Source organism: Streptosporangium sp. NPDC020145 (assembly GCF_040631275.1).
Taxonomy (GTDB): Bacteria; Actinomycetota; Actinomycetes; order Streptosporangiales; family Streptosporangiaceae; genus Streptosporangium.
The window spans coordinates 1-54,472 of the sequence record NZ_JBEXZT010000013.1; the positions used below are offsets into that span (position 1 = coordinate 1).

Sequence of the window (54,472 nt, forward strand, 5' to 3'; positions counted from 1 at the left end):
TACGGGGCCTCCCCCCGGGGGGGCCCGGTATCTTTCGACCCCAAAAACCCCAACCCTGATCCCGGGCCGCCCCCCCCCCCCGGGGGGGGGGGGGGGGCCCCCGCGGCCCCCCCCCCGCCCCGATGTCATCGGAACTTCATCTGAAGCGGCGGAGCCGGAGGCTGTTGCTCACCACGAACACCGAGGAGAACGCCATCGCGGCTCCGGCGATCATCGGGTTGAGCAGTCCGAGCGCGGCCAGTGGCAGCGCGGCCACGTTGTAGGCGAACGCCCAGAACAGGTTCCCCTTGATCGTCGCCAGTGTACGGCGCGACAGCCGGATCGCCTCGGCCGCGGCCCGGAGATCCCCCCTGACCAGGGTCAGGTCGGCGGCCTCGATCGCCGCGTCGGTCCCGGTGCCCATCGCCAGGCCCAGGTCGGCCTGGGCGAGCGCGGCGGCGTCGTTGACCCCGTCGCCGACCATGGCCACCGAGCGGCCCTCGGCCTGCAGCCGCCTGACCACCTCGACCTTGCCCTCGGGCAGCACCTCGGCGATCACCTCGTCGATGCCGACCTCGGCGGCGACCGCGCGGGCCGCGGCCTCGTTGTCTCCGGTCAGCAGCACCGGGGTCAGGCCGAGGCCGCGCAGCCGCTCGATCGCCTCGGCGCTGGTCGGCTTGACGGTGTCGGCCACGACGAGGACCGCGCGGGCCCTGCCGTCCCAGCCGACCGCGACGGCCGTACGGCCCGCGGCGTGCGCCGCCTCCACCGCCCGCTCCAGCTCGGCGGGCAGGTGCTGAGCCCAGTCGGCCAGCAGCCTGGGCCTGCCGACGACCACGGCGTGGCCGTCCACGACGCCCTGGACACCGAGTCCCTCGACGTTGGCGAAGTCCTCGGGCGTGGGCAGCTCGCCCACCCGTTCGGCGGCGGCGCGGGCGACGGCCCTGGCGATGGGGTGCTCGGAGGCGTGTTCGAGGGCTCCGGCCAGGCGCAGCACCTCGTCACGGTCCTCGCCCTCGGCCGGGTGCACGTCGGTGAGGGTCATCCGGCCCTCGGTGACGGTGCCGGTCTTGTCGAGCACCACGGTGTCGACCGTACGGGTCGACTCCAGGACCTCGGGGCCCCTGATCAGGATGCCGAGCTGGGCGCCGCGTCCCGTGCCGACCAGCAGGGCGGTCGGGGTCGCCAGGCCGAGCGCGCAGGGGCAGGCGATGATCAGCACCGCGACCGCCGCGGTGAAGGCGGCCGAGGCGCCGCCCCCGGTGCCGAGCCAGAAGCCGAGCGTGGCCACGGCCAGCGCGATCACGATCGGCACGAAGATCCCGGAGACGCGGTCGGCCAGGCGCTGCACCTGCGCCTTGCCGGTCTGGGCCTCCTCGACGAGCTTGGCCATCCGGGCCAGCTGGGTGTCGGCGCCGACACGGGTGGCGCGGACCAGCAGCCGGCCGCCCGCGTTGACGGTCGCGCCGGTCACCGCGTCGCCGGGCCGCACCTCGACCGGGACGGACTCGCCGGTCAGCATCGAGGCGTCGACCGCGGAGGAGCCGTCCTCGACCACGCCGTCGGTGGCGATCTTCTCGCCGGGCCGTACGACGAACAGGTCGCCGACGGCGAGCTGGTCGGCGGGAACACGGACCTCGCGTCCCTCACGCAGCACGGCCACGTCCTTGGCGCCGAGTTCGAGCAGGGCCCGGAGCGCGGCGCCGGCGCGGCGCTTGGAACGGGCCTCGAAGTAGCGGCCCGCGAGGATGAACGCCGTCACCCCCGCCGCGGCCTCCAGGTAGATGTTGCCCGACCCGTCGGTGCGCTCGATGGTGAACGCGAACGGGTGGGTCATGCCGGTGGTGCCCGCGCTGCCGAAGAACAGCGCCCACAACGACCAGCCGAAGGCCGCCAGGGTGCCGATGGAGACCAGGGTGTCCATGGTCGCCGTGCCGTGGCGCAGGTTGGTCCAGGCGGCCCGGTGGAAGGGCCAGCCCGCGTAGACCACGACCGGCGCGGTCAGCGTGAGCGAGAGCCACTGCCAGTTCGGGAACTGCAGCGCGGGGACCATCGCCATCGCGATCACCGGTACGGCGAGCGCCACGGAGGTGATCAGGCGGTCACGCAGCGGCCGAAGCTCCTCGGCCGCCTCCGCCTCCTCGTCCCGGCTCTCGCCCGCCGACGGCGCGGCGGGCGGGTCGGGCAGCTTGGCGGTGTAGCCCGCCTTGGCCACTTCGGCGACCAGGTCCTCGGGACTGATGTCCCCGGAGTAGGTCACCTTGGCCTTCTCGGTCGCGTAGTTGACCGTCGCGGTCACGCCGTCGAGCTTGTTCAGCTTGCGTTCGATGCGGTTGGCGCAGGAAGCGCACGTCATGCCGCCGATCGAGAGTTCGACCGCGCCGCCGGAAGCCGGGGCCCTGTCATCGGTGAGGGGGGACATCGTCTCTCCTTTCTCGGTTCTCGGTTCGCGCCCTCGTCAGTGGGCGTGTCCTCCGTGGCCGCCGTGTCCGGCCTGCTCGCCGGTCCCCGAGGCCGGGGCGGCGGCCTGGCCGGTGCGCACGGTGAAGCTCGCGGTGCGCACGACCCCTCCGTGCTGGAAGTCTAGGAAGAGCCGGTAGGCGCCACGGCTGGGCACCTCGGTGTAGAAGGTGATCCCGGGGCCCGCGGCGGTCCTGCCGTCACCGGGCTCCCCATCGGGGTGAACGTGCAGGTAGGCCAGGTCCCCGTCGCGCAGCGCGACCAGGTGGCCGTAGGCGCCCAGGTAGGGCTGCAGGTCGGTGACGGGCCTGCCGTCCTTGGCGACGCTCAGGGTGAGCTTGCTCAACGCGCCGGGGGTCAGGTCGCCGTCGAGAGTGACGGTGTAGCCGTCCACGGTGGTCGTACGGCTCGCCGCGGGCAGCGCCGCAGGCCTGTAGTCACCGGGGGCCAGCAGGTCGACGCCCAGGGTCAGCGCGTCGCCGCCCTCGGGGGCGAAGTCGGCGAACGCCCGGTAGGCGCCCGCGGCGGGCAGCGTCAGCGGCACCGACCACTCGCCGCCCCCGGCCTCCCGGGGATGCAGGTGCCAGAAACCGCCGAGGTCGCGCGAGACGACGATGAAGTGCAGCTTCTTGTCGTGCTGGACCTGGTATCCGGTGACGGGCCTGCCGTCGGGGCCGGTGACGGTGAAACGGAAGTCCGTCTCCTGGCCGGGCTCGACGGTGGTGGTCCGCGGAGTCAGGGTGTAGCCGTTGTTCGACACTTGAAGTCCTTCCGGTACGGACGTCTCGCCGGGGGCGGGTGAGGCGGTCGTGTGGGGTGTGGCCTGGGGGGTGAGGCCGGCGGTGTCCGCCGCCCTGCCCGCGCCGAGGGCTCCGCCGAAGAGAACGGCGAGGCCGAGAAGGTAGGCCCCCAGCCTGGCTGGGGTGTTCATGCCGGATCGACCACTTCGTATCCGGCGGTCCGCACCGCGGCCCTGACCGCGTCGTCGCTGACCGGGCCCTGTCCGCTCACCGTCACCAGGCCGGTCGCCAGGTCCACCTCGACGCCGGTGACGCCGGGGACCTCGCCGACCTCCTCCTTGACGGAGCTGACGCAGTGGCCGCAGGTCATGCCCTTGACGGTGTATGTGGTGGTGCTCATCGTCTTCTCTTTCCGTTCTTCTCTCGTGTGCCCGGTCAGGACCTGACCAGGCGCGCGATGGCGTCGGTGGCTTCCTTGACCTTGCTGTCGGCCTCGGCCCCGCCCTTGGCGGCCGCGTCGGCCACGCAGTGGGCCATGTGCTCCTCCAACAGGGACAGGGCGAAGGATCTCAGCGCGTGGTCGGCCGCGGACACCTGGGTGAGGATGTCGATGCAGTACTTGTCCTCGTCGACCATCCGCTGCAGGCCGCGGACCTGGCCCTCGATCCTGCGCAGCCGCCGGAGGTGGTCCTCCCTGTTCGCGGTGTAGCCGCTCATCTCCCTCTCCTCTCCGGTGGTCGCTTCACCCTTCACAACACGGTACCCCCCTACCGTATTCCGGACTCTCGGGATTCCGGTTCCCGGTTGATACCCTGGGGGGGTACTGGAATGACCATAACATACCCCCACGGGGTTGCCTCCCTCAAGGTGTGCGCCCCTCGTCGTGTCGATCGCGGAGAGTGGCCGGTTCATTACTCATTGTTATTACATTGTTTGGAGTAATGGCACGGAATCGATGCCTTTGCCTCTCTGGGGTGACCCTTTCAAGGTCTTTCTCATTAGCGTGGTCTTTAAGTCCACGCCGTGTCGGCGTCTTTTTGAGATGCCTGAACGGTGTTCCCGGCGACCTGGGACCACCAGGGCGCATCCATCACGACATGGAGTGATCACTCATGGTCAAGCAGATTCTCGCGGCCGGTGCGATGGTGGCTTCCGCTCTCGCCGCCCCCGTGACGATGCCGGCTGAGATCGCCAACGCCTCGACGGCGCCTCAGGCCCTGTCGGCCGGTTCCGTGCACCTCACCCAGAGCAGCCTCGTCCTGCGGCCCTGCCGTCACGGCCGATGCCACCGCGGTGGCGGAGGCGGCGGCGGCGGAGGCGGCGGAGGCGGTGGCGGTGGCGGAGGTGGCGGCGGCGGTAACCACAGCGGCGGCGGAGGCGGCGGAGGCGGCGGAGGCGGCGGTGGCGGCGGCGGTGGTGGCGGCGGTGGAGGTGGAGGTGGCGGAGGTGGCGGCGGCTGATCCCGCCCGAACTCTCCGCACATCCCGGATGTCCCTCCGGCCGGTCGAGGCCACACGGCCGCCCGCCGGGCAGGGGGACGGCCTCCAGGCCGTACGCCATCCGTTCTCCGGGGGGCGTCTCCGGCGTCAAGGAGAATTCCCTCTTGGCGCCGGGGACGGTCTTCGCCGCCTTTCCGATGCTGTGAGAAACCGATGAGGTGAAAGGCCGATTCCAACCGAAACAATGGAATTCCGATGACCGGCCGCGGGTTTCCCGGCGGCCGGTTTCCGGGCCGGGAGGGAGGCGCCGAGGGGTTTTCGCCGGGCCGTACGGTGGGAGGCTCATCGGCGTGGACGACATATGGGATCTTGTGGTCGTCGGCGGTGGTCCCGCCGGATCCGCCGCCGCCCTGCGGGCCAGGCAACTCCGTCCTGACGCCCGGGTGCTGCTGCTCGACAAGGCCGACTTCCCCCGCGACAAGGCGTGCGGCGACGGCATCGCCGCCCACGGGCACGACGAACTCGCCCTGCTGGGCCTGCCGGACCTGATCGCCGACCATCGGCCGACGCGACGCCTGTCGATCGTCTCGCCCGGGGGAGCGCGGGTCGACGCCACGGTCGCCAGAGCGAACCACGTCGTCCCCCGCGCGGTCTTCGACGCCCGCCTGGTGGAGGCCGCCAGGGAACGGGGCGTGGAGGTCCGGCGCCACCGGGTCCGCGCCCTGGCCGTACGGCACGGGCACGTCGTCCTCGACGGCACCGTGACGGCCCGTGCCGTCGTCGGCGCCGACGGGGCCAACTCCGTCGTACGGCGCCTCATCGGCATGCCTGCCTCCCCGGGCAGGCACACCGCGATCGCCGTGCGCGGTTACGCGGACGTGCCCCTGGACGACGACGTCCAGCGCATCGTCATGCAGGGGGAGGGATGGCCCGCCTACGCCTGGTCGTTCCCCGTCGGGGACGGCAGCGCCAACGTCGGCTTCGGGATGCTGCTTCCCCGGCTGCGGGCGACCGGCCTGCCCGGACGCCGGGTCCTGCACGACAGGCTCGCCGAACTGCTGCCCCACCTGCCCGCCCGCGACCTGCGGGCCCACCACCTCCCCCTGTCCCCGGGCAGGCCGGGGGCCGGGGTGGGCAGGGTGATGCTCGCCGGCGACGCGGCCGGGCTGATCAACCCGCTGACCGGGGAGGGCATCTACTACGCCCTGCTGTCGGGCAGGCTCGCGGGCGAGGCCGCGACGCAGGCGCCGGACGACCCGCTGCCCCGGTACCGGGGAGAACTGGGCAGGGCGCTCGGGCGGCATCTGAGGACCACCGACGCGCTCGCCCTGGCCGCCCGTTCCCCCCGGTTCATCGACGCCGCGATCGGTGTCGCCGCCCGGCGGCGGGAGGTGTTCGACCTGCTGGTCGAGGTGGGGCTCGGGGCGGGGACCGTACCGCCCTCCCTGCTCTTCGCCGTGGCCTGCCGCTGGCTCGGCGAAGCCGTACGAGGAGCCTGAACTTCCGGGACTGTTGCCTTGATCACTCTTATGGTAAAGAAGGTTTCCAGTAAGGCGCCTCGACCTCCCCCCATCGAAAGGCCCCCTATGCGACTGCGTTCGCGTGTCCTGAGCATGATCGTGGCGTTAACGGCGGCGATGGCCACCGCCGCCCCCGCCCTGGCGGACGGGCCGACCGGCGACATCGTCTACGCCACCCGTAACGGCGGCAAGGTCGTCGCCCTCACCTTCGACGACGGCCCCTCTCCCGACTGGACCCCCAAGGTCCTCGACCTGCTGCGGAGCAGGCAGATCCGCGCCACCTTCTGCCTGCTCGGAAACCAGGTCAAGGCGCACCCCGAGCTGGTGCGCCGCATCGTCGCCGACGGCCACGCCGTCTGCAACCACACCGTCAACCACGACTCGCTCGCCGGCTGGACCCCCGAGGCGATCCGCGCCGACCTGACCGCGACCAACGACGCGATCCGCACGGCGGCGGGCGACCCCAACCTGCCCATCAGGTACTTCAGGGCCCCCTACGCCGCCTGGGGTGCCTCGCCGCAGGTCGCGGCCTCCCTCGGCATGTCGGCCCTGGCCTGGACGATGGACCCCTCCGACTGGGACGGTTCCCCGGCGGACGTGCTCGTCCAGCGGCTGAGCTCGCAGATCTACCCGACGGCCGTCTCGCTCTCCCACGACGGCGGCGGCGACCGCTCGGCGACCGTGGCCGCCTACGGGCAGCTGATCCCGCAGTGGCAGCAGGCCGGCTGGGGGTTCGAGCTGCCCGCGACCACCGGCGGGCCGTACCCGCCCGCGTGCACCTCGCCCGTCTGGCGTGGCCGTGACAGCTACAGCCAGGGCGACAGGGTCTCCCGCAAGGGGCACATCTACCAGGCCCGGTGGTGGACCCGGCTTGAGGACCCGGCCAACGCCTGGTGGGTGTGGGCCGACCTCGGCGCCTGCTGATCCCGGACGGCCCCCGAAGGCCGGGCGAACCGTGCGGCGTCGTGCTGGCAAGGTCCGTGGCGCCCGAGTCTGAAGGGGGCCGTTCTCCCGGTCCGGCCTGGACGGCGTGTCAGCAGGTGGCGGCGGCTCCGGCGCGCTCCTGGGCGAGGCTCTCCGCCGGCGACCGCCCCCTGGTACGGCCGAGCTCGGGCAGGAGGGACACCACCCCGAGCACGGCCAGCCCGGCGCCCAGCCAGAGGGGGGCGCGCAGCCCGAAGCCGTCGATGACCAGCCCACCGGCCGAGGAGCCGATGATCACCCCGAGGGTGATGAAGGAGGCGTGGACGGTGTTGACCAGCGGCCCAGGGTTGCCCACCCGCTGGACGCGTACGGCCATCGCCGGGTTCATGGTCACTCCGACCAGCCCGACGCCCAGCATGGCGATCACCGCGGGAACGCTGAGGTGGGCGAACGCCGCGAACCCGGCCAGGAAGACCGTGTTGAGAACCAGCCCGGACAGCAGGACGCCGACGGTGTGCCTGTCGGCCAGGCGCCCGACGACGTGATTGCCGGCCACGGTGGCCGCGCCGTACGCGACGAGCAGGAGGGGAACGGTCTCCGAGGCGAACCCGGTGACCTGGGTGAGGATCGGGCTGAGATAGCTGAAGGCGGCGAAGGTCGCGCCGATGATGAGGGTGCTGGTCGACAGCGCCAGCCACAGCCGGCCGTTCCTGAAGACCGCCATCTCCCGCCTGAGACCGCCACCGTCGGCACGCCCGAGCCGGGGGACGCCCGCCGTCGTGGCGAGCGCGGCGACGACGGTCAGGGCGCCGACGGCCCAGAAGGCGGCGCGCCAGCCGAGCCGCCCGCCGATCAGCGTGGACAGCGGCAGCCCGAGCAGGGTGCCGAGCATCAACCCGTTCAGGACGACGGCGAGGGCACGGCCGCGCACCTCCGGGCGGCTCAGCCGGACCGCGACCGAGATGGCGACCCCGAAGAAGGCCTGGGAGGCGACACCGGTGACGACACGCGCGACGATCATGATCGGGTAGGAGGGCGCGACGGCCGCGAGCACGTTGCCCGCCAGAAAGACGGCGAACAGCAGTATGAGCGCGGGTTTCGGGCGTATCCGTACCAGTGCGACGGTCATCAGCGGTCCGCCGACCGACATGGCCACCGCGAAGGCGGTGATCAGATAGCCGATCTGGGAGATGGTCACGCCGAGTCCGCCCGCCATCTCGGGCATCAGGCCTCCGACGGCGAACTCGCTGGTCACCATGGCGAAGATGCCGATGGCCAGGACGTAGACGGCTCTGGGCAAGGGGAGCTCCTTTTTGCACCGATCGGTGTAGAACTTGGGCGTGAAAAAGCAGGGGTCAGGCCAGGGCGTCCATGGCCGTGGCCGCGATGGCCGCGACGGTGGCGTCGTCGGCGCCCCCCTGGGCGGCCACCCGGATCCCGGCGATCACGGCGTTGACGAACCTGGCGAGTTCGGCGGGGTCGCGGGTGGAGCCGATGTCGCCCGCGCGCTGCCCGCTCTCGATGACGGCGCTCAGGTCGGCGATCCGCCGTTCGGTGTCGCGGCCGAGCATCAGGGCGATCTCCGGGTCGCGGCCTGCGAGCTCCATCGTGGTGTTGACGGTCAGGCAGCCGAGGCCGTGGCCGTCGCGCCGGTTCTCCGCCTCCGTCCTGAGGATCCCGGCGAACAGCGCGCGGATCCGCTCGATCGCCGGCAGTTCGTGACTGTCGAGAATCCGCAGTTGGTCGGCGGTGGTGGCGTCCATGTAACGGGTCAGCGCGCGCTTGAACAGCTCACGCTTGTTGACGAAGGCGTTGTACACGCTGCTGCGGTCCAGGCCGAGCGCTTCGCACAGGTCTCTGGTCGAGGTCGACTCGTAGCCGTTCGCCCAGAACGTGCGCATCGCGGTGTCCAGGACCCGGTCCTCGTCGAATGATCTCGGCCTCGCCATGAGAGCACGCTACCCGTTTTGCATCGGTCGGTGCAATATGGGGTGGGGTGTCCCCGTTCGTGCCGGTCAGGGGAGGGGCGGCGAGCGCCCCTCCCCGGAGGGTCAGGAGAAGTTCGGCTCGGGAACCGGCAGGGTCACCCTGCCGGGGCCGCGCCAGGGGCCCAGTTCCTTGGGCACGTCACCGATGTGCAGCGCGCCGATCGCCAGCGGGAGCACCACCTTGCTCCTGGCCAGGTCGACGGTGACAACCGCCCCGGTCGGGCTCTCCGAGCTGTAGGTGGCGTCCGTGCCCGCGATCACGAAGCCCAGCCGGTGGCCCTTCTTGAAGGTGTACTCCTGCGGCAGGGTCTCCCAGCGGACCCTGCCGTACGTGCCGGGCGGCAGGGGAGTGGGCGCGCTGAGGGAGTCGCGGTTCTGCACGTCGATCCAGCCGCGGGCGACGATCTCCAGCGGGCGGGTGGCCAGGTTGGTGGCGACCTTCCGGTAGCAGGCGTCGTCGGCGGCCGTGCTCTCGCCGTGGCAGCTCTCCTCGGGAAGGGTGGAGATGCCCTGGCCACGGCGCCAGTCGACCCGGGTGTCCTCCCCGAAGTCGGCCAGGAGCGCGGTCAGGTTCGAGGTCGGCCGGTCGAGCGCTACCCGCAGGTCGACGACGGGCGTCCCGGACAGGCGCAGGTCCAGGGGCAGGCTCCCGGTGGTGAAGGCCACCCTGCCCGATGCCCCGGTGCCGACGTCGGCGACCATCGTCTCCTCGGACTGGCGCAGGTCGGTGAAGGAGGCCGTCTGCCCCCTGCGCGCCGGGACGAGGCCGAGCGAGCCGTCGGCCGCCGGATGGAAGGGGACCTTGAGGGACAACGGCTCCGGCCAGTCACGCTGGGTGACCCAGCGATCGACGCCGACCTGCACGTCGGCGCGGGGACGGCGCATGACGCCGTTGTCCACGCCGAGCAGCCAGTGGTCGAACCACTGGTGCAGGGTGTCGACCCAGACGTCACGGCGCCCGGCGAAGTCGAAGGGGTCGACGTGCTGGTACTGCCCGACCCAGATCTTGCGGGGCACGTTCCGCGCCGCGAGGGCCCGCCACCAGGTGGAGAAGTTGTCCGGCCTGACGTTGAGGTCGTTGACGGTGTGCACGGCGAAGACGCTGGCGCGCACCTTGGAGACGTCGGCGAGGGAGCCCGCGAGATAGTCGCGCTCGGCCCAGAAGGGGTTGTAGTCGCCGGTCGCGTCGCCGTCCTCGGCGTCCATCCGCGCCCGAGCCGCGGCGCACTTGGCGTCCGGGTCGGTGTCGACGTAGGAGGCCAGCCAGGACATGTAGTCGTAGTTGTAGACCACCCCGTTGGATCGCTGGTACCTGTACCAGGAGCTGATCGCCGAGATCGGGACGATGGTCTCCAGCCCCCGGACCCCGGTCGCCGCGACGGCGTTGGCCAGTGTGCCGTCGTAGGACTTGCCGATCATCCCGGACTTGCCGGTGGTCCAGTCCGCGGCGACGGGGGTGCCGTCCTCCCGGCGGGCGACGGCGCGGCCGTTCAGCCAGTCCACCACGGCCTTGCCGCCCAGCACGTCGGCCCGGCCGCCGCCGTCGGGGCAGCCGTCGGACCTGGTGGTTCCGTTCATGTCGACGTTGAGGACGGCGTAGCCACGTGGGACGAAGTAGTTGTCATAGAAGAGGGGGAATTTCGTGATATTTCCGGCGGCGTCGTAGACCTTCCGCTCGCCCTCGTTGCCCCGGCCCGCGTTGTCGTAGTACGGGCTCTCGTCGATGATCACCGGGACCTTGAGCCTCGGGCCCGACTCCCTCGGCCTGATGATGTCGACGCGGATGCGGTCGGGGCGGCCGTCGGCGTCGCTGTCGGCACCCGACTCGACGTAGACGTGCTCGCGGACGGCGTCGGCGTAGGAGAAGACCGGCTGGCTCCGCCCCCGCTCGACGGTGATGGCGGGAGAGGTGCCGGTGGGGACGGTCGGGGCCGCGTTGGCGGGCGTGACGCCCGCCGCGACCACCGCCAGGGCGATGAGGACTGCTCGTAACTGTGGCACTGCCTGTGGCACGCGGAGCCTCCGGGGGGTCGAGAGAGACATCCGCAATATCGGTGGCGCCGGGTCGGTTAACAAGATTCCTTTACGGCTTTGACATCACCCTGGTTCTGGTGCGTGACATGTCGTATCCGCCGGCCGTACGGCCGTGCACACCGGGTGACACCGGCCCGCCCCGCGGCGGGCCGGGAAGCCCGCATGGAGCCGGTCGTGACGCCGTCGCCGAGGAGGTTCCCGCGGGGGACGCCACGGTCATCGGGCCGGGCGGCGCGTCCCGAGGGAACGTATCCTCGCGGAATGAAGATCGTACGCGGCACGATCGCCTCCCTGGCCGGTGACGCGGTCTCCCACCACGGCCCCGTGACCCGGCCGCGTCGCCTGGTCAGCAGCCCGCGCTCACGGGTGTGGCGCGCCGACATGGGCGGGACCGCCGTGGTGATCAAGCAGATCGTCGGCGGTGCGGACGCCGACGAGCGCTTCCGCCGCGAGGTGACCGCGCTGCGGCTGGCCGCACGGGCCGATCCGCCCCTGGTGCCCGTACTGTTCGGCGCCGACCCCGGCCACCGGATCATGGTCATGGAGTGGCTCGACTCCGGTGAACCGCCCGCCGACTGGGCGGTCGGCTACGCGACCGCGCTGGCCCGGTTGCACGCGACGACGGACGCCGGTGACGCCGGGGCGCTGCCACGCTGGTCCCCGCCCGGCCCCGGCGTCCTGGACGCCTTCTTCCGGCTGGCTGCTCGGCTCGGCGTCGCGGTCGCGCCGACCGTCAGGGCGGAGCTCGACGGCGTGCTCGACCGGCTGGGGCGGGAGAGGGGCCACGCCCTGCTGCACGGAGACCCCTGTCCAGGTAACGACCTGTACACCGGCGGCGGAACGCGTTTCGTCGACTTCGAGCAGGCCGCCCTGGGGAACGGCCTGCTCGAACTGGCCTATCTGCGCGTCGCCTTCCCGACCTGCTGGTGCGCCACCGCCCTGCCCGGGCCGCTGCTGCGTCGCGCCGAGGAGGCCTATCACGCCGCCTGGAACACCACCACGGGCACCGGGCCCCGGGGCGACCTGGCCGACGCGTGCGTCGGGTGGTTGCTGCGGGGAGACGCACTCGTCGAACGGGCCCGCCGTGACGGGACCGACCACCTGGCCGCGCTCGTCAAGGACGACTGGACCTGGGGTACGGCCACCGCCCGGCAACGGCTGCTCCACCGCCTCGGCGTCGTCGGTGAGGTCACCGCGGACACCGCCCTGGCCGGTGTCGGCGACCTCACGGCGACGATGCGCGACCGCATGCTCGATCGCTGGCCCACGCTGCGGCCGCTCTCCCCTGAGCGCCCGCCGGGGCAGCACGGCCTCCGGAGGCCGAACGTCCTCGACCGCCTCAGGAACCGGTTCTGAGCCGCACCACTGACGCGGCCGGTGAGGAGGCGGGAGCTTCCCGCCCGGTGAACAACCCCGACGTCCGGCCCGCCGGCACGGCGCGGCACCGAACCGGCTCCGCCCGGCCGTACGGGCGGGCGAGACGCGGCTCCTCGGCCAGGGTCACCTGTCAGGGCCCCGGGGGGTGAGATGGCGGGCCAGGGTCTCCAGGGCTGAACGCACTTCGGCCAGGGCGGTGTCGTCGGGGAGGACCTCGGCGAGGGTGGCGTCGACGGAGACGGCGCGCACCTCCTGGACGCGCTCCGACACACGTGGGTGGACCAGGGAACGGCGGCGGTCGCGCGGGTCGGGCTCGGTGACGACCGCTCCCGCCTCGCGCAGCCGGGCGACCGCGGCCGAGACGGCGCTCTGCGGCAGGCCGGTGCGGACGGCGATCTCACCCACCGCGCTACCCGGGTGGTCCCGCAGGTCGTTGACCACGATCAAGACCGTACGGGTGCTCGTCGCGTGGTCGCCGACCCTCTCGGCCGGAAGCGCCCGCTCACCGAGCTTCATCAAGGTACGGCCCAGCACGAACAGCTCGATTCCATTCACCCGGTAGACGATACATCAACCTTGATGCATCAATTTTGATGTATCAAGGTTGATGCTTTATGGTCGACTCCGGGCGAACAAGCCATACGAACCATCCGAAAGGACCCCTCACATGAGCGAGCTGCGTGTTCCCGGCGCCACCCTGCACTACCAGGTGCGTGGAACCGGCCCGATGCTGCTGATCTCGCAAAGCGGCGAGGGCGACGCCGACCGCACCGTCGACCTGGTGGAGCACCTCGCCGACGATTTCACCGTGGTGACCTACGATCGGCGTGGTCTGTCCCGTAGCGCGCTCGACGAACCGGCGCGCGGCGCGACGATGGCCGAGCACGCCGACGACGTGCACCGGCTGCTCGCCGAGCTCACCGACCAGCCCGTCCGGATGCTCGGCTGCAGCCTGGGCGCGGTCATCGGCCTGCACGTGGCGGTCAGGCACCCGGATCAGATCGGCACACTCGTCGCCCACGAGCCGGTCGCGCCCCGTCTGCTCCCAGACGACCGGCGGGCCCGGCACGAGCGCGAACTGGCCGAGGTCCAGGCGCTCTACGAGCGCGAGGGCCTGACCGCCGCGTTCAAGGCCATCGCCGACGTCCTGGGCATCGACCCGGCCAACCCCGACGCCGAGCCCGGCCTCACCCCGCAGCCGATGACACCGAACCGGATCGCCAACTTCGACTACTTCATCCGGCACGACTTCTCGGCCGTCATCACCGACACCCTCCCGGTCGCCCGCATCGCCCACACCCGGACCCGGATCGTCCCGGCCGTCGGAGCCACCACCCCGCACCACGTCTTCGACTACCGGTGCGCCGAGGCGCTGGCCGCCCTCCTCGGCACCCAGGTCGTCCGCTTCCCCGGCGGGCACAACGGCAACACCGCGCACCCCCGCGGCTACGCCACTCTGCTCCGGCGGATCCTCCAGCCCTGACACCCTTCTCCGCACGGCGCCGGCCCGGCATCACCGGTTCGCGTTCACGGCGGACGGCCTCACCCCGCGCGGGACGCTCCAACGCGGCGCCACCGGGGATGACCGTCAGCCCTGGAACGGGTTCACGGTCTCATGTGCGGGGGCGGGGCCCGGGGCCGGTCTGACGGCTCCTGGCGGTCCGGCCCCGGGCGGCGGACCTGCCGACGCTGCGCAGCAGGACGCGCATGGTCCGGTCGAGGACCCTGCGCTCCTCGGCGGTGAGCCCGGACAGCAGCAGGGTGAGGCTGGCCACGTGCTCGGTGAGCGCGGCGTCCGCGGTCTCACGACCCTTCGGGGTGAGCGTGACCCGCACGCTCCTGCGGTCGTCGGGGGCGAGGGCGCGCTCGATCAGCCCCGCCTGTTCGAGCCGGTCGAGCCGGTTGGTCATACCGGCCCGCGAGATCATCAGCGCCGAGGAGAGCTCGGAGGGGGTCAGCGTGTACGGCGGGCCGGAGCGTCTCAGTGAGGCGAGCACGTCGAACTCCCCGCGGCGCATGCCGTACCGGGCGGAGGCCTCCTCGACCGCGGGGACGATGAGGCGGGAAAGCCGGGTGAGCCTGCCGAAGATGCCCATCGCGGCCAGGTCCAGGTCGGGGCGCTCGTGCCGCCACTGGGCGAGGGCGGCGTCCACGGCGTCCCCGCGGCCGCCGTCGTCCCTGCGTGCGCTGCCTTGACTCATGGGGGAATCATATTCGGCCCGTTACATTTGGATGTCAGATTGTTTGACCTGCGGTGAACCGGCTGCCCTGGTTGCTCCACCTCGGACCCGTGTGCCAACCGGTGGGCCACGTCCGGGAAGTGGTGTGTGAACCGTCTTTCCAGTGATCCTGTCTCCGCAGGGCAAACGGAAAGCGTCCGCCGGCGACGGCGCGTGTTCGGGCACACCGCGTCCGCGGACGTAGCCCGGCGCAGGCCTGGGGCGGTCCGCATCGTCCGCCCCGGTGCGGTGGATCGCGGGAGACCCGCCATCGGGGCCGAGTCGCCCGTGCCCGCCTTCGCTCGACGCCGGACCCCGCACCGGCACCGGTCCGGTATCGGACCGGGCGGCAGGTCCAAGGGTGGTTGCCGTGGTGGATCAGGGGACGACGGCGTACTCGGTGAAGTGGCCGCAGGAGACGAAGCCGAGACGGCGGTAGACGGGGGCGCCGTCGGCGGACGCCTGCAGCACCGCGGTCTCGTGGCCCGCGTCGCGGGCGGTGCGCAGGGTGGCCAGGGTGACGGCGCCGCCATAGCCGCGTCGGCGTGCGGTGGCGAGCGTGGCGATGTTGTAGATCCCGGCGACGCCCGCGTACAGGAAGACCTCGGCCGAGCAGACGGGGCGGTCGTCGACGTAGCCGACCAGGTACCGGGCGGGGCAGTCGGCGGCGAGCGCCCATGGGGCGGTGCCGGCGAAGAACCGGCGCACGGTGAAGGCGGGCGGGTCCCAGTTCGCGGCCAGGACCGTGGCGTAGTCGGCGAGCTGGGCGGGGGTGGTCACCAGGCGGATGTCCAGGCCGTCGGCGTGCGCCTCGGGAAGGGGCGCGCGCAGGTCCTTCCACATGCCCGTCTCGGTCTCCGAGGCTGCGAGCCCGGCGGCCTTGAGGTGCCCGGCAAGGTCGGCCGGTGTGGAGGCGGGGCCCACCCACCAGGAGAAGGGGCGGCCGGTGGCGGCCAAGGCGCGGACGGTTTCCGCGGTGCGGGCCGGGGCGGTGGCCGGGGTGAAACGGGCCGCCGCGACGATGTTGAAGGTGTCGTCGTCCAGGCCGCTGTCGGCGATCAGCAGATCGCCCGTCTCGGTGACGGACGCGCCTTCCAGGTTACGGTGCAGGTGGCAGGCGTGCTCGGCGAGGTTCTGCTCCATCGCGAGCGGAAGGCCGGAAGGAGCGCTCTGGTGCTGTGTCATGTTCATCGAACGATCCTGGAGGCAGGCCGTTCTCTCGACAACGCATTTGACCGGGTCCCCGCAGACCCACCGACACCCCGAGAGGAATGACCTTCCGCCTGGGTGCGCCGTCGCCGCGCCTGTCGGTGAACGATCTGATCACGGCATCCCGATGGCGCAGGAAGGACGACCGATGGCGGGCACGCAAGGTCCGCACATGAACCCTCCAGGCCGCTGGCGCGTCCCTCAGGTATGAAGGGATCGCGTTTGACCGTCATCGCGGTGCTCGCGTCGTTGTGCGCCTGCGGTCAGTCGGGTACCGGTTCGGTGATCACCGTGGCCGAGACCGAGACGATCGTGTTGCCGAGGGCTGATCAGCCTAAAGCGCATCGGCCCACCCTGGAGCGGCTCAAGCGAGAGGCGGCGTCGTCGGGCGGAGGTCGTCAAGCGGTACGCGGCCCGGGTGGCGGCCACCTCGTCGCCCAAGCCGACGGACTTCGAGGGACACGACCCCGCGGTGACCGACCCGGACGTGGAGATCGACGGCATTCCCTACGCCGAACTGGTCGACCTCGGGACCATCGCCGAGTCGGAGGGCATCTCCTACGAGGAGGCCATCGACCGTTTCGGCTCGCAGTCGTCCAACAGCCGGGTGATCGGCAGGCTCAATGCGGAGTTCCCCGATGCGATCTCCGGCGTCAGCTACGCCGGCGGCCAGCGGGGACTGCGCGTCGGCTTCAAGGGTCCCATCCCGGATCGCGCGATTGAGCTGGCCAGGACCCTCCCCATGGAGGTCACCTTGATCGGCGGGAAGGGATTCTCGTCCGCGGAGCTCCGGCAGGCCCAGGACACGGTTGCCGCATGGCTCCGATCCCGATCTGAGGTGGCCACGGTGACAGCGCGCTCAGATGACGAGACCGGCCAGGTCAAGGTCACGGTTCAGCCGAAGGCGAGGCCGGACGACGCCGAGGAGTTCAAGCGTGGGCTTCGACTCCCGCGGCCGGACAATCCGCGCATCACCGTCGAGGTCACGCTGATCTCGGCGGGGGAGCGCTGAGGCCGGGACGGTCATCGCTCCCGGACCGTGTAGGTCAGGTGGGTCACTCGCTGCGTCGGCTCCGCGCGGACCTGCTCCAGAGCCACGCGGCCCGCGTCCACGCCCTCGAACAGGCGGATTCCGGAGCCGAACAGCACGGGTGAGAGCGCGATCGAGAACTCGTCGACCAGACCGGCGCTCACGTACTCCAGGATCGTCGCGCCGCCGCCCGCGATGCGGACGTCGCGGTCGCCGGCGGCCTCGCGGGCCCGGCCGAGCGCGGCCTCGACGCCGTCGTTGACGAAGTGGAAGGCGGTCCCACCCGGCCGCTCCCAGGGGTCACGCCTCTCGTGCGTCACGACGAAGACCGGCGTGTGGAACGGCGCCTCCTCCGGCCACATCCGCTCACCGGCGTCGAACATGCGCTTGCCCATCACGCTCGCGCCGGTGCGCTCGAACGCCTCCCGCACGATGTCGTTGTCGCGTCCTTCCTCGCCGCCCTCGCCGAGCTTCAGGTTCTCCCGGAAGAACCGCTGCGGGAAGACCCACCGCTGCAGTTCCATCCACTGCCGCCCCATCAGGTCCCCGACGGACTCGGGCGCGATGAAACCGTCCAGGGACATCGACACGCTGAAGAACACCTTCCCGGCCATCAGCCCTCAGCTCCCTTCCGAAGGATCTCGGTGACGTAGGCGGCCAGGTTGCCCAGGGTCTGCCGGCCGCCCTCGATCGCGTGGTATTTCTCCACGGCTTCGTCGCGCAGCTCCTTGCTGAGGAACACCGTGCGCATCTCGATCCGGGTGGCCGCCCCGTCGGGCGTGAACGCGAGGACCGACTCGAAGGCGTTCGGGTCGCCGCGGTGTTCGCCGTGCAGCAGCGTGATCCCCTCCGGCGGGACGATCTCGGTCCAGGTGATCCACTCCTGGTAGTCCGTTCCGTCCGGGCCGTGCATCACGAAGTCCCACTCCCCGCCGACGCGAAACTCGAAGGACCGGGTGGTGGTGGTGAACCCCTCCGGCCCCCACCACTGCGACAGGTGCCGCACCTCGGTGAAAGCCTCGAACACCAGCTCCCGCGGGGCGTCGACGACCCGGGAGATCACAATCTCGCGGTCGGCCGTCGCGGACCGCTCCGGTGCTCCTTGTCCCGTCTCGCTCATCGGTTACCTCCTTCCTGAATTGCCTGCTTGAGGTCCTGCACATAGGCGTCCAGCCGGTCGAAGCTCTCGTTCCAGAACCGTTCGAACCCGCCGGTCCACTCGTGGACCGGTCGCAGCCCCCGGGCGTCGAGGCCGTACAGGCGCTGTTTGCCCGCCCTGCGATCCCGCACCAGCCCGACCTCCCGGAGCACCCGCAGGTGTTTGGACGCCTGCGGCTGGGTCATCCCCAGCTCCTGGGCCAGCTCGGTCACCGGCCGCTCGCCCGCCCGCAGCAGCGCCAGGATCTCCCGGCGCTGCGGTTCGGCGATCGCGTTGAAGACGTCCGACGTCGTCGCTGCCCGTGCCATGACCATCATCATATGCCTATATCGGCATGCGTTAATCCGGGGGAGGAGGAAGCGCATCGGCCGGTCCGGCCGAGCCGGCGACGTTGCGCCGCCTCGTTGACGAAGGCGTCAGCATCACCGAGGCCGCCCGCGTCCTGAAGATCTCCCGCGGTACGGCCTGCACCGCGCTCGCGCTCAGCCGGTAACCGTGCACGGTGAAGGTCGCCCTTGGCCACCTGGCGGCTGGAAGCACGTTCGGGAAGGCCTCTGCTACCAGGGGTTCCCGTCGCCGCTCCCGTTGTAGTCGTGCGTTGCGTCCCAACCGCCGGTCCCTTGACCGCGGAGCGAACCCTTGCTTTTGGTGGCCACGGCGAACCGTCGCCTGAGAGCCACGTCGGTGATACCCGCCACGCCGTCGAGCGCGACCCTGAGCGAGGGCTCCCGCTTCTCCTGCACGGCGTGCTCGGCCAGCTCCCTGCCGGCGGGAGTGGGACGCAGGGTGAGGCCCAGCCACCCTCGCCCGACCAGGCCTCGACGTACCAGGTCCTCCTCCACGGCCCTCACGCTCTCATGTCCTGCCAGCGCGGCGAGCGCCTTTGGGATGGTGGAGCGCTGCGCGAGAGCGGCCTCCTCCACGGAATCGCCGCTTTCGGCCCCCGCGACGGCGTAGAGCTTGTCGGCGTAGGACAGGCGTAACCGCCCGTCCTTGACGACGGTGAAGAGCGCAGCCAGGGCGACCCTGCGACGGCCACCGCTCAGGTAAGCCACCTCATTGCGATCCACAACGCGCCTCCTTATTTTTGTTCATTAATTTCGTCCCCTCATTATGGATAATTTTTCGGGTGGCCGGTCGGCCCGAGAACGCCGCGTGGAGTCACAGCCGCGCGACGGATGCGTACGTCGCCATGGTGATGGAAAACCCACGGTGGGAGTGGTGCGGCAGGTCTACCGGGAGTATCCGGCGGAGTCACGCACGAGGATTTCGTGCGCGACGTTTCCCAACATCGATTCCCTGCCTGACCCGTTGTGCGAATGCCAGTCCATCCTGGCGCCACGTATGCGCCCCGGCATGCAAGGTATTCGGAGGAACGTCTCATTCCGCGGCGAAAGGCGGAGTCTTTTGCGGGAAGGAACGGCCGGTCCGGTTACCGGCGTAAGGACCGGCTGCGGGATCGGGCGCTGTTCGGGACCGCCCACGTCTGCGGCGTCCGCGCCCCGGAGGTGTGCGGCCTGTACATCGAAGACCTGGTCCTGCGCCCGGACGACGAACACGTCCGCCTCGGACGCGCCTCCACCGGGACCACCCGGTTGTACGCGCTGCCGGACGGCAAGGGCGCCGACACCGCCACCGGACGGGCCGCTGAACGAACCTGCTCATCCGGCGCTCGTGCCGGGCACGCTCCGAAACTTTGACCGGGGTCAACGCGAGTCCGTTACCCGGCGCCGGCTTCGTTGACGCCAAGCCTGCCTCCGGACACAGAGGCGTACGTCGACAGATGGGGTGTGCGGCGGGCGCCGTGGGTGTCCTTGTTGCGGGTAGGGGTGTCGGCGCGTGCCGCTCAGGCGGTGGGGGCGCCGAACCAGCGGGTGGCGGCGCGCCGGAACGCCTCGGGGTCGGGGTCGGGGCCCTCGGCCCAGGCCACGACGCCGTCGGGCCGGATCAGCAGGGCGCCGAGTCCGAGGTCGTCGGCGACCGGGCCGGGGGCGTGGCGGACGCGGCCCTGCCAGCCGGCCGTGGTCTCCCGCAGGCTCTGCGCGGCGGTGAGGTCGACGGCGACGCCCTGGCCTTCACGCAGCAGGTCTCCAAGGTGGGTGCCGTCGCGGAAGCGGAAGTCCGGGGCGGTGAAGCCGACGACCCGCTGGTCGCCGCCCAGGTCGTAGCGGTGGGCGAGCCCGGAGGTGGCGCGGAAGACATGGGTGGTGCCGTCGGCGGTGCGCAGCAGGTCGTGGACGAGCCGGCGCAGGGCCGGGGTGTTGGGGCCGGGGTTCATCGTGGCGACCTGGGCGCGCGACCAGTCGAGGACGGCGGCGCCGACGGGGTGGCGTTCGGCGGTGTAGGTGTCGAGCAGGTTCTCGGGGGCGGTGCCGTGGAGGGTGGCGGCGAGCTTCCAGCCGAGGTTCATGGCGTCGCCGATGCCGAGGTTGAGTCCTTGACCGCCGAGCGGGGAGTGGATGTGGGCGGCGTCACCGGCGAGGAACAGGCCGACCGGCCCGGCCCCCACGATCACCACGTCGCGCATGTCGGTTCTCCTCCAGTCGCGAGTTTCCGGATCGGCCGGGGCTCGACGGGCCGGGACCGTGCTCCGTGAAGCTCGAAGCGGCAAGATTGGAGCAACGCTCCAATTTTGGAACCGTACTCCATTTTGGAGCGCTGCACCAAAACTGACAGGATGAGGGCATGACCACACCGACACCCCAGTCACGAAGGCGCAGGCAGGTGCTCTCGCGTGAGCGCATCATCGAGGCGGCGGTCGGGCTGCTGGACACGGCGGGGGCCGGGGCTCTGACGGTCCGCGCGCTGTCGGAGCGCCTGTCCACCGGATCCGGGGCCATCTACCACCACGTCGGAAACATGGGCGAGTTGCTGCAGGCCGCGACCGAGAGCGTCGTCGTCGCCGCCCTTCCCACCCCGCAGGAGTCCACGACGGATCCCGGGACCGAGGACACCGGCCGCGAGCGGATCCGCGCCGCCGCCCTCGGCCTGTACGACGCGGTCGCCGAACACCCCTGGCTCGCCGTCCAGCTCGCCGTGCAGGTCACCCGCAGCCCCTGGGGAGCGGTGACGCCCCGGATCTTCGAGAGCATCGGCGGGTGCGTGCGCACGCTGGGCGTTCCACGGAGCGACTGGTTCGCCACGACCTCGACGCTGGTGCACTACATCCTTGGCGCCACCAGCCAGAACGCCCAGCCCTCCGACACCGCGGACGACGTCGGGGTCCCGCGGTCCGGCGCGCGGCGCGCCGAATTCCTCGACTCCGTGTCCAAGGCGTGGAAGAGCCTCGACGCCGGTGACCACCCGTTCCTCCACGACATCGCCGACCAGATGCGCGGGCACGACGACCGGGAGCAGTTCCTCACGGGCATCGACCTCATCCTCGCCGGCATCACCGCCGTCAGCCGCCCTTCCTGACCCCGCGCCCACCGGAGAACCGGCCGGCCCGGCCAGCCGGCGACGCTCACCTCCCGGTTTCCGGGTCACCCGGCATCGTGGACGGCATGAACGGGAACAGGCGGACGTCGAGGCCCTCGACGTCCTGCTCGGCCGGCCACGTCCCAGGAGGTCACCCCGGTGTCGCGGCCAGGGCGAGGTCGTCCACCGTCACCGTGACGGAGGTGTCGGTGGCCTTACGAGACAAGAAGGTCAGCAGGCCGGCCCCACCCGGGACCTGGAGTCCGGAGGTCGCGTCCGTGACGGAGAGCAGCCAGTCCGGCTCGGCCGCGCCGACGGCCCAGACCTTGCCGCGGATCGTGGTCGGCGACGTGCCGGTGACCTGGACGCGTACTCGCATCGCGATGCCCGCGCCCGCTGTCAGCCGGGGGACCCACAGCGGCTGTGCGAGGTCGATCTCACCGCGGCCCGCCTCGTAGCGGATCAGCTGGAGCAGGACCTTGCCGTTGGGCCGCAGGCTCACGTGCGCCCGGTAACTCCCCACCGCCGGGACCCTGCGCCCCACGGCGGTCACGTAGATCCCGCCCCCGGTGGGGGGCCTGTCGCCGGCGAAGGTGAAGCCGAGGTCGGTTCCGGTCTCCTTCACCCCGTCCAGGTAGGCGCTGGAGCCGGTTCCGGAGGACGTCGTGATCCGGCCCTTCCCACCGTCCACCGAGTAGTCGCTCTCCGGAACGCCGACCGACCAGTGACGCTTCCCGTCGTCCGTCGTGCCGAATCCGGTGCTGACCGTGCGTCCGAACGTGTCGGACACCCGCAGCCCCCCGCCCGGGGCCACCGACGCACCCGGACTCGCCGACCCGCTGGGCGAGACCCCTCCTGAGCTCGACGGCGAGGCAGACGGGGGCCCGGAGGTGGGAGCGGAGGCGGACGAGGTGCCCGGCCCGCCGGTGCCTGAGGACGCCTGGGACCCCGCCCCGCCGAACGGCCGTAACCAGGTGAGCGCCCCCACCACGACCGCGACCAGTGCCGCCGCCACGGCGAGCGCCCTACGGCGGCCCCGCCCGGCGGCCCACCCGATGAACACCGGGGCCCGTGCCGAGGGCGGGGCCGTGGGCTCCCCGGTGGGTCCCGCGGTGTCCTCATGACCGGCCGTCCCGGCAGGATCCCGGCCGCCGGCCGGTTCTGCGGCGAGGCGGCTGCCCAGGCTGGTGAGTTCCACGATCGACCTGCCGCGGCCGCCGGAGACCGGGTCGATCAGGCGGGACAGCAGCTCGCCCGCCGTCGGCCGGTGCGAAGGGTCCTTCTCCAAGGCGGCGGCGACCGAGTCGCGCAACGGCGGCGGGACCGCTGACAGATCCGGTTCGTGGGTGACGATGCGGTTCAGCACGTCCGCGACGCTCGCGGCGGCGAACGGGGAGGTGCCGGTGGCGGCGAAGATCATGGTGCCCGCCCAGGCGAAGACGTCCGAGGCGGGTGAGGCGGGGGAGCCGCCCAGCTGTTCGGGCGCGAGGTAGGCGGGGGTGCCGATGAGCCCGCTGGTCATGGTGGTGACACCGTCCGCGCGGGCGATGCCGAAGTCGACCACCCGGGGACCGTCCGGGCCGAGCAGCACGTTGCTCGGTTTGAAGTCGCGGTGCACGACGCCGGCCGCGTGGATGGCGGCCAGGGCCGTCGTGGTGCCGACGGCCAGCCGTTCCAGCTCGCCGCCGCGCAGGGGGCCGTGTTCGTGCACCCGTTCCGCCAGCGTCGGCCCGTCCACGAACTCGCTCACCACGTACGGCCGTGGCCCGTCCGGCACGGCCGTGAGCACGCGGGCGGTGCAGAAGGGCGCCACGCTCTCCACCGCCGCCAGCTCGCGGGCCAGACGGGCGCGGGCCTCGGCGTCGGCCCTGATCAGCACCTTCACCGCCACCCGTTGCCCGACCGGGTCGCGGGCCAGGTAGACGATTCCCTGTCCGCCCTCCCCGAGGCGGCCCAGCAGCTCGAACTCACCCAGACGCGGAGGATCCTCAGGGGCAAGAGGGGCAACCATGCTCCATACGGTACTGATCCGCTCAGTCAAGTTCGAGGCGTCCGGGCCGAGCTCCCGCGTCCAACGCGACGAGCGCGTCCTTCCTCTGGACTGACGACAGGAAGCCAACAGGGGCGGTGCTGAGCCGTCAGAGCAGGTCGCTAGATCAGGGCGGCGAGGAGGTCCAGCGCGGTCGCCCTGCCGGGTTCGTCGGCGATGCCGTCGAAGATCTTGAACGCGTCCTCGGCCAGTTTGCGCGCCGCCTCGCGGTCGCCCTCAGCCCGGTTGACCCGGGCCAGCGCCAGCAGCGCGTGCGCGTCCAGCAGCCGGTCGCCGAGCCGTACGGCGATGGACCTGGCCCGCTGCGCGCAGTCCCTGGCGTCGGGCACCCGCCGCTGCGCCAGCCGTGCCTCGGCCAGCTCCAGCAGGGTGTCGGCGTGCCGGTGCCGGTCGCCCCGGTCATCGAAGAGGCCCGCGGCGGCGGTGAGCCGGTCGGCCGCCTCGCCGGGGCGGCCTGCCCGCCGCAGCACCGCGCCAAGCGCCTGCTGCGCCTCGGCGCCGGCCCTCCCGCCGCCGAAGGCGCGCAGAGAGGAGGTCAGCTGGCGTTCCGCCTCGTCCAGGTGGCCCTGTTCCAGGTGAACCTGGCCGATCCTGCGCCGGACCTGCGCGGCTTCCTTGCCGCTGGACGTACCGGGACCCGTGAACACCCCGAGCGCCCGGGTGAGCAGGTCCAGCGCCTCCGCCCACCGGCCCTCGGCCCGGTACAGGTCGCCCTGGTCGCGCAGGAGCAGGGCCTCGGCGCGGGCGTCACCCGTGCGCCGTGCCGCCGCGAGGCCGGTCTCGGCGACCGGCCGCCAGTCGTCCAGGAAGCGCCGCCGTTCCAGGAACGGGCCCAGCAGATGCGCGAGCCGCCACGCGCCCTCGTCGAGGCCGGCCCCGTACAGATCACCGACGAGGGCGGCGAGGAACGCGCGCTCGGCGACGAGCCACTCGACCGACTCCTTGATGTCCCCGGTCACGAAGCCGCGCATGCTCGGCTCACCGGAGACCAGCGGGAACCGGGACGCCTGCACCCGGGCGATCACGACGGCCTGGAGCCGCGCGAGCGCCTCCCGTACCGCATGCACGCCCTCCTCCTCGACCAGCCGCTCGCGGGCGTAGAGCCGGGTCAGGTCGTGCATGCGGTAACGGACCTGACCCGCCACGTCCACGGTGTGCGCCTCCAGCAGGCCGGCGTCCACGAGCGCGTCGGCCTGGTCGCCGAAGACCTGGACGGCCCAGTCGGCGACGTCGGGGGCCGACAGCGCGCCCAGCAGCCGCGTCATTCGGCGCGCCGGCATGGGCAGGCCCTCATAGCCGACCGCGTACACGCTGCGGATCGTCTGGTCGCCCGAGTGAAGACGGTCCAGCCGCACGCGCTCGTCCTCCAGCAGGCCCGCGAGGTAACCAGGGGTCCAGCCCGGTCTGGTGGCCAGGCGGGATCCGGCGATGCGCAACGCGATGGGCAGCCCGCCGCAGAACCGCATCAGCTCCCGCACCCCGCCGTCGTCCGCCCGCTCCTCGCCGATGAGCCTGACGAGCAGGTCACGGGCCTCGCCGTCGTCCAGGACGCCCAGCGGCAGCCGTACGGCGCCGGTCAGCCCGCCGAGCGCCGACCGGCTGGTGATCACGGTGGGGCATGAGGTGAGCAGCGGCCGTACCTGGGACTCGTCGGTGGCGTCGTCCAGCACGACGAGCATGCGGCGGTTGGCGGTGTAGGTGCGCAGCAGCCGCTGCCGCCGGCCCTCCGACGCCGGTACCGCCTGGGCCGGGCAGCCGAGCCAGCGCAGGAAGTCCTCCAGGATCGCGCCGGGCCGGGTGGTCTCGCGCAGGTCCGCGTACAGGATCCCGTCGGGGAAACGCTCCCTGTGCCGCCAGGCGGCGTGTACGGCGAGCGCCGACTTGCCCACCCCGGCCGGGCCGTGCACGACGACCAGGCCGGAGAACACCTGATCGAGCAGGTCGGCGCGGCCGGTGAAGTGGGCGACGTCCCGCGGCAACAGCACCGGCGGGCCCGCGGAGACGTGCAGCATGACATCGTCGTGCAGCATGCGGTGGTAGAGAAGCTGCAGCTCGGGGTCGGGCTCGATGGCGTGCCCGCCGTCGAGTTCGTCGCGCAGCGCCGTGTACGCGGCCAGCGCCTCCACGCGCCGCCCGCTGCGATAGAGCGCCAGCATGAACTGGCCGCGGAAACGCTGCCAGAGCGGGTGCTGCGCGACCAGCATCCGCACCTCGGACAGCAGCTCACGGTGCCGGCCCGCGTCCAGGTCGAGCTCGATCCGGCGCTCCAGGGCGAGCAGGCGAAGCTCTTCGAGCTCCTCGCGCAGCCGCCCGGTCTCGGCCCAGCGCCGCGCGTCAGGGTCCACGTCCGCCAGAACCGGTCCGCGCCACAGGTCCAGCGCCTCCCGCAGCTTCCCGCTGTCACGCCCGGACAGCCCTTCCTGTATGAGCCGACGGAAGCGGCCGACGTCGAGCTGGTCGTCGTCGATGGCCAGCGTGTACGTGCCGGACACGGTGGTGATGACGTCCTGGCCGATCAGCTGCCTGAGCCGGCCGACGTAGCCGCGGATCAGCGAGTCCGACCGGTCACCCTCCTCCAGCGGCCACAGCAGCTGTCGCAGCCGCTCGACGGTGAGCGGTCGGCGGGCGTTGAGCGCGAACATCGCCAGCAGGTCACGGTGCTTCGGAGCGGTGGGAGTGCGATCCTCTGCGCCGTCACGTATCGACAATGCCCCCATAATCCGAAATTCCATGACAAATCCCCGGGTACGGCGGGCAGGATGTGGCGTCAAAGCCCCCACGATCCCACAGCTCCACCGCGTCTCGCGCCGGGATTCCCCACCATTCCTGACCAATGAGCAGGTGTCGGTTTCCGAAGCCGAGCTGGTCCCGCAGCCCCGGTCCGCCCGGCCGAGCCTGGGCGGCGACGGCGTGTCGTGCAACTTCAGGACGGCGGCGCCCGCCGCGGCCCACGCCGCCGGGGGCGCGGCCGACGGCTCGCCCAGGCGCCCTCGCGCGAGAGCCGTCGCGGTGCCGTACGTCGCCGGCGCTATGACGGGGACGGGGCCGCGCACCGGGTGGCGAGGCCGTCCAGGAGGCAGCCGAGGCCGAACGCGAAGCGCCGCTCGCTCTCATGCTCGACGTCGATCTCACCCGTGGCGGCCATCCGGCCGGCCAGCGTCGGGTGGCGTTCGGCGACCTGGCGTAGATACTCGGCCGCCCGCTCGTCCCATTCGGACCCGGTCCCGCTCATGCGGGCCAGCGTGTCGCGCCAGGCGACCTCCGCGATGACCGCGCCGACCACGTGGTCGTTGACGGCGGCCATGGCGGCGTCGAGGTCGGAGCCGGTGAACCCGGCGTGCTCCAGCAGGCGCAGCCCGGTCTCGGCCAGGGCGAGCGCGTTCGGGCCGAGGTTGGGCCTGACGGTCAGTTCGGACAGGGCCCACCGGTGGCGCAGCAGCATGGCGCGGTTGCTGCGGGCCAGCGCCGCCAGGCCGTCCCGCCAGCCGGACGTGCCGGGGCCGGCGCTCACCTCGGCCAGTACGCGGTCGAGGGCCAGTTCCAGCAGGTCGTCCTTGGTGTGGACATACCAGTACAGCGACCCGGCGGTCACTCCGAGGGCGGTGGCGACGCGACGCATCGACAGGCCGCGGTGGCCTTCGGCGTCGAGGACGGCGACCGCCACGTCGACGATCCGCTCGCGGGTGAGCTGGCGGTCGCGCGGCGGCCGCTCGGGACGCAGCCACACGGACCCGCCGGAGGACTCTGACGACGGCACGCGATCACCCTACCCGCCTTGACGTCGCCTTCCGATTCCCTTATACAACGTTCAATACTGTTAAACGATGTTTAAGGAGGAGTCGGATGTCCACTCCCACCCCGCTGTTCCGCGCGAACGGCCCGCTGACGGGTGAGGTGCACGTGAGCGTGCTCGGCCCTGAGTCCGGGCCGCCTGCGGTCCTCGTGCACGGCTCCACGAGCTGGGGCGACGACCCGGTGTACGGTTTCGCGGCGCAACGCCCGCTGGCCGGCCGGTTCCGGCTGCTCCTGATGGACCGCCGAGGCTACGGCGGCAGCCCGGACGCCGGGGACAGGTTCCCCGGCGACTACCTGGCCGACGCCGACGACGTCGCCGAACTCCTCGGCGAGGGCGCGCACCTGGTCGGCCACTCCTACGGCGCCGTCGGAGCCATGATCGCGGCGGCGCGCAGGCCGGAGGCGGTGCGCTCGCTCACCCTGGTCGAGCCAGGCTGCTACCAGGCGGCCGCCGACCACCCCGCCGTGGCCGAGGCGCTGCGCGCCAACCGCGCCGCCTACGCCGACCTTCCCGACCTCACACCCGAGGAGTGGCTGCGGACCGCCGCCGACTCGGTCGGCACGCCGGAGCCGGAGACAGGCGATCGGCGGTTGCGCGCGGCCGCCACGGCGCTGCGCGAACGCGTCTGCTGGGAGGCGGGTCTCCCGCTGCCGGCGCTGCGGGCGGCGGCCTTCCCCAAGCTGGTCGTCTCGGGCACCTGGGAGGAGGCCCCCGGGCCGTACCGGGAGCGCGGCGGTGTCCCTCTCATGGCCTGCGCGCGCGTCACCGCCGAGCGGATCGGAGCACGGCACGAGCAGGTGCCGGGCAGCGCCCACTACCCGCACGTCGAGGCGCCGGAGCGGCTCAACGCGCTGCTCACCGCCTTCTGGTCCGGCGCGTGAACGGCCGCCCTCGCGTGGTCGTTCCCCGACGTCAGGGATGGTTCGGATGAGCTTCGGAGGCGAACCAGACGGTGATGGACAAGCCGCCTTCGGGGCGTGCGCCGGCGATGAGGGTGGCGCGGTGCGCCTGGGCGACGGCGTTGACGATGGCGAGGCCGAGGCCGTAGCCGTCGTGGTGGCCGTGACGATCGGGTGCCAGTCTCTGGAAGGGCTGGAAGAGGCGCTGGATCTGGTCGCCGGGTATGACCGGTCCGCTGTTGGCGACCGTAAGGGCCACCTGGGTGCCGCAGGACTGAGTGGCGACCCTCACGTGCCCGTCCGGGCGGTTGTGGCGGATGGCGTTGTCGATGAGGTTGGCGACGAGGCTTTCGATCAGTCCCGGGTCCCCGGCCGTCACCGCGGGCGACAGGTGTTCGGTGAGGTCGACGCCCTTCTCCGCGACCTGGTGACGGCGGGAGGCGAGCACTCCTTCGACGATGTGGGCAAGATCGAGGGCGTCCCGGCGGGTGACGCCGCGCTCGCCGGTGGCCAGGGCGAGCAGTGCCTGGACGAGCCGCTCCTGGTGTCCGCCGAGGGCGAGGGCCTCCTGGCAGGCCGAGCGCAGGGTGTCGGTGTCGGCGTCGGGGTCGGCGAGGGCGACTTCAAGGAGGGTGCGCAGGCCGGCGAGCGGGGTGCGCAACTCGTGGGAGGCGTTGGCGACGAAGTGGCGCTGGGCGTCGAAGGAGGCCTGAAGGCGGGCGAACAGGTCGTCGAGGGTATGGCCGAGTTCGGTCAGCTCGTCCATGGGCTCGCCGAGGTCAAGGCGCCGGTGGAGGTCGCCGGCGGAGATGATTTTGGCGGTGGCGGTGATGGCGCGCAGCGGACGCAGGAACCGGCCGGAGACGAACCAGCCGAGGGTCAGGGCGACGGGAATCAGAAGGGCCAGGGCGACGGCCGATCCCGTGAGAAGTCGGGGAGGGCCGATCCCGGGCCCGGCTTCGGCGATCGCACCCGGCGAAGGACGGCCTGCGGACGTGGCCGCGTCGACGCTGGCGAGCGGGACGGCGACGAACAGGAGCACGAGGACTCCGGCGGCGTAGACGCCCGCCGCGTAGGCGAGCGCGAGCCGCGTCTGCAAGGACCTTCCGGCGAGCCGCAGGCGGGTCATGACGGTCCGATGCGGTAGCCGCCTTCGCGGACGGTCTCGATCACGGGCGGGTCGCCGAGCTTGGCCCGTAGCCGGTGCACGGTGTGCTTGACGGCGCTGCTGAAGGGATCGGCGGCCTCGTCCCAGACGCGCTCAAGGAGTTCCTCGGCGGAGACGACCAGGCCGGGTACGGCGAGCAGGCATTCGAGCAGGGCGAACTCCCTGGGGCTCAGCTCAAGGCGCCGACCGGCCCGGAACGCGGCACGGCGGGCCGGATCGAGGGTGATGTCCCCACATGCCAGGGTCGGCGGCAGCGGCGGGGTGGCACGGCGGGCCAGGGCACGGACGCGGGCGACCAGTTCGGTGAACGCGAACGGTTTGGGCAGGTAGTCGTCGGCGCCGAGACCCAGCCCATCGACACGGTCCTCGATCGTGCCGGAGGCGGTGAGCATCAGTACACGGGTCACACAGCGGCTGTGGGCGAGTCGCCTGCAGATCTCGTCCCCGTGGACGCCGGGCAGGTCGCGGTCGAGGAGCACCACGTCGTAGCGGGTGGCGGCCAGGCGCTCAAGGGCGGTGGTTCCGTCCAGGACGACGTCGACGGCCATGCCCTCGCGGCGCAGCCCGGTTCCGATGGAGCGGGCGAGGATCTCGAAGTCCTCGACGACGAGGACTCTCACCGCTCACCGCCGCTCGTCGCGCGGGCAGGACGGCCGGTCCGGCCGCCGGGTCGGGAAGGCATGGGTCAACGATGCCAGATCCCCGGTCGCAGCCAGGTCGCAGCGGCTGCGACCTGGCTGGAACCGGGTGCCGCGTACAACCGTCGGCATGAGTTCATTCACGCCCCACCGGTCCGTCCGGCGGGCCGGTTTCCTTCGGACGCTGCGCGCGGAGTGGACGAGGTTCCGCTCCGCACGAGGCCGGGTGCTCGCCATGGTGGCCTCCGTGCTGGTCACCGTTTCGCTCGGGCTGCTGATCGCCGCAGGCGCCCGCAGCACCTGCGTGACCGGGAAGGGCGAGGGCCCCTGCCCCGCGCCCCTGGTGGGACCCGACGGCACGGCGGTGATGGACAAGTACTACTTCGTGCACCAGACGCTCAAGGGGAACGGCGGCGTCACCGCCCGTGTATCGGACATGACCGGGCTGATCCGGCTGCCGGACGCCGTACCCGGGGTGCGCAACGTCAAGGAGGGGGTGGTGCCGTGGGCGAAGGCCGGCCTCCTGGTCAGGCAGAGCCTCGAACAGGGCACGCCGTATGCCGCCGTCATGCTCACCGGAGATCACGGCGTGCGGATGCAGTACAACTACGTCCACGACGTGCCCGGCGGTCCTCACAACGGCCCGCAGTGGCTACGGCTGACCAGGTCGGGCGACACCGTCACCGGCTACGAGTCGGACGACGGCAGGACGTGGACCGAGGTCGGCACGGTCACGCTGAACGGGCTGCCGGAGGCGGTCGAGATCGGGCTGTTCGCCGCCTCGCCAGGCGCCCTGTGGGATATGGCGCAGGCCTTCGCCCAGGCCACCGCGACCTTCGACCGGATCACGCTGCAGGGCGCGAACGGTTCGTGGCGCCACGACGACGTCGGCGTCGTCATGGAGTCCGACGGCAGGACCCCCCATCACCCGGGCGGGGTCGTCGAGTCCGGCGACAAGCTCATCGTGACCGGGGGCGGTGACATCGGGCCCGCCACGGTGGAGGGCGGTCTACGCGCCGACCTCATGCTGATCGGCGGGGCCGTGGGACTGGTCCCGATGCTCGTGGCGGCGGTCATGTTCCTTTCTGCGGGACACCGGAGCGGGCCGATCGGGAACGGCCCGCCGGTCGAGCCGCATCCGGCGCGGCCGCTGGCGGCCAAGGCCGCGGTGGTCGGCGTGGCCGCGTTCGTGACGGGGCTGGCGGCCTCGGGAGTCGTGGTCCCTGCCGGCCTGGCGATGTTGCGCGCCAACCAGAACCCGGTCCAGCCGATCACCCTGGGTACCGAACTACGGGTGATCGTCGGCTACGCGGCGCTGACCGCGGCCGCCTGCGTGCTGGCTCTGGGCCTGGCCGCGCTGGTCAGGCGGGCTGTCGTCGCCGTCGGGCTGGCCGTCGCGCTTGTCGTCGTGCCCCACCTGCTGGCGGCCGCTGGTGTGGCGCCGTGGCTGCTGACGATCACCCCTGCCGCCGGGTTCGCGATCACACAGAGCGTCCCCACGTTCGCGCATGTGGACGTGGACCCGTCACCGCTGGGGGGCCACTACCCACTCCCGCCATGGGCAGGTTTGGCCGTGACCTGTGGATACGCCGCCTTCACCCTGGGGGCGGCGATCGCCGCACGCCGGCCCTCGCGCGCGGCTCGGCTCTGACGCGTGGGTGGTTCCGGGCGGTCGTCGGTCCAGCCGACCGCCCGGAACGGGCCCGGCTCAGTCGTGGTCCGCCGGTGTCAGGGAGGCACCCCAGAAGTCGGCGTAGCGGCCGGCGCGGCGGAGCAGCTCGTCGTGGCCTCCCTCCTCCACGATCCGGCCTCCGTCGAGGAAGGCGATGCGGTCGGCACGCCGGACGGTTCGCATCCGATGAGCGACCATCACGACCGTCCGGCCGGCCATCAGGCGTTCGATGCCCTCGTGGACGGCCGCCTCGTTCACCGGGTCCAGGGCGGAGGTCACCTCGTCCAGGAGCACGATGGGCGCGTCCTTCAGCAGCGCGCGAGCGATCGAGACACGCTGACGTTCGCCTCCCGACAGCAGCGCGCCGCCTTCGCCGACCTTCGCCGCCCATCCGCCGGGCAGCCGGTTGATCACCTCGTCCAGCCGCGCGGCGCTCGCCGCCGTCCGCAGCTCGGCCTCGGTGGCCTCGGGGCGGCCCAGCCGTACGTTGTCCTCAATCGTGCCGTCGAAGAGGTGGACGTCCTGGAAGACGATGGCGATCCGCGCCGTCAACACCTCGGTGTCGATGGCACGCACGTCCACCCCTCCTACGCGCACCGCGCCCGCGTCCACGTCGTGGAACCGTGCGAGCAACTGCAGCAGCGTGCTCTTGCCCGCGCCTGAGGGGCCGACCACGGCGAGCCGCTGCCCATCGGGCACCGTCAACGACAGGTCGTCGAACACCGTGCGGTCACCATGCCGGAAGGCGACGGACTCCACCTCCAAACCGTGACCCACCGGCTGGATCGGCTGCGGTGCCTCCGGCAGCGGCTCGGTGCGCAGGACCGCGTCGAGCCTGGCCAGTTCGGAGCGTGCGGCGCGGAGCTTGCCGCCGATGTCGGCCAGCGACAGGACCGGATCGGCGCAGCGGGCGGCCAGCACCAGGATCGTCAGCACCTCCGCCACACCGATGCTCCCGCCGAGCACGAGGTAGGCGCCCAGAACAAGCAACACGGTGAACATCGCCTGCACCACGAGCGTCAAGCCGATCATGCCGGGCAGCACCGACAACACGGTACGGCGGGAAGCGCGCTGAAGTTCCCGCAGCGCGTCGTCGAGCAACGCGAAACGTTGGACGCTCCGCCCGCCGGCGCGCAGCACCGGCTGAGCCTGAAGGAACTCGACGACCCGCCCGGTGGCCTCGGCGTCACGTTCGTGGCGGCCTGCGTCGTCCGCGGCCATCGAGCGGCCGGTCCAGATCTGGATCGCCGCCACGAACGGCACGGCGGCCAGCGCGGCCAGCCCCAGCTGCCAGTTGAAGGCGAGCATCACGCCGACGATCGTCACGGGGGTGACGAAGGCGGAGATGTAGGGCGCCAGCAGGTGCGCGATCGCGCCCATCGTCTCCAGCACGCCCTGGCCGGCCAGGACGGACACCTCCCCGACCCGGCCGGCGCTGTACCAGCCGAGGGGCAGCCGGGCCAGATGATCGCCGAGGCGGTGATACATCCCGCGCAACAGCGTGATTCCGGCGCGGAAACCCAGCAGATCGCTGACATAGCGCAGCACCGCGTAGATCACGACCGCGCCGCCGAACGCGATCAGCCACGGCAGCGCGTCCGCGGGGGCGCCGCCGAACAGGGCCCGCAGCACGGGAACCAGCAGGGCGTAGGACAAACCCTCGACGATCGCGGTCGTCGTCATCAAGGCCACGGTGCGACGCACCGGCCGGGCGTGATCATGGCCCAGGACGTGCAGCAGCATGCGGATCATCGGTACTCCCTGGATCGCCAGAAGGCGGCGAATCTCCCGTTCGCCGCCAGGAGGTCAGCGGGTCTGCCCTGCTCGACGATCGACCCGTTGTCCAGCATCACGACGGTGTCGGCGTCGGCGACCGTCTCAAGGCGGTGGGCGATGACCAGGATCGTGCGATCGCCCTCCAGCGCCCTCAGCGCCTGCCGTACCGCCTGCTCGGTCTGCGGGTCGGCGAACGCGGTCGCCTCGTCCAGCACCAGGACGGGCGTGTCGGCGAGCAGCGCGCGGGCGAGCGCGATCCGCTGCGCCTCGCCACCCGACAGCCCGGCCTCCTGCCCGATCACCGTGTCGTAGCCGTGTGGCAGCTCAAGGATCCGATCATGGATGTTCGCCGTCCGGGCGGCGCGCACCACCTCGTCGAGACCGGCGTGCGGTACGGCGAGCATGATGTTGTCGGCGACCGACGCGCGCAGCAGGCGCACGTCCTGGAAGACGAAGGAGACCGTCCGGTAGAGGTCATGGCTGCTGATCCGGCGCAGATCGACGCCGCCCAGGGTGATCGAACCGTGGGCCGGGTCGAAGAAGCGCGGCAGCAACCGGACCAGCGTGGACTTGCCGCCGCCCGAGGGCCCGACGATCGCGGTGACCGTGCCCGGTTCGAGGACCAGGTCGATCCCGCGCAGCACCTCGCGATCGTCTTCGTAGCCGAAGCGGACGCCCCGCAGTTCCACCCGGTGGCCCTGTGGCGCGATCGGGCGCGCGGGCTCCGGCAGCGGCGCAACCTCAAGCACGTCCCGAATCCGGCCGACCGCGCGCCTGGCGGCCTGCAGGTCGTCGAAGCCGTGGGCGATGAGGGCCGCAACCGGAGCTGTCAGTCCCAGTCCCAGCAGCAGGAAGGGCAGCAGGTCGGCCGGGGGCAGGCCACCGGTCGTGATCAGGACGGTGCCGCCGATCAGGACGACCAGCAGTACGAACGGCGGTGACAGCACCAGCTGCATTCCGGCGGCGATCACCGAGATGCCGCGCGCGAAGCGGTGGTAGACGTCGACGAAATCGTCGGTGGCCGTGCGGAACCTGCGGTGGGCGCGCCCGGAACCGCCGAACGCCTTGACCACGGAGATGCCCTGGACGAACTCGACGACGGAATCGGCGATCCGTCCCATGGCCGCGTCGAACCGCCTCTCCTCGCGCAGCCGGGCCGGGGTCATCATCAGCGGGACGTGCGCCAGGGCCAGCACCACCGGGATCAGCGTGATCAACGTGAGCCGCCAGTCGACGGTGAACAGGTAGGCCAGCGAGAGCAGCGGCACCACGAACGCGGAGACGAGTTCGCCGGGGGAGTGGGCGATGAACGGGTGCACGGCACTGACGTCCTGGCCCACCACCTTGGTCAGCTCGCCGGTCCGGCGCCGGGAGAACCAGCCGATCGGCACACGTCCCAGCCGCTCCGCCAGGTGCCGGCGCAGGGCCAGTTGCACCTGACCGTCGAGCAGGTGCCCGATTCCGGACGACGCGGCCGTGAACAGCAGCCGGACAAGCAAGCCGGCCGCACCGGCGATCACGACGAACCAGACACGATCGTGATCGATCGGGCCAGACGCCAGCAGGGCGCGCCCCAGTTCGACGACCGCCAGCAGCGGTGCCAGCCCCGCGACGGCGCCGATCACCTGCAGGATGACAACGGCGGTGAAGCTCCATCGGTAGGGGCGCAGCAGTCCCGCAACGGACTGTTCCCCCGTGTCGTCGGCGTCCGGTGAGGGTGGATGCTGCTCCCTCGGCGGTGCGAGGTCGGTCGTGGTCATCGTTCTCCTGTCTTCTCTGCGGGCCCCTGCCGGCCGAAGAGGGCCCTTCCGCCTGCGCGGCCGTTCGTCTCGCGGAGCAGTGCGGGCGTGCCGACCGCCGTCTCCACGGCTCGGTGCGGGCCGGGGCGGGCGAGGCAGTGGCATGCCTTCGTCGGTGTCACCGTGTGGGACGTGCCGCGGTGAAAGCGGCGTTCTCCGGCCCGGTCAGCCGTTCATCGCCAGGCCGTACAGGGCCGTGAGCGCGTCGTCGATGGCGTGGGGCCGCGGCTTGCCCGAGGAGTCGAGCCTGCTCCACCTCTGCAGGTTGATCGCGACGGACATCTGCCGCTTGGAGTCGGCGCTGGTCATGGAGATCGTTCCGGCGCCCCAGACCGTGCCGCCGCCGCCCCAGAAGGTGGTGCCGCCGGGGGCCTTCATCGGATACGTCCCGAGGCCGTACTCGATCGTCCTGCCCTCCTGGGAGATGACCGTGACGGTGCGTCGCATCTGCGCCAGCGACGACCGGCTGACGATCTCGCCGTCGAACAGCAGGCCGAAGAAGCGGTTGAGATCCGCCACGGTCGACACCAGCGAACCCGCCACACCCGCATATGACATGTCAAAGACGCTGAAGTCTCGCGGTGGGTCGATCATGCCGAACCACGCCTCGTACATCTGCGAGTGCGGCCCGCCGAGGTGCGGCCCGTCGGGAAACCCGGTGTCCTGGAGTCCGGCGCGCTCGACGACGTTCTGAGTGATGTACTTCTCGGCCGTGGTGCCGGTCACCTGTTCCAGGAGTTGGCCGAGGAGCAGGTAGTTGGTGTTGGAGTACAGCCCCGGCGTGCCGCCCGGGGCGCTGAAGGCGGGCGCGGTGACCCCCATCTCGATCAGTTCGACGGGATCGAACCGGGTGAACCGGTGGTCGTCCAGGCTCTGGGGCCTGGTGTCCGCGAGGTTGGGAAACGGCCCGAGGGAGGGATAGGCGTAGGGGAGGTATTCGGCGAGGCCGCTGGTGTGGTTGATCAGCATCCGGACCGTGATCGCATCACCTCGTGCGCCCGGGACCAGTTTCGGAAGGTAGCGCCTGATCGGTGCGTCGAGTCCTATCCGACCGCTCTCGACCTGCTGCAGGACCGCGGCGGCGGTGAAGGTCTTGGTGACGCTGCCGACACGGTGCCGCATGTCGGCGGTGACGGGGCGGCCGACGACGAGGTCGGCGACCCCGGCGGCGCCGCGCCAGACCTGGTCCTCGGCGCGCACCTCGGCGAACACGCCCGGAACCCCGGCCCGGTGGACGTTCTCGATGGCGGTGTTCAGCTTTGCGGGATCCAGCAGGTTCGTCATGACATGTGACCTTTCGTCTTCCTCGGATGAGCTCCGCACCGACCTGGCGGGACACGGCACGTCGGCCGGTACACTCGTGCACTCATTATGCACGCGGTGCGTGCAACAGCAAGTGCATAGATTGGTCCGAGATCGGTGGGAGGGGTGAAACGGCAGGTCGGGGAGGTCCTGGAGGTGGCCTGTGGCAGGCGCGGGCCACCCTCGGGGTTCGTCGCCCGTTCCGGGTGAACGCGACGACGGGGACGGGCTTGGCCCTGGCTCCAGCCGCCGGTATACCGGTCGGGTGGGCGCCGTCCGGCGGGCCGGGCCGCCGGACGTCCGGCTCCCGGCGGGCCGGGCCGCCGGTGCGGTCCGACGCCTTGGCGGACTCCGGCCGCACCTCGACGCGGGTGCCGGCCTTCTCGGCGAAGGTCGGTTCGCGGTCCGTCTCCGCTGTGCCGTCCCGGCTTTGCGGCCGGTGCCGGGGTCTGAGCGGGCACGGCTACTCGCGTTTGACTAGTTGAGACTACTCGTGTTTGAGTAGTCGGGTGAGCGACACGCGCATGTTCGTGCTCGGCGCCCTGCTGCGCGGTCCGATGCACGGGCATCAGATCCGCAGGCAGGCGCAACTGGACCGCACCGAACTGTGGACCGACGTCAAGGTGGGGTCCCTGTACGGGGCGTTGCACCGGCTGGTCGCCGAGGGCGCGATCGAGGTGGTCCGCACCGAGCAGGCGGCGGGCCCGGCGCGGACGGTGTACGCGCTCACCGCGGCCGGGCGCGAGGAGTTCATCGCGCTGCGCGACCGGACACTGCGTGAGGTACGGCTGCGGCCCGACCCGGTGGATCTCGCGTTGCACTACGCCGACGACCTCACCGAGGAGAAGCTGCGGGCACTGATCGGAGACCGGCGTGAGGCGCTGGTCGCCCGGCTGACGGCCTGGCGGCACCAGCGTGAGCAGGCCGAGCCGTACCTGCGCGGGCTGGAGCCGATGACCTTCGACCACACCACGGCACGCCTGCGGGCCGAGATCGCCTGGCACGAGAGCCTGCTGGAGCAACTGCCGAAACTGCTCGCCGCGAACGACCGCGGCCAAGCGCCGACGACGGAAGGACGGCAGGAATGATTCTGGTGACCGGAGCGACCGGTCCGGTGGGGCGGCACCTCCTCACCACGCTGCGCGGGGACGGCGCGGAGGTGCGCGCCCTCAGCCGCCGTCCCGAGACCGCGAACCTGCCGCACGGCGTTCAGGTGGTCGGCGGTGAGCTGGGCGAGCCGGCGTCGCTGGCGCGGGCGTTGACCGGCGTGGAAGCGGTGTACCTGTTCTCCGCCGGGCGGGCGGCCGGCGGGTTCGCCGCGTCCGCCGTACGCGCCGGGGTCAAGCGGGTCGTGGTGGTCTCCGGGCTCGACGACGACCCCGCCGACGTCGAGCGGCCGTTCACCGACGCCGGGCTGGAATGGACCCATCTGCGGCCCAACGCGTACGCCTCCAACGCGCTGCGGCACTGGGGCGACATGATCCGGTACCAGGGCGCGGTCCGTGTCCCGTACCCGGACGCGGCGACCGCTCCCGTCCACGAGGCCGACCTCGCCGCCGTCGCCGCGATCGTGCTCAGGGGTGGACACGCGGGCCGGCGGTATTCGCTCACCGGACCGCGGTCGCTGACCTTCCGCGAGCAGGTCGGCGTCCTCGCCCGCGCGCTGGGCCGTGAACTCGCCCTCGTCGAGGAGACGCCGGACCAGGCCCGCGAGCGGATGTCCCGCTACGGCATGCCGGGCTCCGTCGTCGACGAACTCCTGACCATGTGGGCTGCCACCGCCGGAACGCCCGCCATCGTGTCGCCCGTCGTCGAGCAACTCACCGGGCTGCCCGCCCGGAGTTTCGCGCGGTGGGCCGACGAGCACGCCGACGACTTCCGCTGAGGGCCGTCATGCTGCGCAACCGCGTCTTCGCCTGGCATCGGGAGTTACAGGACGTCCACCACCGCCTGGAAAAGGCGCTGGAGGACGCCCGCAGGGCCATCCGCTCCGGCGAACGCGCCCAGAGCCTCAAACCCGAGCTCCGCGACTTCTGCTACACCTTCTGCTCCGCCCTGGGCAGCCATCACCGCAGCGAGGACAGCGACTTCTTCCCGGCCTTGCTGCAGCAGATGCCCGAGCTGGAGCCCACGATCGCCCGCCTGGGGCGTGAGCATGAGGTCCTCGCACGCCTGCTCGCCGACTTCCAGGCGAGCCTCGACGATTCACAGTCGTCACCACAGCGGCTCTTCCGGCAGATCAACGACATCAAGGCCGCGATGAAGGCTCATTTCGGTTTTGAGGAAGGCTCCCTGAACCGGGCACTTCGTGCTCTTGATGTTCCGAAGAGCGACAGGAACCGCATGTTCGGGGACGTCTGACCGATGGCCTCTTCACGCAGCCGGGGCTCCGCGGCCGCCGTCTCGTCACGGCGTGTTCGCCCACCGCCGGAGGGGGTTGCCGTAGTACTCGGGAAAGACCGGTTCCGGCCTGGCAGGAGCCGGCGGTGTACGTGACAGCGGCGCGCACTTCGTCGGGCGCGCCGCCTCGGTCGTCGGCGGAACCGGGACACCGGCCGATACCGCTCCTGACGGTTGATCACGGACGTGTTCGGTCACCTGACGGAGGCGCCGGTGTCACGGCGATGACACTTGATCCACACGCGAGCCCCGTCCGTCTCCTTGGAGATCGGTGGGGCCTGTTCAGCTTTCTGACTTCAAGACGGTCACGCCTCTGATCGCCCCGCCGCCGGGAGGCCTGACGGTGGAGGTGGCGCCGACGGGGGCTTTCTGCCCCGAGTCCGAGCCACAGTAGTTGACCCACGGGTTGACGAAGCAGTAAGACACAACGATCTGGTGGTAGCCGGTACCGGTGGAACAGTAGGAGCTGATGGACCCGTCGCTCCCGTAGGAGATCGAACAGGAGTCGGGCAGGGCATGGGCGGGCGTGGCAACGCCGGTGACGACGGCAGCGGCGATGAGAGCGCCGCCGGAGAGGGTGGCGGCGGCACGTCTTACTTTCACGCGCTGGCTCCTTCCGCGAGGTCGATACCTCGTACTGTTAGGAAAGTTTCCTTATCGGGGAACTTAGCTGGCGTGATCGGCATGTCAAGATGCCTGTCCGGTCCGTCGTTCTCCCCGCAGCGCCCGGCATGCGGTGACACTCACGGATGTCAGGTGCCAAGGTCCTCAAGCTGATGACCGGCCCCGGACGATCGGCAAGCAGCCGGCCGCCGACGGCTCCCCGTCGCCGACGGAGAGCCGACGAGGATGCCGCCTTTCGCCACCGCTGCGGCGGCGAAAGGCGGGCTCGGGGGCATTGGGCTGGAAGGCGCCACCCCCTTGAGTCGGTGCGTGCCCGGGACCACCGGGTAGCGCGAGAACCTGGGAGATCGAACCGGGAGCCGGATCCTCCCAAGGCAGGGCTGGCTCCGCCTACCTCAAGTACTGTGACTTCGCATGATCGAATCCGAGATTGAGATCAGCGAAGACCTGGTCCGTGACCTACTGCGGGAACAGCATCCGGATCTGGCCGAGCTGCCTATCCGCGAGGTGGCGGGCGGCTGGGGCAACCAGATGTGGCGCCTGGGAGAGGAGTTGGTCGTCCGGATGCAGCGGATGGACAACGGCCCCGATCCGCAGCTCAAGGAGCGGCGCTGGCTGCCGGTGCTGGCCTCGCGGCTGCCGCTTCCGATCCCGACCCCGGTGCGGAGCGGTGCACCGTCCGAACGCTTCCCCAAGATCTGGACCGTCATGACATGGGTTGAAGGCACACCGCTGGACCACGGCTCAATCACCCGCGGGGACCACGCGGCCGACATGCTGGCGGCCTTCCTCAAGGCGCTGCATGTGGAGGCGTCCGCCGACGCGCCGGACGCCTCAGACCGTGGCGGCCATCCCAAGGAGTGCACGGACGGCTTCGAGTACTTCCTGCGGACCGTGGATCTCGGGCGTTTTGCCGAGGACGACATCCGGGCCGTGTGGGACGACGCGGTCGCGGCTCCCGAGTGGGAGGGCCCGCGGGTGTGGGTGCACGGTGACCTGCATCCCGCGAACGTCGTCGTGGCGGACGGCACACTGGCGGGCGTCGTCGACTTTGGCGACGTGTTCGCCGGCGACCCGGCGTGGGACCTTGCGGCCGCCTGGGTGCTGCTCCCCACAGGGGGTGCCTCACGGTTCTTCAACGGCTACGCACAGGCGGATGAGGCGACGATCCGACGGGCGCGTGGGCTGGCCGCGATGAAGAGCCTGTTTTTGATGCTGATGGGCCAGAACGGGGACCGTGGCCTGCCCGGCGGCAAGCCGAACTGGGGGCCCGCAGGCCGGTCGGCACTTGAGCGTGTCTTGAAGGGCCTTTGACCGGGGCGTCTGGATCAATCGGATAGCCGTTGGCGGTAAGCCGGTGCAGGACGTTGTCGATCACGGCACCGCCGGGTGAGCCGAAGCCCGCCCGGCGGTCTCCACGGCGAGACGGTCCTGGTGCCGGGCCTTCCTGCGGTGGTTTCGGATGCCGGCCGGAGCGCCGAGGTAGTTGCGGTCCGCCCCGGGGCACGCCTCCCGGTAGCCGCTTTCGACCGCGGCCTCGCGGATGCCGAAGCCGTGGTGAGCGATAAGCCGATCGACACCGGCCGGCCACCGCTCACGCACCTCGGCGGGCCGGTCGTCCACCGAGAACTCGCTCGGCGGCCCGGGCGGCACCAGCCAGCCGGGCAGGGAGCCGAGGACGGCGAACAGGTCGGGGCCGGTCAGCCCGATGCGCAGGCTCTTCAGGGTTTCCCTCGAAACGCGCTCACCTTTGGCGAACGACCGGAGGGCCCGGAAGGAACGGTGCCGGGAGCCCGGAGCGGCCGTTCGAGCGCGCTACAAGAGCGTTGCAGCCGAGCCACAAGCGGGCTTCCCTAGCCTTGGGATCATGTTGACGACCCTGGTTGTGACCGCCTCTCTCCTGTTCACCGGCGCGCCCGCGCAGAGCGTGGCGACCAAGCCGCTGACCTTCCGCGGCATGACGCTCCAGATTCCCAAGACCTGGAAAGTCGGAAAAGAAGACATGTGGGGCATCCACGTCAAGACCGGCGGCTGCGACCGGCTCGCCGTCGAGTGCCGCGGGTTCTACCTCGTCGGGCCGGAGGGCATCTCCCTGGGCCGCCACGGCAACCCCTACGATCCCAAGGAGCAGTACCACCCGGGTAACGGGCTCTCGGCCTGCGCGCCCGACAAGCGCTACGTGGAGGACTTCCCCGGCAAGCTCGTCGCACGTGCCCTCCGCCCGGTGGGCGCGGGACACCAGGCCACCTACCGCGTCTGGCGCGTCGGCTGCACGACGCAGTCGGCCAAGAGGACCGGCGTCTCCTACCAGGAGCGGATCTGGTACCTGCCCACGTCGAAGATCCTCATCTTCGACCGGTGGAGCGACAGCCGGCTCGGCACGATTCTCAAGCGGGCGACCTGGAACTGAGCCCGCCGGTCGCGCCGCTTGCCACCACGGCGAAACAGAGCAGGTGCGAGAACGGCCGTGGCGGCAGTGGCGATCAGCACGAACCGCCGTCGCGCCAGGACGTGGAGCGACCGGCTGCCGCCTGACCGGCATCCCGGCGGCCGGCGCCCTCCTGCGGCTCTCCAGGAACAGGAGCTTGGCGACGCCCAGCGGTACCTCGCCATAGGGCTGGACGTGCTGCCGGAACAGCGGTGTCAGCCCGCGACGGTCGCCTCGATGCCGTCGAGGAGTACGGCCAGGCCGGTCTCGAAGCTCTTCCTGGCCTCACGTTCGAGGTAGGGCAGACCGTCGTCGTGCGAGGAGGTGGCGGCCGTCGCGCCTTCGAGCCAGGCCACGGCGGGGAACCGTTCGGTCAGGCCGGGGGCGATCTCCAGCAGCGTGGCCGAACGGGCGAGCCACCACTCCTCGTCGGAGACGCCGGTGGCGGCGGGGGCCTGCCGTACCTCGGAGACCGTCCCCGCCGAACCGCGCAGGAAGTGGAACAGCGTGCCGACGACCCCCCGGATCCGGGGGGCGTCGAGGCCGGTCTCACGCAGGATGCGCACCAGCGTCTCAAGGCTGAGGTACTCGTTGGGACCGAGCACGGGCCTGGCCTGCGACACCTGGAGCACCCAGGGATGGCGCAGGTAGAACTCCCAGGTGTCGCGGGCCCACACCGTCAGGGCCGCCCGCCAGCCCTCCTCGTGCCCGTAGCCGGTCGGCAGCTCGCCCAGGACCCGGTCGTACATCAGGTCGACGAGCTCGCCCTTGCTGGGGACGTAGGTGTAGAGGGCCATTCCCGAACGTCCGAGCCGTTCGCCGACCGCCCGCATGGACAGCGCCGCCATGCCTTCGGCGTCGGCGAGGGCGATCGCCGTGTCCACGATCAGATCGACGCTGAGTCCCGGTTTCGGACCGGGCCGGGACTCCTCGGCGGGACCGGCGGAACGCCACAGCAGAGCCATGGAACGGCGCGCGTCGCCCTGGCCCGCGAAGACGACCACCTGTGGCTCCCTCCCGTCTCCTTACGCCCTAAAGCTATCAGCGGGCCGGATCAGCCGGTGATCAGGCGTTGCAGCGCGGGTGCGTAGAGGTCGGCGATGCCTTCGGCGTCGGCCTGCGCTGCTGCGCCCGAGGGGTGCAGCGCGAGGGTGGCTCCGAGCCCGAGCAACTGGCCCGCGACCAGTTCCGCCCGCAGGGCGTTGTCCTGGCCGGGGAGCAGCGTGGTCAGCCGCGCGGTGACCTGCTCGTGGAAGCGGTCCCGCAGCAGGGAACGCTCATCGGTGTTGCCCAGGGAGAACACGACACGCAGCATCGGATCCCGCTGGAATTCGCGGCGGCTGCGTACCAGCGTCAGCACCATGTGCCTGCCGAGCGCCTCAAGGGGGGCCGCGAAGAGCTCGTCGGTGTCGGGACCGAAGTCGGCGACGGTGTTGAAGAGCTGTTCCTTGCTGCCGAAGTGCTTGACGATGAGCGAGGCGCTCACCCCCGCGTCCGTGGCGATGCCGCGTAAGGTCACCTCGGCGTACGGGCGCAGGGTGAAGGCCCGCCGGGCGGCGCGCAGGATCGCGTCCCGGCCGCTGCGGGTTCCGGTGTCCCGGGATTCCTCGGTCTGCCTTCCGGTGGTGTGCACGCTCATGGGCTGCTCTCCTGGGCGAGCGCCGCCGGTGGGCGCTCCGCTGCGCCCGCCGTACGGTCCTGCCCGACGGTATACGGGGCCGGAGCCTGTCCGCCCGGTAGACACAGAGTGACGGCCAGAGCGAGGAGCGCGGCGGCCCCGGCGATGACGAAGACCGTCAGGTAGGCGCCCAGGGTCGGCACGGTACGGCCCGCGACCTGGAAGGTGACGTGGGCGAGGACCGCGGCGACGACCGCGCTGCACGCCGCCTGGCCGATCGACCTCATCAGTGTGTTGAGGCCGTTGGCCGCGCCGGTCTCGCTCACCGGCACCGCGCGCATCACGAGCGCGGGCAGGGCGGAGTAGGCGATGGCGGTGCCCGCGGACACCACGGTCGCGCCGAGGACGATCGTCCACAGCTGGTGGCTGGTGAAGAAACGCACCGCGTATCCGGCGGCCATGCATGCGGAGGCGACCGCCAGGGTGACCTTGGGGCCGTAGGCGGCCGAAATCCTGGCGGAGACGGGGGACAGGAACACCATCGCGACACCGCCGGGCAGCAGGCACAGGCCGCTGACGACGATGGAGGCGCCCAGGCCGTACCCGGTGCTCGTGGGCTCCTGCACCAGTTGCGCGGTGGCCAGCGAGTTGGCGTAGAAGGCGAAGCCGATCAGCAGGGCGGCGAGGTTCGTCAGCAGCACCGCGGGCCGCGCGGAGACCCGCAGGTCGACCATGGGGGAGGGGGCGCGCAGTTCGTGGGCTCCCCAGAGCAGCCCGATCAGTACGGCGGCGGCCAGCAGGGCGAGGGTGGGAGTGGAGGTCCAGCCCCAGTCGCCGCCCTGGGTCACCGCCAGCAGCAGGCTGACCAAGGAGGTGGAGAGGCCGAGCACGCCCAGGACGTCGGGCCGGCCGCCGGCGCGCAGCGGTGACTCGGGCACGTAGCGCAGTACCAGTGCGATGTCGAGCAGGCCCAGACCCACCGAGACCCAGAACATGGTGTGCCAGTCGGCGTTCTCGACGACCAGCGCGGCGAGGGGGAGCCCGATGGCGGCGCCGATGCCCAGGGTGGAGCTCATCAGGGCCACCGCGGAGAGCAGCCGGCCGGGTGCGAGCTCGTCCCGCATGATGCTGACGCCGAGCGGCATGACGGCGAGCGCGGCTCCCTGCAGGGCACGGCCCGCGATGAGCACGCCGATCTGGGAGCTGGCGGCGCACAGCACCGATCCCATGGTCAGCAGGCCGAGGGAGGCCAGCAGGACCTTGCGTTTGCCGTACATGTCGCCGATCCGTCCGAGAACGGGGGTGCAGACGGCGCCGCTGAGCAGGGTTATGGTGACCAGCCAGCTCGCGGCGGTCGGGGTGCTCCCGGTGAGCGCGGGGACGTGCGGCAGGAGAGGGATGACGAGTGTCTGCATGACGGCCACGACCACGCCGCAGAAGGCCAGGACGGCGACGAGGAGGCGCGGATGAGGAGCCTCGGCTGGTTGAGGGGGCACTGCGACTCTCCATGGGAAGGGGGACAGGGGGTGCACATCTGTTCACCTCCAGCGTAAACGGATGTGCACTCCAGCGGGAGCCCATTCCTTGAAGTTAGTGATCTACATTGTAAAGGCGCCCGCTTGGGCCTCAAGATCAAAAACAACAAAGGACTGAAGACCCTCCTCCAAAGAGACCCGGGCGGCCCTGGGGTGTGGTTCGGCGTTTCGCAGGTAGCTGCTCGAAATCGGCTGTCCGGGCTGCCGGAACCGTGCGCCGGCCCCTGCCTCAGGGCGCGAAGTTCTCGCCGATGCGGTGGTGTCCGGCGGGGTCGGCGTGGTCCGTCTCGCCATATAGGTCGCGGCCGTCGAGGTGGTGCAGGTTCGGGGTCGTCGGCCGTGCGTTGTTCGACGATTTGGTGATTGGGTCGCGGATGATGTTGGGCGTGAGTCGGTCGGCGGCGTGTTCGGCTGGATCGCCGGTGGTCTTGAATCGCAGGTCTCGCTGTCGAAGTCGGGTGCGAGGGGGCCTGGGGTGTCCTCCTGGATTGGGTACAGGGGTGGTGTTTGTGGGTGTCTCTCGCGGATGGCCTCGAGGAGGCGGTGCGCGGCGGGTCTTGACGTTGGTCATGTCCGCGGGAGTGCCCTGCATGGCGTGGGCGGTGAACGGGTCCGGCAGTGTGCTGCCGCTGAAGCCGAGGTTGGCCACACCTTCACCGAGTCGCGCCCCACGTTCACCGCCTTCTGCTGAGTCGGTGTCAGTTCGATTGAGCCAGGGCGGTTGGGTGGTGTCGGTTGCCTGGGCTCCTGATGATGGCTCTTCTGCGACTCCACCGCCGTGGGGTTCCTGGCTCGCCTGTGGCGACGCGTCGAGGGCATGGCCACCGGTCGTCCGTCGCTCGTGGGTCTGCTTCATGGGCTGCGGTATCTGCTGGACCAAACCGGCCTGCTGGTGTGCGTTGAGCTGTGCGACAGCATCGACCGGGCTGTTGCCAATCTGTCCCTTTCGGTGTGGGAGCTCGTCCTGGCTTCGCCGCTACCGAAAATCTGTAGTGGTCAGAATAGACATCTGCCGTAAGGGGGGTTAGGATTTCTGGCATCGCAAGGAACGGATCCACGAGGGCAGAGCAGTAGGTAGGCATCACGACGAACTGCCCGGACGGACGTGGATAGCAGGAGATGACGTAGGTGGACGGGCAGAAGGTCGGACGTGCCGGGGCCAGCAGGATCGAAGGGTCCTTGCCGTGGACGCGCTGCCGAAGTAGTGACAGATGAAGTCGAAGTAGAGATACCGAAGGGAGTGTTGAACGCCATCAGGATCGCCCGTCGTCGGCTGAAGTTCGCCGCACGGGTACCGCACCTCCACGGATTGGACGGTGGTTTACGGTTACGCTTACGCGATCCCCGCACCCCTGCCTTTGCGGGCGGCCAGTGTGGAAGCAGTGAGTCGGCCATAAGGCCGGTAGATGGTGTTGAACCTCTGGGCCCCGGCGCATCATGGCGCCGGGGCCCTCGTCCGCGTTAGGGAAGGTTGTATGGATCAAGCAGTCACATCCCCGGGCTCTCACCCCCGGGACACCGCCGAGAAGGCGGAGACGGAGGCGGCTCGGACGCTCCCCGACGTGGCCGGTGGCAGGCCCGGCCGGAAACTCGACGATGAGGATTACCCCGCTTACAGCATGGGCCGGGCCGCGGAGGTCCTCGGTGTCACCCCGGCGTTCCTGCGCAGTCTGGGCGCCGCCAGGCTGATCGAGCCGCAGCGCTCCGAGGGCGGTCACCGCCGTTACTCGCGCTACCAGCTGCGCCTGGCCGCCCGCGCCCGGGAATTGGTCGACCAGGGCACCGCTCTGGAGGCCGCCTGCCGCATCATCATCTTGGAAGACCAGCTCGCCGAGGCCCTGCGCATCAACGCCGAACTGCGCCGACGCGGCTGACCGGCCTCCGCCTGCGCGGCCCGCGTCCTGTTGCCCGTCCTGTTGCCCGTCCTGTGGCGCGGCCGGGTGAGCGGCAAGGAGCCGGCCCGGTGCTCGGCCGGAGTCGTCGGGGTGCATCAACTCTCGGCGGGTTCGACAGTGGGCAGGTCCGGCAAGCGGTGCACCGGTGCCGCACCTGCCCGCTGTCATCGAATGGGCGCACGCCGGTCCCCGGGCACGCCGTCCCTACGGTCTGATGGTGGCGGGGTTATTGAGGCTTGGCGGACGTCCGCGCTCCGGCCTCTGCCTCCTCAGCAGTGCGGCTGGCACTCCAGATCATCGTCCGCTGGTGGACCCGTCGGCCGTCGTGCCGGAGGCCGGGCACCAGTGGTGCCGGGCCGTGCTCGGCGAAGCCCATGCGCTCAAAGAACCGCACCGCCCGGGTGTTCTCGACCAGGGTCTGCAGGTGGCAGCCGGGAGATCCGGCCTTCCTGAGCCTGTCAAGCCACCGGCTCATCAGCCCGTCGGCGGCACCTGTCCCTCGCGCTTCGGGTGCCACGTTGATGTGCAGGTGCGCGGGCCACCTGGCGTCGGTGAACTCGCCGACGCCAGGCTCCCTGCGGACCGCGGCCCACGCCAGATCGGCCAGGCTGCGCGCGAAGAAGGCCGCGGGCCTGGGTCGGAAGACCAGCCGGTAGGTCCGCATCGCCTTCTCCATGCGCTCGCCCTCCCCGGGGAACCTCGCACTGTCGAGGCATCCCGTCAGGTAGCCCACCAGGGCGCCCCCGGTGACGGCGACGAAGAGCGAATCCGGTTCCAGCTCCATGTAGGGATCCAGGTAGACGGCCGCCTCCGAGTCCACGTGCCCCCACAGCGACGCCGTGGGAGCGCCCTCGCCCACGCGCTCGAACAGCTCGCGCAGCTCGGCGCGGTCACTCCGTGCGAACGTACGGATCTCCATGACGCCTCCCTTATTGTGTACAGCCTACTCTGTACGTCATACACGATTATTGTGCTATATGACGTACACAGATTCCGGCCGCACGAGAGGATGTTCCATGGCAGAGCTGCCACCCGTCGTGGCGCGGATGTGGGACCGCGAACCCACCACGCGCAGAGGCCCGAGGCCGCGCCTGGACCTGGCCACGATCACGACGGCCGCCATCGAGATCGCCGACACCGAGGGGCTGGCCGCCGTCTCCATGAGCAACGTCGCCGCCCAGGTGGGCGTCGCTCCGATGGCGCTCTACCGGTACGTCGGCAGCAAGGACGAACTGCTGACCGTCATGGCCGACAGCGCCGTGCCCCCACCGCCCGAACGCGAGAACCTGTCCTGGCGCGCCTACCTCGCCACGTGGACCCGGCTCACCCGCGACCTCCTGCTGTCCCGGCCCTGGCTGCTGGACCTGCGCCAGAGCACCCCGCCCATGGGGCCGCGGCGACTGCTCTGGCTTGACCGGGCTCTGGACGCGTTGTCCGGTACCGGGCTGGACGACGGCCAGAAGTTCAACGCCGCCACGGTGCTGACCGGCTACGCCCTCACCGACGCCACACTCACGCACTCGCTCGGCGCCGGTGGCAAGGAGCTCGCGGCCAGGGCCAAGGGAGCCACCGAGTACGGCGAGATACTCACCGAGGTCCTGGACCCCGCGACGTACCCGGCACTGTCGGCCATGGTGCGCTCCGGCCTGCTCAGGGACTCCACCGGCTGGACGGAGGACGCCGACTTCCGGTTCGGCCTCGACCTCCTGCTGGACGGCATAGAGGCGCTGATCGCCCGCCCAGCCCGGTAGGGGTGCCGTTAACGAACGTGTCGCCAGCCCCAAACGAGCGCCGTCTCTTCAGTTCACGGCCCCTTACGGGGCGGGGGCTTCGGTCGCGTCGTCGTGATCGCGGAGCATGCGCAGCACGGTGGCCGGTGAGGGGTGCTGGCTCTTTTTCCTGCCGCGGGTGATGACCAGGCGGGCGGCGATGTCGCACAGGCTGAGGTTCCGGCCGCGCAGGTGCAACGCCATCGACAGCATGGATTCGTCGGTGACGGTGGCGCCGCCGATGTGCTTGCCCCGGGTGCGGGCCGGCTCGTGACTTCCAGAGTGCGGTCGCGGACGTACCCGCGCTCCATGTCCGACAGTGCCGTGAGCACGGTGAAGACGATCCCCGTCGGGTCGTGGCTGCCCTGCAGCTCGCCGGACAAGAACTCCAGGCCGATGCCCGCCGCCCGCAGTTGTTCGGCCAGCGCGACCAGCTCGCTGCCGCGCCCCAGCCGCTTGTGCTCGTGCACGACCAGAGTGACCGCCAGGCCCGAGGCCCGCATCTCGGCCGCCAGGGCGAGGGCTCGCTCGAGTTCGGGGCGAACAACGGCGCGAGTGATGCCGGTGGCCTTGAGCGCGTCGAGCTGGGTGTCGAGCGACAAGCGGGCGGTGTGATACTGCGCCGCCACCTTGCCGCGCCCAGTACGGCAGGGCGAGCCAGCCGGAGCGGCGCAGGAGGTCATCGGGCAGTCGCGGGCTTCCACGCGCGCGAAGTCGTCATCCGTCACCGCCGAAGTGTTTCAGGCGTGCGCGGTGATCCAGGTGAACAGCGCCGAGACGTGCGCGAGGTGGTTGTTGACGGTCGTCGGCGCCATCGGCGCGGGCGTGCCGTCGCGGCCGCGGTTGCCGGCGGCGGCCAGGTGGTCGCGCCAGGCGCTCACCTCGCGCGGGGTGACGGCCGAGAGCCGGTCGTGCCCGAGCCGTCGGTGATCCAGGCGGCGAAGCGCTGCAGATGCCGGGAGATCTTGGCGCTGACCTCAGCCGAGCGGACCCCGCGCACGGCCAGTTCGAGGTAGCGCTCCGTCCACACCGGCAGGCTGTCGTCGGCCAGATCGAGCCGGTCGGGAAGCCCCGCTACCTTTCGTGAAGTGATTTCGGCGCGATCCGGAGCCGGGCTGAGCGAGGCCGAGCTGGGCGTGGAGGACGGCATGCAGCCAGGGTCACTTCACGGAAGGGCTGTTTCCTGAAGAGAAGTGAGGCGGCCCGCCACCACAACGAATGGCCTGCGCGTCGCGTTGGGCCATCGTCAGCTCTGGAGTTTCTTCCGTACGTGGTCCGCCCCTTCGGAGTCCCGCGGTTCCGTACCGCTCCCGACGCCCGGTCGGATTCATGCCGCTGCGTCGTCGTCGATGCCGAGGGTGACCGCCAGGTCGCGCAGGCACTCTTCGAAGACGGGCTCCAGGTCGGTGTAGGCGAAGTCCAGTTGGTGCAGGACTTCCATGCACAGCAGGCCGTACAGCCTGATCCAGCACGACAGGAAGACGTGGGCGGCTTCGGGCGGCAGTCGCCCATCGATGGTGGCGGAGTAGGCGGTCAGTTGCTCGCGCAGGGAGGCGGACAGGTCGGCTGGGTCGGGCACCGGGAACGGCCGTGTCCGCCACAGCTCGACCGTCAGGTCGAGCAGGACCTGCTCGAAACTCAGGGCGGCCTGGTGACGCACCGAGCCGGCACCGCGGTTCGGCGGTGCGATGGGGCTGGCGAAGATCCAGCCGAACTCGGCCGGGTGGGCGATGGCCCAGGTGCGCATGGCCCGGCAGACGGCCAGCAGGCGGTCGCCGATCGGCGCGCCGGCGCGGGCGTCGCGGGCCTGCTCCATGATGGCGGTCAGCTCGCGGAAGAAGTCTGCGGTCACCGCGCCGACCAGCTCGTCGTGGCCGGCGTAGTAGTGGTAGAGAGCCGGGCCGCTCATGCCGACCTGCCGGGCGACCGCGTTGATGGTCACCGCGGCCGATCCCTGCTCGACCAGCAGCCTGCGCGCGGCCGCGTGAATCTCCTCCAGGGTGGCCTGGCGCAGCCTTTCCCGCCTGCTGGTGTGTGCGGACATCGTCACCCCTTGTGTTGTTTCTTTGGCGCCGTTGACATCTTAGGGCATCTATGTTTCCTTAATGCCTCTAAATAACCTAGAGGTCGTAAGGAGCGAACATGGGACTTGCGTGGTGGATCCTTCTCGCGGTCGTGGTGCTGGTTACGGCCGTGTGGTGGCGGATGTCCAGATCCGCCCACCTTCGGCGGCGCAAGGACTCCTGACATGGCACCTACGATGCGCGACCGCTTGTTCGGCAAGTACGCCATGGAGGCGACCGTCACCGTGGCCCAGCAGGTCAACCCCGCCATGCGCCGGATCCGGCTGGAAACCGACCAGCCCGTCGCCTTCCCCTACACCCCCGGCCAGCACGTCAGGATCCAGCTGAAGGACCCGCTGTCGGTGTCGGGCATCCTGCGCCCGGCCGAGACGCTGCGCACCTACACGATCTGGGACCTCGACCCCGGCAGGAAGGCGATCGAACTGCGCATCCACCTGTACGCGGGCGACGGCATCGGACTGAAGTGGGCGCGGGCGGCACGGCCCGGGAACCGGGTGACCTTCTGGTGGCCGCAAGGTGACTTCTTCACCCGCGAGGCCGACTACCACGTGTTCGTCGGAGAGGAGACCGCCGGCGCCGCCTTCGGACCGATGATCAGAGCGTTGGGAGCCTCGACCGAGGTGTACGGCGTCCTGGAGAGCGAAACCCCCGAGCACGACCTGCCCATGCCCGGGACGCCGCCGCTGCGCCGCGTCCACCGCCACGGCGCCCCCGCTGTCACCTCCCCGGTGCTGCTCGCGGCCGTGGCCGAACTCGACCTGCCGGGCAATGCCGGAGCCGCCTACGTGGCCGGGGAGGCGAGAACCTGCCAGTTGGTGCGCGATTTCCTGGTGCGCGAGCGCAACTGGCCACGGGCCTCGATCAAGACCAAGCCGTTCTGGGCCCCGGGCAAGCGGGGCCTGCACTGACCGTCAAGGAGACCTGAACATGAAAGTGATCATCGTAGGAGGCGGCATCGGCGGACTCGCCACGGCCGTCGCCTTCCATCGGCGAGGCTGGCAGGTGGAAGTCCTCGAACGCGCCGCTGAGTTCACCGAGGTGGGCGCGGGACTGACCATCCAGCCCAATGGCCTGCGCGCTCTGGACGCCATCGGCCTGGGCGAGCGGCTGCGCGCCGGTGGGCTGGCCGACCCGCTCGCGGGGATCCGCAGCAGGCGCGGGGACTGGCTGGTCCGCAATGACGTGGGCAGCCTCAAGCGCCGCTTCGGATCATGGGTGACCGTGCACCGGGCCGCCCTGGTCGACCTGCTGAGAGCAGTCGTGCCGCCCGACGCTCTGCGGTCCGGCATCGACGTGCAGCACGTTCAGCGCGACGGCACAGTCCGCCACAGCGGCGGCACCTCCACCGCCGATCTCGTCGTGGGCGCCGACGGCGTGCACAGCGTGACGCGCCGCTCGCTCTGGCCGCACCTTCCCGGTCCGCGCTATGTCGGCTACACCACCTGGCGTCTCATCGCTCCGCCTCAGCGCGTCGAGGGGAGCGTGGAGACGTGGGGTAGGGGCGAACGGTTCGGGCACGTGCCGATGCCCGACGGCCGCATCTACTGCTACGTGATGGCCAACGCGCCGGCCGGCTCCCGCGTCGGCCTGGATGAGCTGCGCGAACGCTTCGCCCGCTGGCACCACCCCATCCCCGCGCTCCTCGGCTCCGCGCAAGAGGAGGCGGTGCTGCAACACGACACCCACGAGCTGCCCATGTTGCCCGCGTACGTCTGCGGGAACGTGGCCGTTCTGGGAGACGCGGCCCACGCCATGACCCCCAACCTGGGGCAGGGCGCCTGCCAGACGCTCGAGGATGCGGTCACGCTCGCGCACGCGGTGGACACCCTCGGCGTACGCGCAGGGCTGGAGGCGTACGACCGCACCCGCAGGCCGCGCACCCAGCTGATCGTCCGCCGTTCCCGCCAGGCCGGCGCCGCCGCGCACTGGACCTCCACGCCGCTGACCATCCTGCGGGACGCGGTTCTTCCCCTACTGCCCACCAGGTTCTTCGCCCGCTCGCTCACCCCCGCCTACACCTGGACGATCTGATGCTTCTCCCACGAATCCTGATCATTGCCGTCGCAGCGATCACGACGGTCGGTGCCGTGCTCGCCGACCTGGTCATCCCCGACCTGGCGGCACAGCACGCCTTCAACCCGGCCTGGCCGCCCCACGCCAAATTCCACGATGCCCAATACATGGTGATGACAGTGCTCCTCGGCCTCACCGGCCTGGCCCTCGCGCTACGGCCAGGCCGGAACACGCTGCTGCACGCCGCCGCCATCCTGGCCATCCCGTGGCTCGGCATGATCGGTGCGCTCCTGTTCCCCGCGACCGCCACCTACGACCCGGAGTTCGCCGACCGGACTGTCTTCGTCCTAGGACTGCACGGGCAGGTCTTTATGGCGATCGTCCTGCTCGTAGCCCTGCTCGTTGCGGCAGCGGTGACACTGCGCATGCCGTGGTCTCCGCCACCTGGTCATGAGCGCTATCACAGCCCTGCCTGAGTGCCTGTCTTTGAACCCGGACTGGATCTTGTAGTGGGTCACTACATGTGCGGCCCGAGGAAGCAACCGCCGGACGCGTCGATGACCTGCCCGGTGACCCAGCGGCCCGCGTCAGAGGCCAGGAAGCCGACCACGTCGGCGATGTCCTCGGGCTGGCCGACCCGGGGGATCGCGTTGCTGCTCGCGACCATCTTCTGGGCCTGGGGGTTGCCGCGCATCCACGGGTTGGCGTCGGTCTCGGTGGGGCCCGGGGTAACCGTGTTCACCGTGATGCCACGGGCCCCCACCGCATTGGCCAGGGTGCGGCCGAAAACGTTCATGGCCGCCTTGCTCATGGCGTACGCCAGTTCCGGGAGTGCGATCCGGGTCGCCGCCGACGACACGTTGATGATGCGACCACCGTCGTTCATCAGAGGAAGCGCTCGCTGGGCGATGAACAACGGCGCCTTGGTGTTGACGGCGAACACCTGGTCGAAGGCTTCGGGGGTGCTCGACTCGATCGGCCCCGGGGCGCCGGTGGCGGCGTTGTTGACCACGATGTCCAGCCGCACCTGCCCTGTCCGTTCGCGCAGCCCGGCTTCCATCCCGGTGAACAGCGTGTCCACGTCGGTGGGAACGCCCAGCTCCGCCCGGACGGCGAAGGCGTTGCCGCCAGTTTTCTCGATCAGGGAGACGGTCTCCTGGGCAGCTGTCTCGTTGGACCCGTAATGCACGATCACCAGCGCGCCGTCGGCCGCCAACCGCCGCGCGATGGCCCGGCCGATGCCCCGCGAAGCCCCTGTCACCAGCGCTGTCCTGCCGTTGAGAGTCACTGCTTCCTGCCCTTCTTCACGTCCGTCACGTGCTCGTGCTTCACGATGTGAAGCCTGGCCAAGCGCGCTGACAACACAGTGACAACCCACTGACAGGTCGGAGCCCGTTCAGCAAGGGGCCGGGGCGTGACCGGGGTGTAGGGGACATTTCCGTTTGTGGGTGCTGCGCGGCGGTGCGTGCCGGTCGTCGGTGCCGGGCTCTCCCTCTCCGGTGAGGATGTGG

Annotated in this window: 54 protein-coding genes; 19 read left to right on the forward strand and 35 right to left on the reverse strand. The window is 71.0% G+C overall.

Going from position 1 to position 54,472, the window contains the following annotated elements; translation table 11 throughout:
- Nucleotides 1–136: 136 nt before the first annotated feature.
- The 4 genes from ABZ463_RS23050 to ABZ463_RS23065 are packed head-to-tail and all read right to left on the reverse strand — an operon-like array spanning nucleotide 137 to nucleotide 3,896.
- On the reverse strand, nucleotides 137–2,401 hold the full coding sequence (locus ABZ463_RS23050; protein ID WP_352013313.1) for a heavy metal translocating P-type ATPase: 2,265 nt from the start codon (nucleotides 2,399–2,401) through the stop codon (nucleotides 137–139).
- Nucleotides 2,402–2,437: 36 nt separating this feature from the next.
- A complete protein-coding gene (locus tag ABZ463_RS23055) occupies nucleotides 2,438–3,370 on the reverse strand; it encodes a hypothetical protein (protein ID WP_352013314.1) in 933 nt (310 codons plus the stop codon).
- Nucleotides 3,367–3,579, reverse strand: a complete 213-nt coding sequence (locus ABZ463_RS23060; RefSeq protein WP_352013315.1) for a heavy-metal-associated domain-containing protein — start codon at nucleotides 3,577–3,579, stop codon at nucleotides 3,367–3,369. Before ABZ463_RS23060 ends, ABZ463_RS23055 begins: the two co-directional genes overlap by 4 nt.
- 35 nt (nucleotides 3,580–3,614) lie before the next feature.
- Nucleotides 3,615–3,896 carry a metal-sensitive transcriptional regulator gene (locus tag ABZ463_RS23065; RefSeq protein ID WP_352013316.1) on the reverse strand — a complete coding sequence of 94 codons (282 nt, stop codon included), beginning with the start codon at nucleotides 3,894–3,896 and terminating at the stop codon, nucleotides 3,615–3,617.
- A 395-nt stretch (nucleotides 3,897–4,291) separates the two neighbouring features.
- Between ABZ463_RS23065 and ABZ463_RS23070 the strand changes: the two genes are divergently transcribed.
- The 3 genes from ABZ463_RS23070 to ABZ463_RS23080 all read left to right on the forward strand — a co-directional run bounded on the left by ABZ463_RS23070 (nucleotide 4,292) and on the right by ABZ463_RS23080 (nucleotide 7,062).
- Nucleotides 4,292–4,639, forward strand: coding sequence for a hypothetical protein (locus ABZ463_RS23070; RefSeq protein WP_362778762.1), 348 nt, complete (start codon nucleotides 4,292–4,294; stop codon nucleotides 4,637–4,639).
- Nucleotides 4,640–4,968: 329 nt separating this feature from the next.
- A complete protein-coding gene (locus ABZ463_RS23075; protein ID WP_362778764.1) occupies nucleotides 4,969–6,117 on the forward strand; it encodes an NAD(P)/FAD-dependent oxidoreductase in 1,149 nt (382 codons plus the stop codon).
- 114 nt (nucleotides 6,118–6,231) lie between these two features.
- Nucleotides 6,232–7,062, forward strand: coding sequence for a polysaccharide deacetylase family protein (locus ABZ463_RS23080; protein ID WP_362778767.1), 831 nt, complete (start codon nucleotides 6,232–6,234; stop codon nucleotides 7,060–7,062).
- Nucleotides 7,063–7,171: 109 nt separating this feature from the next.
- Here the strand turns inward: ABZ463_RS23080 and ABZ463_RS23085 are convergent, their stop codons facing one another.
- From ABZ463_RS23085 to ABZ463_RS23095, 3 genes are all read right to left on the reverse strand, one after another.
- Nucleotides 7,172–8,362 carry an MFS transporter gene (locus ABZ463_RS23085; protein ID WP_362778770.1) on the reverse strand — a complete coding sequence of 397 codons (1,191 nt, stop codon included), beginning with the start codon at nucleotides 8,360–8,362 and terminating at the stop codon, nucleotides 7,172–7,174.
- A gap of 55 nt (nucleotides 8,363–8,417) precedes the next feature.
- The gene (locus ABZ463_RS23090) at nucleotides 8,418–9,011 is read right to left on the reverse strand and encodes a helix-turn-helix domain-containing protein (protein ID WP_352013321.1); all 594 of its coding nucleotides are present in this window, start codon (nucleotides 9,009–9,011) and stop codon (nucleotides 8,418–8,420) included.
- 102 nt (nucleotides 9,012–9,113) lie between these two features.
- Nucleotides 9,114–11,063, reverse strand: coding sequence for a Xaa-Pro dipeptidyl-peptidase (locus tag ABZ463_RS23095; RefSeq protein ID WP_362778772.1), 1,950 nt, complete (start codon nucleotides 11,061–11,063; stop codon nucleotides 9,114–9,116).
- 282 nt (nucleotides 11,064–11,345) lie between these two features.
- Between ABZ463_RS23095 and ABZ463_RS23100 the strand changes: the two genes are divergently transcribed.
- Complete coding sequence (locus ABZ463_RS23100) at nucleotides 11,346–12,440, forward strand: aminoglycoside phosphotransferase family protein (protein ID WP_362778775.1); 1,095 nt, start codon at nucleotides 11,346–11,348, stop codon at nucleotides 12,438–12,440.
- A gap of 144 nt (nucleotides 12,441–12,584) precedes the next feature.
- Here ABZ463_RS23100 and ABZ463_RS23105 read toward each other — a convergent pair whose 3' ends face one another.
- Nucleotides 12,585–13,016, reverse strand: coding sequence for a helix-turn-helix domain-containing protein (locus tag ABZ463_RS23105; RefSeq protein WP_362778777.1), 432 nt, complete (start codon nucleotides 13,014–13,016; stop codon nucleotides 12,585–12,587).
- A 112-nt stretch (nucleotides 13,017–13,128) separates the two neighbouring features.
- Between ABZ463_RS23105 and ABZ463_RS23110 the strand changes: the two genes are divergently transcribed.
- Entirely contained in the window at nucleotides 13,129–13,944 is an 816-nt protein-coding gene (locus ABZ463_RS23110; protein WP_362778779.1) for an alpha/beta hydrolase, read from the forward strand.
- Between the two features lie 130 nt (nucleotides 13,945–14,074).
- Here the strand turns inward: ABZ463_RS23110 and ABZ463_RS23115 are convergent, their stop codons facing one another.
- The gene (locus ABZ463_RS23115) at nucleotides 14,075–14,662 is read right to left on the reverse strand and encodes a MarR family transcriptional regulator (protein ID WP_362778781.1); all 588 of its coding nucleotides are present in this window, start codon (nucleotides 14,660–14,662) and stop codon (nucleotides 14,075–14,077) included.
- 396 nt (nucleotides 14,663–15,058) lie between these two features.
- Nucleotides 15,059–15,871, reverse strand: coding sequence for a GNAT family N-acetyltransferase (locus tag ABZ463_RS23120; RefSeq protein ID WP_362778783.1), 813 nt, complete (start codon nucleotides 15,869–15,871; stop codon nucleotides 15,059–15,061).
- A gap of 436 nt (nucleotides 15,872–16,307) precedes the next feature.
- On the opposite strand from ABZ463_RS23120, the gene ABZ463_RS23125 reads away from it, so the two are divergent.
- Nucleotides 16,308–16,901 (forward strand): hypothetical protein, encoded by a 594-nt coding sequence (locus ABZ463_RS23125; protein WP_362778785.1) that lies wholly within the window; start codon nucleotides 16,308–16,310, stop codon nucleotides 16,899–16,901.
- Nucleotides 16,902–16,912: 11 nt separating this feature from the next.
- Here ABZ463_RS23125 and ABZ463_RS23130 read toward each other — a convergent pair whose 3' ends face one another.
- The 5 genes from ABZ463_RS23130 to ABZ463_RS23150 form a co-directional block, all read right to left on the reverse strand.
- Nucleotides 16,913–17,533: a dihydrofolate reductase family protein gene (locus ABZ463_RS23130; RefSeq protein ID WP_362778787.1), complete on the reverse strand. Its 621-nt coding sequence runs from the start codon at nucleotides 17,531–17,533 to the stop codon at nucleotides 16,913–16,915.
- Nucleotides 17,533–18,039, reverse strand: coding sequence for an SRPBCC family protein (locus ABZ463_RS23135; RefSeq protein WP_362778790.1), 507 nt, complete (start codon nucleotides 18,037–18,039; stop codon nucleotides 17,533–17,535). Before ABZ463_RS23135 ends, ABZ463_RS23130 begins: the two co-directional genes overlap by 1 nt.
- On the reverse strand, nucleotides 18,036–18,386 hold the full coding sequence (locus ABZ463_RS23140) for a metalloregulator ArsR/SmtB family transcription factor (RefSeq protein WP_362778792.1): 351 nt from the start codon (nucleotides 18,384–18,386) through the stop codon (nucleotides 18,036–18,038). Before ABZ463_RS23140 ends, ABZ463_RS23135 begins: the two co-directional genes overlap by 4 nt.
- A gap of 249 nt (nucleotides 18,387–18,635) precedes the next feature.
- Nucleotides 18,636–19,148 (reverse strand): TIGR04222 domain-containing membrane protein, encoded by a 513-nt coding sequence (locus ABZ463_RS23145; protein ID WP_362778794.1) that lies wholly within the window; start codon nucleotides 19,146–19,148, stop codon nucleotides 18,636–18,638.
- Nucleotides 19,149–19,924: 776 nt separating this feature from the next.
- The gene (locus ABZ463_RS23150; protein WP_362778797.1) at nucleotides 19,925–20,605 is read right to left on the reverse strand and encodes an FAD-dependent monooxygenase; all 681 of its coding nucleotides are present in this window, start codon (nucleotides 20,603–20,605) and stop codon (nucleotides 19,925–19,927) included.
- A 158-nt stretch (nucleotides 20,606–20,763) separates the two neighbouring features.
- Here ABZ463_RS23150 and ABZ463_RS23155 point away from each other — a divergent pair, with 158 nt between their 5' ends.
- Nucleotides 20,764–21,495 (forward strand): TetR/AcrR family transcriptional regulator, encoded by a 732-nt coding sequence (locus ABZ463_RS23155; protein ID WP_362778800.1) that lies wholly within the window; start codon nucleotides 20,764–20,766, stop codon nucleotides 21,493–21,495.
- 151 nt (nucleotides 21,496–21,646) lie between these two features.
- Here the strand turns inward: ABZ463_RS23155 and ABZ463_RS23160 are convergent, their stop codons facing one another.
- The 3 genes from ABZ463_RS23160 to ABZ463_RS23170 form a co-directional block, all read right to left on the reverse strand.
- Complete coding sequence (locus ABZ463_RS23160; RefSeq protein ID WP_362778802.1) at nucleotides 21,647–23,506, reverse strand: serine/threonine-protein kinase; 1,860 nt, start codon at nucleotides 23,504–23,506, stop codon at nucleotides 21,647–21,649.
- Between the two features lie 140 nt (nucleotides 23,507–23,646).
- Nucleotides 23,647–26,277 carry a BTAD domain-containing putative transcriptional regulator gene (locus tag ABZ463_RS23165; RefSeq protein ID WP_362778804.1) on the reverse strand — a complete coding sequence of 877 codons (2,631 nt, stop codon included), beginning with the start codon at nucleotides 26,275–26,277 and terminating at the stop codon, nucleotides 23,647–23,649.
- A gap of 296 nt (nucleotides 26,278–26,573) precedes the next feature.
- Nucleotides 26,574–27,302, reverse strand: a complete 729-nt coding sequence (locus ABZ463_RS23170) for a TetR/AcrR family transcriptional regulator (RefSeq protein WP_362778806.1) — start codon at nucleotides 27,300–27,302, stop codon at nucleotides 26,574–26,576.
- A gap of 86 nt (nucleotides 27,303–27,388) precedes the next feature.
- On the opposite strand from ABZ463_RS23170, the gene ABZ463_RS23175 reads away from it, so the two are divergent.
- Nucleotides 27,389–28,222, forward strand: a complete 834-nt coding sequence (locus ABZ463_RS23175) for an alpha/beta hydrolase (protein WP_362778808.1) — start codon at nucleotides 27,389–27,391, stop codon at nucleotides 28,220–28,222.
- A gap of 31 nt (nucleotides 28,223–28,253) precedes the next feature.
- On the opposite strand, the gene ABZ463_RS23180 is transcribed toward ABZ463_RS23175, so the two are convergent.
- The gene (locus ABZ463_RS23180) at nucleotides 28,254–29,369 is read right to left on the reverse strand and encodes a HAMP domain-containing sensor histidine kinase (protein ID WP_362778810.1); all 1,116 of its coding nucleotides are present in this window, start codon (nucleotides 29,367–29,369) and stop codon (nucleotides 28,254–28,256) included.
- Complete coding sequence (locus tag ABZ463_RS23185; RefSeq protein WP_352013339.1) at nucleotides 29,366–30,028, reverse strand: response regulator transcription factor; 663 nt, start codon at nucleotides 30,026–30,028, stop codon at nucleotides 29,366–29,368. The genes ABZ463_RS23180 and ABZ463_RS23185 overlap by 4 nt, the downstream gene beginning before the upstream one ends.
- A gap of 148 nt (nucleotides 30,029–30,176) precedes the next feature.
- On the opposite strand from ABZ463_RS23185, the gene ABZ463_RS23190 reads away from it, so the two are divergent.
- Nucleotides 30,177–31,697: a hypothetical protein gene (locus tag ABZ463_RS23190; protein WP_362778813.1), complete on the forward strand. Its 1,521-nt coding sequence runs from the start codon at nucleotides 30,177–30,179 to the stop codon at nucleotides 31,695–31,697.
- 57 nt (nucleotides 31,698–31,754) lie between these two features.
- Here ABZ463_RS23190 and ABZ463_RS23195 read toward each other — a convergent pair whose 3' ends face one another.
- The 3 genes from ABZ463_RS23195 to ABZ463_RS23205 form a co-directional block, all read right to left on the reverse strand.
- The gene (locus ABZ463_RS23195; RefSeq protein WP_362778816.1) at nucleotides 31,755–33,470 is read right to left on the reverse strand and encodes an ABC transporter ATP-binding protein; all 1,716 of its coding nucleotides are present in this window, start codon (nucleotides 33,468–33,470) and stop codon (nucleotides 31,755–31,757) included.
- Nucleotides 33,467–35,254, reverse strand: a complete 1,788-nt coding sequence (locus tag ABZ463_RS23200) for an ABC transporter ATP-binding protein (protein ID WP_362778818.1) — start codon at nucleotides 35,252–35,254, stop codon at nucleotides 33,467–33,469. The genes ABZ463_RS23195 and ABZ463_RS23200 overlap by 4 nt, the downstream gene beginning before the upstream one ends.
- Nucleotides 35,255–35,458: 204 nt before the next feature.
- On the reverse strand, nucleotides 35,459–36,577 hold the full coding sequence (locus ABZ463_RS23205; RefSeq protein WP_362778821.1) for a serine hydrolase domain-containing protein: 1,119 nt from the start codon (nucleotides 36,575–36,577) through the stop codon (nucleotides 35,459–35,461).
- A gap of 527 nt (nucleotides 36,578–37,104) precedes the next feature.
- Between ABZ463_RS23205 and ABZ463_RS23210 the strand changes: the two genes are divergently transcribed.
- From ABZ463_RS23210 to ABZ463_RS23220, 3 genes are read left to right on the forward strand one after another with little or no spacing between them, the layout of a single operon-like run.
- A complete protein-coding gene (locus ABZ463_RS23210) occupies nucleotides 37,105–37,683 on the forward strand; it encodes a PadR family transcriptional regulator (protein ID WP_352013344.1) in 579 nt (192 codons plus the stop codon).
- Complete coding sequence (locus ABZ463_RS23215; protein WP_362778824.1) at nucleotides 37,680–38,480, forward strand: NAD(P)H-binding protein; 801 nt, start codon at nucleotides 37,680–37,682, stop codon at nucleotides 38,478–38,480. Before ABZ463_RS23210 ends, ABZ463_RS23215 begins: the two co-directional genes overlap by 4 nt.
- 8 nt (nucleotides 38,481–38,488) lie before the next feature.
- Nucleotides 38,489–38,956: a hemerythrin domain-containing protein gene (locus ABZ463_RS23220; RefSeq protein WP_352013346.1), complete on the forward strand. Its 468-nt coding sequence runs from the start codon at nucleotides 38,489–38,491 to the stop codon at nucleotides 38,954–38,956.
- A gap of 321 nt (nucleotides 38,957–39,277) precedes the next feature.
- Here ABZ463_RS23220 and ABZ463_RS23225 read toward each other — a convergent pair whose 3' ends face one another.
- Nucleotides 39,278–39,598 (reverse strand): hypothetical protein, encoded by a 321-nt coding sequence (locus tag ABZ463_RS23225; RefSeq protein WP_352013347.1) that lies wholly within the window; start codon nucleotides 39,596–39,598, stop codon nucleotides 39,278–39,280.
- 435 nt (nucleotides 39,599–40,033) lie between these two features.
- Here ABZ463_RS23225 and ABZ463_RS23230 point away from each other — a divergent pair, with 435 nt between their 5' ends.
- On the forward strand, nucleotides 40,034–40,933 hold the full coding sequence (locus ABZ463_RS23230) for an aminoglycoside phosphotransferase family protein (RefSeq protein WP_362778828.1): 900 nt from the start codon (nucleotides 40,034–40,036) through the stop codon (nucleotides 40,931–40,933).
- A 60-nt stretch (nucleotides 40,934–40,993) separates the two neighbouring features.
- On the opposite strand, the gene ABZ463_RS23235 is transcribed toward ABZ463_RS23230, so the two are convergent.
- Nucleotides 40,994–41,242, reverse strand: a complete 249-nt coding sequence (locus ABZ463_RS23235) for a hypothetical protein (RefSeq protein ID WP_362778830.1) — start codon at nucleotides 41,240–41,242, stop codon at nucleotides 40,994–40,996.
- Nucleotides 41,243–41,486: 244 nt separating this feature from the next.
- On the opposite strand from ABZ463_RS23235, the gene ABZ463_RS23240 reads away from it, so the two are divergent.
- On the forward strand, nucleotides 41,487–42,029 hold the full coding sequence (locus ABZ463_RS23240; RefSeq protein ID WP_362778833.1) for a hypothetical protein: 543 nt from the start codon (nucleotides 41,487–41,489) through the stop codon (nucleotides 42,027–42,029).
- A 233-nt stretch (nucleotides 42,030–42,262) separates the two neighbouring features.
- Here ABZ463_RS23240 and ABZ463_RS23245 read toward each other — a convergent pair whose 3' ends face one another.
- The 4 genes from ABZ463_RS23245 to ABZ463_RS23260 all read right to left on the reverse strand — a co-directional run bounded on the left by ABZ463_RS23245 (nucleotide 42,263) and on the right by ABZ463_RS23260 (nucleotide 46,056).
- Nucleotides 42,263–43,051, reverse strand: a complete 789-nt coding sequence (locus ABZ463_RS23245; RefSeq protein ID WP_352013351.1) for a TetR/AcrR family transcriptional regulator — start codon at nucleotides 43,049–43,051, stop codon at nucleotides 42,263–42,265.
- Nucleotides 43,052–43,101: 50 nt separating this feature from the next.
- On the reverse strand, nucleotides 43,102–43,686 hold the full coding sequence (locus tag ABZ463_RS23250) for a TetR family transcriptional regulator (RefSeq protein ID WP_352013352.1): 585 nt from the start codon (nucleotides 43,684–43,686) through the stop codon (nucleotides 43,102–43,104).
- Nucleotides 43,683–45,161 (reverse strand): MFS transporter, encoded by a 1,479-nt coding sequence (locus tag ABZ463_RS23255; RefSeq protein WP_362778838.1) that lies wholly within the window; start codon nucleotides 45,159–45,161, stop codon nucleotides 43,683–43,685. Before ABZ463_RS23255 ends, ABZ463_RS23250 begins: the two co-directional genes overlap by 4 nt.
- A 268-nt stretch (nucleotides 45,162–45,429) precedes the next feature.
- Nucleotides 45,430–46,056 (reverse strand): hypothetical protein, encoded by a 627-nt coding sequence (locus ABZ463_RS23260; protein WP_362778841.1) that lies wholly within the window; start codon nucleotides 46,054–46,056, stop codon nucleotides 45,430–45,432.
- 619 nt (nucleotides 46,057–46,675) lie between these two features.
- Here ABZ463_RS23260 and ABZ463_RS23265 point away from each other — a divergent pair.
- A complete protein-coding gene (locus tag ABZ463_RS23265) occupies nucleotides 46,676–47,074 on the forward strand; it encodes a MerR family transcriptional regulator (protein WP_362778844.1) in 399 nt (132 codons plus the stop codon).
- A 247-nt stretch (nucleotides 47,075–47,321) separates the two neighbouring features.
- On the opposite strand, the gene ABZ463_RS23270 is transcribed toward ABZ463_RS23265, so the two are convergent.
- Nucleotides 47,322–48,014: a GNAT family N-acetyltransferase gene (locus tag ABZ463_RS23270; RefSeq protein WP_362778847.1), complete on the reverse strand. Its 693-nt coding sequence runs from the start codon at nucleotides 48,012–48,014 to the stop codon at nucleotides 47,322–47,324.
- A 97-nt stretch (nucleotides 48,015–48,111) separates the two neighbouring features.
- Here ABZ463_RS23270 and ABZ463_RS23275 point away from each other — a divergent pair, with 97 nt between their 5' ends.
- Complete coding sequence (locus ABZ463_RS23275; RefSeq protein WP_362778849.1) at nucleotides 48,112–48,846, forward strand: TetR/AcrR family transcriptional regulator; 735 nt, start codon at nucleotides 48,112–48,114, stop codon at nucleotides 48,844–48,846.
- A 53-nt stretch (nucleotides 48,847–48,899) separates the two neighbouring features.
- On the opposite strand, the gene ABZ463_RS23280 is transcribed toward ABZ463_RS23275, so the two are convergent.
- The 4 genes from ABZ463_RS23280 to ABZ463_RS23295 form a co-directional block, all read right to left on the reverse strand.
- Nucleotides 48,900–49,592 carry a recombinase family protein gene (locus ABZ463_RS23280; protein WP_362778852.1) on the reverse strand — a complete coding sequence of 231 codons (693 nt, stop codon included), beginning with the start codon at nucleotides 49,590–49,592 and terminating at the stop codon, nucleotides 48,900–48,902.
- A 12-nt stretch (nucleotides 49,593–49,604) separates the two neighbouring features.
- Nucleotides 49,605–49,745, reverse strand: coding sequence for a hypothetical protein (locus ABZ463_RS23285; RefSeq protein WP_362778855.1), 141 nt, complete (start codon nucleotides 49,743–49,745; stop codon nucleotides 49,605–49,607).
- On the reverse strand, nucleotides 49,742–50,014 hold the full coding sequence (locus tag ABZ463_RS23290) for a hypothetical protein (protein WP_362778857.1): 273 nt from the start codon (nucleotides 50,012–50,014) through the stop codon (nucleotides 49,742–49,744). Before ABZ463_RS23290 ends, ABZ463_RS23285 begins: the two co-directional genes overlap by 4 nt.
- A gap of 177 nt (nucleotides 50,015–50,191) precedes the next feature.
- Nucleotides 50,192–50,908: a TetR/AcrR family transcriptional regulator gene (locus tag ABZ463_RS23295; protein WP_362778860.1), complete on the reverse strand. Its 717-nt coding sequence runs from the start codon at nucleotides 50,906–50,908 to the stop codon at nucleotides 50,192–50,194.
- Between the two features lie 204 nt (nucleotides 50,909–51,112).
- Here ABZ463_RS23295 and ABZ463_RS23300 point away from each other — a divergent pair, with 204 nt between their 5' ends.
- Genes ABZ463_RS23300 through ABZ463_RS23310 form a run of 3 tightly spaced genes read left to right on the forward strand, consistent with a single transcriptional unit; the run spans nucleotide 51,113 to nucleotide 53,437 of the window.
- The gene (locus tag ABZ463_RS23300) at nucleotides 51,113–51,856 is read left to right on the forward strand and encodes a siderophore-interacting protein (protein WP_362778863.1); all 744 of its coding nucleotides are present in this window, start codon (nucleotides 51,113–51,115) and stop codon (nucleotides 51,854–51,856) included.
- A gap of 19 nt (nucleotides 51,857–51,875) precedes the next feature.
- Nucleotides 51,876–52,979: an FAD-dependent monooxygenase gene (locus tag ABZ463_RS23305; protein WP_362778866.1), complete on the forward strand. Its 1,104-nt coding sequence runs from the start codon at nucleotides 51,876–51,878 to the stop codon at nucleotides 52,977–52,979.
- A complete protein-coding gene (locus ABZ463_RS23310) occupies nucleotides 52,979–53,437 on the forward strand; it encodes a DUF6640 family protein (RefSeq protein WP_352013362.1) in 459 nt (152 codons plus the stop codon). The genes ABZ463_RS23305 and ABZ463_RS23310 overlap by 1 nt, the downstream gene beginning before the upstream one ends.
- Nucleotides 53,438–53,478: 41 nt before the next feature.
- Here ABZ463_RS23310 and ABZ463_RS23315 read toward each other — a convergent pair whose 3' ends face one another.
- Nucleotides 53,479–54,222 (reverse strand): SDR family oxidoreductase, encoded by a 744-nt coding sequence (locus ABZ463_RS23315; protein WP_362778870.1) that lies wholly within the window; start codon nucleotides 54,220–54,222, stop codon nucleotides 53,479–53,481.
- Nucleotides 54,223–54,472: the final 250 nt, after the last annotated feature.

Bases quoted from the DNA above. Each gene is read 5' to 3' on its own strand.
- ABZ463_RS23200 (WP_362778818.1), bottom strand. From the start codon at position 35,254: ATGACCACGACCGACCTCGCACCGCCGAGGGAGCAGCATCCACCCTCA.
- ABZ463_RS23250 (WP_352013352.1), bottom strand. From the start codon at position 43,686: ATGAGCGTGCACACCACCGGAAGGCAGACCGAGGAATCCCGGGACACC.
- ABZ463_RS23270 (WP_362778847.1), bottom strand. From the start codon at position 48,014: ATGGAGATCCGTACGTTCGCACGGAGTGACCGCGCCGAGCTGCGCGAG.
- ABZ463_RS23220 (WP_352013346.1), top strand. From the start codon at position 38,489: ATGCTGCGCAACCGCGTCTTCGCCTGGCATCGGGAGTTACAGGACGTC.
- ABZ463_RS23305 (WP_362778866.1), top strand. From the start codon at position 51,876: ATGAAAGTGATCATCGTAGGAGGCGGCATCGGCGGACTCGCCACGGCC.
- ABZ463_RS23060 (WP_352013315.1), bottom strand. From the start codon at position 3,579: ATGAGCACCACCACATACACCGTCAAGGGCATGACCTGCGGCCACTGC.
- ABZ463_RS23295 (WP_362778860.1), bottom strand. From the start codon at position 50,908: ATGTCCGCACACACCAGCAGGCGGGAAAGGCTGCGCCAGGCCACCCTG.
- ABZ463_RS23165 (WP_362778804.1), bottom strand. From the start codon at position 26,277: ATGGAATTTCGGATTATGGGGGCATTGTCGATACGTGACGGCGCAGAG.
- ABZ463_RS23180 (WP_362778810.1), bottom strand. From the start codon at position 29,369: ATGACCCGCCTGCGGCTCGCCGGAAGGTCCTTGCAGACGCGGCTCGCG.
- ABZ463_RS23240 (WP_362778833.1), top strand. From the start codon at position 41,487: ATGTTGACGACCCTGGTTGTGACCGCCTCTCTCCTGTTCACCGGCGCG.
- ABZ463_RS23050 (WP_352013313.1), bottom strand. From the start codon at position 2,401: ATGTCCCCCCTCACCGATGACAGGGCCCCGGCTTCCGGCGGCGCGGTC.
- ABZ463_RS23120 (WP_362778783.1), bottom strand. From the start codon at position 15,871: ATGAACATGACACAGCACCAGAGCGCTCCTTCCGGCCTTCCGCTCGCG.
- ABZ463_RS23110 (WP_362778779.1), top strand. From the start codon at position 13,129: ATGAGCGAGCTGCGTGTTCCCGGCGCCACCCTGCACTACCAGGTGCGT.
- ABZ463_RS23070 (WP_362778762.1), top strand. From the start codon at position 4,292: ATGGTCAAGCAGATTCTCGCGGCCGGTGCGATGGTGGCTTCCGCTCTC.
- ABZ463_RS23260 (WP_362778841.1), bottom strand. From the start codon at position 46,056: ATGAAGCAGACCCACGAGCGACGGACGACCGGTGGCCATGCCCTCGAC.
- ABZ463_RS23080 (WP_362778767.1), top strand. From the start codon at position 6,232: ATGATCGTGGCGTTAACGGCGGCGATGGCCACCGCCGCCCCCGCCCTG.
- ABZ463_RS23130 (WP_362778787.1), bottom strand. From the start codon at position 17,533: ATGGCCGGGAAGGTGTTCTTCAGCGTGTCGATGTCCCTGGACGGTTTC.
- ABZ463_RS23215 (WP_362778824.1), top strand. From the start codon at position 37,680: ATGATTCTGGTGACCGGAGCGACCGGTCCGGTGGGGCGGCACCTCCTC.
- ABZ463_RS23160 (WP_362778802.1), bottom strand. From the start codon at position 23,506: ATGGTTGCCCCTCTTGCCCCTGAGGATCCTCCGCGTCTGGGTGAGTTC.
- ABZ463_RS23265 (WP_362778844.1), top strand. From the start codon at position 46,676: ATGGATCAAGCAGTCACATCCCCGGGCTCTCACCCCCGGGACACCGCC.
- ABZ463_RS23090 (WP_352013321.1), bottom strand. From the start codon at position 9,011: ATGGCGAGGCCGAGATCATTCGACGAGGACCGGGTCCTGGACACCGCG.
- ABZ463_RS23175 (WP_362778808.1), top strand. From the start codon at position 27,389: ATGTCCACTCCCACCCCGCTGTTCCGCGCGAACGGCCCGCTGACGGGT.
- ABZ463_RS23310 (WP_352013362.1), top strand. From the start codon at position 52,979: ATGCTTCTCCCACGAATCCTGATCATTGCCGTCGCAGCGATCACGACG.
- ABZ463_RS23100 (WP_362778775.1), top strand. From the start codon at position 11,346: ATGAAGATCGTACGCGGCACGATCGCCTCCCTGGCCGGTGACGCGGTC.
- ABZ463_RS23065 (WP_352013316.1), bottom strand. From the start codon at position 3,896: ATGAGCGGCTACACCGCGAACAGGGAGGACCACCTCCGGCGGCTGCGC.
- ABZ463_RS23290 (WP_362778857.1), bottom strand. From the start codon at position 50,014: ATGCCGTCCTCCACGCCCAGCTCGGCCTCGCTCAGCCCGGCTCCGGAT.
- ABZ463_RS23275 (WP_362778849.1), top strand. From the start codon at position 48,112: ATGGCAGAGCTGCCACCCGTCGTGGCGCGGATGTGGGACCGCGAACCC.
- ABZ463_RS23205 (WP_362778821.1), bottom strand. From the start codon at position 36,577: ATGACGAACCTGCTGGATCCCGCAAAGCTGAACACCGCCATCGAGAAC.
- ABZ463_RS23195 (WP_362778816.1), bottom strand. From the start codon at position 33,470: ATGATCCGCATGCTGCTGCACGTCCTGGGCCATGATCACGCCCGGCCG.
- ABZ463_RS23055 (WP_352013314.1), bottom strand. From the start codon at position 3,370: ATGAACACCCCAGCCAGGCTGGGGGCCTACCTTCTCGGCCTCGCCGTT.
- ABZ463_RS23140 (WP_362778792.1), bottom strand. From the start codon at position 18,386: ATGGCACGGGCAGCGACGACGTCGGACGTCTTCAACGCGATCGCCGAA.
- ABZ463_RS23300 (WP_362778863.1), top strand. From the start codon at position 51,113: ATGGCACCTACGATGCGCGACCGCTTGTTCGGCAAGTACGCCATGGAG.
- ABZ463_RS23150 (WP_362778797.1), bottom strand. From the start codon at position 20,605: ATGCGCGACGTGGTGATCGTGGGGGCCGGGCCGGTCGGCCTGTTCCTC.
- ABZ463_RS23155 (WP_362778800.1), top strand. From the start codon at position 20,764: ATGACCACACCGACACCCCAGTCACGAAGGCGCAGGCAGGTGCTCTCG.
- ABZ463_RS23115 (WP_362778781.1), bottom strand. From the start codon at position 14,662: ATGAGTCAAGGCAGCGCACGCAGGGACGACGGCGGCCGCGGGGACGCC.
- ABZ463_RS23135 (WP_362778790.1), bottom strand. From the start codon at position 18,039: ATGAGCGAGACGGGACAAGGAGCACCGGAGCGGTCCGCGACGGCCGAC.
- ABZ463_RS23190 (WP_362778813.1), top strand. From the start codon at position 30,177: ATGAGTTCATTCACGCCCCACCGGTCCGTCCGGCGGGCCGGTTTCCTT.
- ABZ463_RS23230 (WP_362778828.1), top strand. From the start codon at position 40,034: ATGATCGAATCCGAGATTGAGATCAGCGAAGACCTGGTCCGTGACCTA.